The following is a 57,671-nucleotide window of genomic DNA, read 5'->3' on the forward strand; positions in this document are numbered from 1 at the left end:
TCGTGATGCACGGCAGTGGCGAGCGTTTCTCTGATTCAGGCGCGGTATTTGCCTCACAACTTATCACCCTTTATAGCCAAGTGATGGGCAATGAAACCCGTTATTTGATTGGTATTGTGGCTTTTTTATGTATTTTCAGCACCACTGTCACCGTCATAGATGGTTACAGCCGCACTTTGGATATGGGCTGGAAGCTGCTGTCTAATAATACGTCGCCACGCAGTTATTTAACGCCGGTGATGTTAGGTGTGAGTGCACTCGGCTTAATGCTTATTTTATTCTTTAAAGGAGCTTTGCTTCCATTACTTGAATTTGTGATGATCCTTGCCTTTATGACCACGGTCATTTTTGCCTGGCTAAACTTCCGCTTAATGACCAGTAAAAACTTACCTCAAGAGCATCGTTATGGCCCTGTTATGGTGGCTCTGTCTTGGCTCGGGTTAGTGTACTTAGTCAGTTTTGCACTGTTGTTTATTTATTGGTATTTAACAAAATGATTGGCTTAAAAGTGATGAGCTTAACCATGCTTGAACTCAAAGCCATAAAATCAATAACAGCGCAGATTTGCGGATTACTCAGCTTAAGCTTATTGCCTTTAACTGCTTTTGGAATCAGTTTTACCAACACAGATGTTCAAACCATTATTGATAATGACTCAAGGCCGTTTAGCGGTAGGATATTGATAAACGATAATCAACAAACCTATGTCGATTATCAAGCAGGAGATGGCATAGTCAAAGACAGCCGATTTATCATTGATTCAATCTCTAAAACCATCACTGCCACTTTAGTTTTACGTGCGGTTGAGCAGCAAAAATTAACCTTACACGATGACATCACTGATTATTTGAATATTGTGACTGAACATCCCGTCACTGTTGCGCAACTGCTTAACCATACCGCGGGCATTTTGCCGCCCAAACCGGCCAGCTTAAATACGAGGTCACAATTTATTCCTGCTAGCCAATTTAGTTACTCTAACTATGGCTACAAATTACTTGGCGATATACTGAGTCAACGCTACCACATGCCCTACTCTGATTTAGTTAATCAATTCGCCAAACAATACAAACTCGACATCAGTGCTGATGTCGGTGAAATCACGGCTATGTATGCGAATCAGCCGCATTTAGTCCCCGGGTTTATGGAGCAACAACAGCAACGAGTGCTTTTAGATGAGCTCACAATCGATGATAGTTTTATTGCTTTTGGCGCCATGCAAGCCAGTAGTCAAGGTATTGCCGCGTTTATTGCTGGTTTACAGCAACAGCGTTTTCTATCATCAGCCAGTGTCAAAGCCATGTCGACAGCCAGTGCCAATAGGCCACATCGCTGGGGTGAACTCGGTTATGGCTATGGTTTGCAAATTAGCCAACAAGCAGAATTATTAGAGTATAGCCATAGCGGTTACTTACCCGGCTACATCAGCCTGATGCTCTATTATCCGCAAGTACAATTAAGTGTGGTTATTTTAGAAAATACCTCATGGGACTTAGACAACATGGAGCGTGTTTTTGGTTTACATGACAAAATTCGCCAGGCAATAAGAAATCGACTAAAAACTGACGAATAATCTGACGGATCGCACATAACTCGCTATAATAGCGCTTCGTCACTTGACCTAAACCACTTATGCGCAGCCGCGCCAGAGAACCTTATGATTAACAATGATATTCTTCGCCGTATTCGTTTTGTTTTTGACTTTTCAAATGCCAAAATGATTAATGTTTTCAGCCAAGCTAATACCGAAATCACCACAGATGAAATTATTGCGCTGCTGAAAAAAGAGGAAGAAGAAGGTTATCAAGCTTGTAACGACAAATTAATGTGTCAGTTTTTAGATGGTTTGATTATCAACAACCGTGGCTTAAAGCAAGGTACAGAAGTGCCTGCACCATTAAAGCAATTAACCAATAATCTTATTTTCAAAAAACTGCGTGTTGCACTAGAAATGCGTGAAGAAGATATTATTGCAGCATTAGCCTTAGCAGATTTTGCCATGTCTAAATCCGAGCTAGGTGCACTTTTCCGTAATCCTGACCACAAAAACTATAAAACATGCGGCGACCAAGTGTTACGTAACTTTGTAAAAGGGTTATCGATTAAACACCGCGGTATGTAAGCTTTCTGAGAAAGTCGCAATGACCCACATTGCAACACGCTAATAATGCGTAGCTTAGGCTGCGCATTTTTGTCTCTAGCGTTTGAATTCAAACAAAGCTTATTGAATGTATTCATTTGAAGTAGGACTGTAGTTCATAATAAAAAACGTGATTTTAGTCACTTAACAGACCACAAAAAACATCAGACGTGATAATCTATCTTGAAAATATTCTAATCACAAACACACTTATAAAGGTTACCCATGGACGATAATAAACGCCCCCTATATCTTCCTTTCGCTGGTCCTGCGATTCTTGAATCTCCTCTGCTTAACAAAGGCACTGCATTTAGCGAAGAAGAACGCATTTATTTTAACCTTGAAGGCTTATTACCTTGGGTAATTGAGACTATCGACGAACAGGCATCGCGTGCATATGACCAGTTTAAGAGTTTCAATAACGACCTTGATAAACATATTTATCTGCGCAACATTCAAGACACCAACGAAACGCTTTTTTATCGATTATTGCGTAATCACATCACCGAAATGATGCCGATTATCTACACCCCTACAGTGGGTTTAGCCTGTGAGCGTTTCTCAAAAAACTATCGTCGTAACCGCGGGTTATTTATTTCATACCCAAACAAAGACCGTATAGATGACATCCTAAACAACTCTACTCGTCATAAAGTAAAAGTGATTGTAGTCACTGATGGTGAGCGTATTTTAGGCCTTGGCGACCAAGGTATTGGTGGGATGGGGATCCCAATTGGTAAATTATCACTCTACACCAGTTGTGGTGGCATCAGCCCAGCTTATTGTTTAGCCATTACCTTAGATGTGGGTACCGACAACCCGAATTTGTTAGAAGACCCTATGTACATGGGCTGGCGTCATCAACGTATTGGCGGTGAAGAATACGCTGAATTTGTTGAAGAATTTATGCAAGCTGTTAGCCGTCGCTGGCCAGATGCATTAATCCAATTTGAAGATTTTGCGCAAAAAAATGCCATGCCATTACTGGAACGCTACAAAGATCAATACTGTAGTTTTAACGATGACATTCAGGGTACTGCTGCTGTAACAGTAGGTTCATTGCTGGCCGCCTGTAAAGCAGCTAACAGCAAACTAAGCCAACAACGCATCACCTTTTTAGGTGCCGGTAGCGCAGGTTGCGGCATTGCCGAAGCCATTGTGGCGCAAATGGTTGCTGAAGGCATCAGTGATGAGCAAGCACGCTCTCAAGTGTTTATGGTTGACCGTTGGGGCTTGTTGCTAGACAACATGCCTAACTTGCTACCATTCCAACAGAAGTTAGCTCAGCAATGCGATCGCGTTAATGGCTGGGATAACTACAGCGACAATATTTCGTTATTGGATGTGGTTAACAACGCCAAGCCAACCGTGTTAATTGGTGTATCTGGCGCGCCAGGATTATTTACCGAAGAAATTATTCGTGCCATGCACAGCCACTGCGAACGCCCTATTGTGTTCCCACTGTCAAACCCAACAAGCCGTGTAGAAGCAACACCAAAAGACATTTTACACTGGACATCAGGTCAAGCTTTAGTGGCAACAGGCAGTCCGTTTGAGCCAGTTGTGGTTAATGGCGTAACCTATGAAATTGCCCAGTGTAATAATAGCTTTATCTTCCCTGGTATTGGCTTAGGGGTGCTATCTTGCGGTGCTAAACGCGTGTCAGATGAAATGCTAATGGCATCAAGCCAGGCGTTATCTGAATGCTCACCACTGGGTAAAAACGGTACGGGTTCGTTATTGCCAAAACTTGAAGATATTCAAGAAGTCAGTAAATACATTGCCTTTGCGGTTGCAAGAACAGCGATTGATCAAGGTTTAGCGTTACCGTGCACCGATGAGCTTTTACAGCAATCGATTGAAGCAAACTTCTGGGAGCCAGAATACCGTCGCTATAGACGTACCGCATTTTAATTAATATTAAGCGTCTTAAAACAAAAAATCCCAGCCTAGCTGGGATTTTTTATGTTCACTGAACATAGCTTAAGCTGACATCACCTGTTTAAAACTATTAAACATAGAACGATCGGTACGGGCTTTTTTAAGCTTACGGATACACTCTTTAAGCGACTGCTCAGCTAAACGACCGAATACGCCATCGTATTCATTATTATTCATTTCTTCTTCAGAATCCGCACTGTCGGCAATTTCTTGTGCAACTCGGCTTAATTGCATCCACGCATTGGCAATATAAAAGCCATGGAATTCAGCTTTGGTCATTAACTTCTGTGCACTGCCTGGCAGAGCATCCCAAGCGTGAGCAAATGCGTTAGCGTTATCTTCAATCAGCTCTTTAAATAAGCCTTCGTAAGCCTCTTGAAGTGTTTCTGGTAATTTGTCCATGGGTAGCACTTTATTGGCTACATTGTACGAAATCTGTTTGGCTACATCTTGATATTGCTGATCAACGTTACTCATGGTGTTCTCTCTACTTTTAGCAACTATGTACATAATATGTGGTCAACACTCAGGCGCTTTTAAGGCGACTCTGCAAGGCTATTCAGAGCAAAGTGTATATGAAGCCACAATCACAAAGGCGTCTTTATACTCGCGTACTTATGTGAATGCAAACGTCAACATCGATATTATTATTGCAAAAAGGACACAAAAACGCCTGCTGAACATGCCAAAAACAAGTATAACAAAACATTAACATAATATAATGACCGCGAAAAACTCATCCGCAAGACATTGATACAAAAAAACGCTATTCTTGGAAACGTTAAGCCTAAAATAATAATGAATGCTGGAACTCTGACACTTTGTTTACGCTAAAAATAACGCAATTGACTCGCACTATCGTACTCATGCTTTTGATGGGATTGAGTACTATTGCATATGCCAATTCTATCGAAAATAAACGAGCAGATGAAATTTATCAGCTTTTTGATAGCGGCAAATTTTTACCCGACGACGAAGTGAGCGAACTGCTACAAGAATACAAAAACAGTTTAGCCTCAAATGATACCGTCAGGCAGCAATTACATATCCGCTTAACATGCTGGAGCTTGCCTTCTGATACTACCGAGCAAATGACGGCAGCTATAGCTTATGCCGATGAATACCTTAAAATATATGCCCAACCCAGCCCATCTCTTATCCAGGTTGATCTGCAATTATGCAAAACATGGTACTTACATAATTTAGGTCAAAACAGCTCACTATTTGAGGCTTTAGATCGCGCTATCGACAATGCTTATTTGCTTGAAGACCCACGTCTTATTGCGGACGGACGCAGTATTAGAGGCTCAATACTATCTTATATGGGTAACTTTTCAGCCGCATTAGAAGATCTCATCACAGCGCAAAACTTATATGAAACCCTTAATATTCCTTATTGGGCTAACGTCAATTTAAGTGAGCTAGCCAACAGTTACAGGCGCTTTGGCGATGCGACAACAGCGTTAAAATATCAATTAATACTTGAACAGTACTACGTTGACAACCAACAGAAGTTTGCAGCAAACCGAACGAACAACGAAATAGCCATGTCACTCGAAGAGCTCGGTCGGTTTCAGGAAGCGATTGTGCGCTATCAAAAAACATACGAGTTTTGGCTCAACGAAAAAGAGTACATTTTCGCTGCAGATACTTCGATCAGTATGGGTGGTAATTTAATTAATTTAAATCGTTTAGATGAAGCAAAATTGGTACTTGAACAAGCCGAAAAACAGATTAAATCTGATAATAATGGCAATTATAGTTATATGAATTTATATCTTGCCCAAGTCCACTCCAAACTCAACAATAATGCCCAAGCGTTAGAGTACATTCAAAAAGCCGAAAAAGCCTTTATTTACAGCGAAAATGCTCGTGGGCTCAACCAAGCTTTACGCTTAAAAAGTGAGGTTTATCAAGCTCTAGCGCAATGGCCTGAGGCCTATCAATCATTATCGGCCTATGTTGACTCACACGAAGCACTCGACAAGCAAACCATGTCAGACAGAAAGTCTGAAATGCAAACTCGTTTTGATACCCACAAAATTCAAACTGAAAACGACTTGTTAGTGCAGCGAGACAAAGACAAAGAGCAACAATTGCAGATAATGCAGCGCAACGAAAACATGCAAATAATCATTATTATCTTAGTGGCGATTATTTTAATCATTGTGTCGATTTTCGCCTATAAACAATTGATGCGAAAACAGTTGTTTAGACGCCTTGCACTCACCGATGAGCTAACTAAATTATCAAATAGGCGTGATACCTATTCACAGGGGCAGCATTTTTTAAAAGTGGCTCAACTCTCTGGCAAACCTTTTTCGATTATCTCTTTCGATGCCGACCATTTTAAACGTGTTAATGACCAACTTGGTCATGATATTGGTGACAAGGTTCTGGTTAAACTGGCATCGATTTGTGCCAGTATGATGCGAGACACCGATGTGGTTGGCAGAGTGGGCGGTGAAGAATTTCTAGTATTATTGCCTAACATCGATAAAACCAAAGCCATCGAAATTGCGGAGCGCTTAATCGAAACCATTGCACATTATGATTGGCAGCAAATTGCGCCTAACTTAGCACAAACCGTCAGTGCTGGGGTTGCAAGCTACAGTAGCGAAGTAGAGCTATCGCCATTGTTACTCAAAGCCGACAAAGCGCTCTATTCCGCCAAAGCAGCGGGCAGAAACTGTGTTAAATCCGAGTAAAACGGGTATAATTTCTGCGTGTTTACTCAATGATAGTGTTATGACTGCAACGACCCCAGAATCAAATCCAGATCAACATCTAGATCTTACCAGCCAATCAGCTGAGCCATGTCCATTGACAACGGCTCAGCTTGATGCGCTCAACCGACAAATCAAACTCTGGGGTAAAGAACTCGGTTTTGCTCACATTGGCGTGGCAGACATTGATTTAAGCCAACACGAAGCGGGATTGCAAGACTGGTTAGATAAAGGCTATCACGGTGAAATGAACTACATGGCGAGCCATGGCATGATGCGCGCCAGGCCTAATGAGTTACATCCTGGCAGCTTACGAGTCATTTGTGCACGTATGGATTATTTGCCACCTGATGCCGGTTTTGCCAGTAATTTAACCAACCCAAACTTAGCCTATATCTCGCGTTATGCGGGTGGACGTGATTACCATAAAATGATCCGTCAACGGCTTAAAAAACTCGGTGATAAGATTACTGAACACTGCAAAACCCTTGGATTTGAAGACACCGACTTTAGACCATTTGTCGATTCTGCACCGATATTAGAGCGACCACTGGCAGACAAAGCTGGACTGGGCTGGACGGGCAAACATTCACTGATTTTACACCCCGACGCTGGCAGTTGGTTTTTCCTTGGTGAACTGCTCATTAACCTCCCCCTACCTTTAGATATTCCGATTGAAGAAGGCTGTAACACTTGCGTTGCCTGCATAAAGTCATGCCCTACAGATGCGATAGTTGCGCCATATGTCGTTGATGCTAGGCGCTGTATCTCTTATTTAACGATAGAGTTGCAGGGCGCGATCCCTGAAGAATTTAGACCTTTAATCGGTAACCGAATTTATGGTTGTGACGATTGCCAATTAGTCTGCCCAGTTAACAGCAAAGCACCATTAACCCATGAAAGCGACTTTCATACCCGTCCATCTCTCATCCAACCGGACTTAATCAGCTTATTTAATTGGTCTGAGGCCGTGTTTTTACGCCAAACCGAAGGCAGTGCAATTAGACGTATCGGCCATAAACGCTGGCTACGTAACATCGCCATTGCATTAGGTAATGCACCTGCAAATCCCGATATCATTGCCGCACTCGAGCAACGTAAACTCAGCAATGAAGTCGATGACATGGTGCTAGAGCATATCGATTGGGCCCTAGAACAACAAAAGCAAAAAGCGCCACAAGAGGCGCTTTCACGTAAAACTCAACGAGTCATCCGCTCAGTACAAAAAGGCTTACCAAGAGACGCCTAGGCTGTAGGTGTTTTCGTCTGAGTCAGACTAAACCGTCATGATGTTAAGCATCTAATGTAAAGCCCACTTTTATGGTGACTTGCCAGTGAGCAAAATACCAATTCCAATAATTATCTGGTCATTCAGCGGGAATTCTGCGCTTTTTTAGGCAAGTAATAGGATTGTAGACATAGTTGTTCTACGTCAAAATCATATTAAGCAGCATAAAAAGTGCAGAAACCCGCCCTTGGGAGTCACTCAGGCTTCCCATTTCTTTGTTGCATTGTTTTACAAGGGAACAGCCATTCTTTCAACAATGCGCCTCAAACTGAAAAACCTGAGTGACTCTGATTGAGCACATAATTATTGGAATTGGTATCACCCCTCCTCCAGGTGACCACGGGGTTCTATTACTTCAAACCAACGTAAGTGCTTTAGCGATTTATTGGCCTGAGCAATGGCGTTTTTTACTGCCTCGTCGCTGCTGATTGGCGATGAACCGACAAGTTCAATTATCTTGTAAGTATGACTCATGCTTAGCTCCTTATTTTCAGATCATTAAAGCGCTATTAATAAATGATTAATCCTTTATCAGTATAGCCTTAAGCTTGTCTGTTCGCTTTTTTCTATCGTGCGAGGCGTTATGGTTTCAATCATATGACGCAGTCAGGACAATATTTCTCACCCAGATGATGTATTGATTAATCGTCTTACTCGTTCTGTAATGATGCAAATCTCAGTTATTGAATATTGTATACAGCAAAGTCGCTTTATTAACTAAAATTAATAGTTAAATATGTAAAAAAACTCATACAGGCGTCTGGACGTCTAGAAGTTTATTGTGTTACTCTGCTGCCAAGCAATCGAATTGATTTCATCAGCTAGTTGAGCAAGATTCATGTGGAGAGAAAATGATAGAGCTTAGACACCTTCGCACCTTGATGGCGTTAAAAGAAAGTGGCAGTTTGGCGGGCGCCGCTAAAAAGCGGTTTGTAACCCAGTCAGCACTTTCTCATCAAATTAAAGAGTTAGAGACTCGTATTAACTCAGCTATTTTTGTTCGAAAAAGTAAACCGTTAACTTTCACTCATGAAGGTTCACGACTGCTGAATTTAGCAGAAGAAATCTTACCAAAGGTGATTGCAACAGAGTCAGATCTTAAACGCGGTCTTGAAGGAGAAAGCCAGCAGCTTAAATTGGGTATTGAATGCCACAGTTGTTTTCGCTGGTTAATGCCGGTTATTGAGCAATTTAAGCAACATGCTCCAGCAGCGCAAATTGATATTTCAAGCCGCCATTTATTTGATTCACTTAATGCGCTAGAAACAGGCGGGTTAGATATTGTGCTCACCTCTGATCCAGTTCCAGGACACAGTGTGGCGTATCAACATTTATTTGATTTTGAAGTAAAACTCGTGACATCGAGTGAGCATACGTTAGCGAAAAAAGCCTACGTAACGCCAACAGATTTAGCGAAACAAACCTTGATTAGTTATCCTGTGCCGTTAGCTCGTTTAGACATTTACAAGCACTTCTTAGAACCTGCAGGTATTGAACCTGGTGAGCAAAAGCAATGCGACTTAACGTCAATGTTATTGCAACGAGTAGCTTGTAATGATGGCGTAGCGACGTTACCAACATGGTCAATTCGTGAAAGCCAGGGCTTAAGTTTGGCAGCGGTAAAACTAGGTTCAGAAGGGCTTAAGCGTCCGTTATTTGGCGCTTATCGCCGAGACGCCACTAATGCTAATTTGATTCAAAAGTGGCTTGAGCTTGTTGCAAGTGAAGGCATGGCATTACAACGGATTAATCAATAGCTTCCGTTTAGCTAACACGCGTCGAAGCACAAGTCCTGCAGAGTCAGGGTTTTGTGTTTGACGTAAGTTATGCGCTATTAAAAACTCTTCACGTAAATCATCATCTAAGCCTAAAGACTCAAATGCCTCTAAAGACAGTTTTTGTTGCTGTTGGTCAATCAATGACTTAAGCACTTTTAAAGACACAGGTCTTGGCAGTTCAGCATTTAAATACGCAAATGCCGTTAAGGCTATCACCTGGCCAAACACACTAAACAAGGCCAAGGTTTGCACTTCATCAGCATCGACTTTTATTCCTGCTCCAGCTTCGTTTTCTGCCCGCAGTAGTTCGATACAATCATGTGCTATTTTTTCGTTTAACGCCCAGTAACTCTGCACTAACTTTTTGTATGGCTCGGCGAGTTCATCAAGACGTTCTTTTAAATAAAACGAAAAAGCATAACGGTAAATATTCACCTGACCTAAACGAATTAATGCATCTTTTACACTGCGGCTTTTGGTCGACACAACTCCTGCGGTTTGCGCTGTATTACTGCGTTGTAATAAATGAGCGGCAAGTGCGGGATCGGCAGAAACTGTATCAATAACAATGCGAATATCTGCTTCGTTAATCAGTGCCTTTTTTAATGGTATCAAAATACCACGACGACCAATCACTTGCTCTTCATTGCCAATAATCGCTTGAACTTGAGTCAGCACTTGTTGTTCAAGATTTGTCATATGCATCAGTTACCTTTGGTGAAAGAATCAGGCTATAAATTAATTTAACGATATATCAAAACGAAAGCCAGTAATAGTTTACTGGCTTTGGTGTTTAAGCTGAGTTAGCTGAGTTGATTAAAAGCGGTAACCCGCGGTTAATCTAAACGCTCGGCCAGTGCCTGAGTAATAACCATTACCAAAAGACGAGTAATAACCTGTACCAACATACTCCTCATCTAACAAATTATCGACACGTAAACTCGCAGTCCAGGCATTACGCTGATAGTTTAACGCGAGATTAGTGAGTACATAACTGTCTAGCTTATCGCCAGCATTACTGTTGTCGCCTTCCATGTAACGCTCGCCAGTGTAAACGCCTTCAACAAAGGTTTGCCAATGATCAGCAAAATCGTAACTCATGTACGCTTTACCTGAATGCTCAGCGACCCATGATAGTGCTTTACCCTCGTTTTCACCTTGAGTAAATTCGGCATCAATATAGTCGTACGAAGCACCTAACAACCAGTCATTTGATAACTGCACTTCATAACTCGTGTTAATACCAAAACGGCGAGATTCGTCTGCATTAACGTTTGCACCACCACCGTAAGGTCCGTCAGTACGGCTACCGTCGTAAACAATCTCATCTTCTAAATCAAGACGATAAAGGTTTAACTTAACGGTTTGCGTTGCCCCCGTCCAATCCCAGCCTGCCTCAAAAGAACGCCCAGTTTGCGGATCTAATCCTTGCACGTCTAATGGCGTATAGGCTTGTTCATCCACTTTTGCAAAACGGAAGTTATCATTGGCGCGAACGTAAAAACGATGTTCAACACTAGGACGATAATTGACACCTAACTCCAATGCATGAGCATCGTTATCTAGCTCAATACCGTCTGCATACAATAATTGATCAGTTAAATCGTCGGTCACTTCAGAATAACGACCACCAACTACATATGACAATGTTGAGGTTAACGGCACAGTCGCTTGAACATAAGCACTTTGCATGGTTTGTTCGTTATTACGTTGAATATATAAGGTGTCAAAGTCAGCCTCTCCTCGGCTTACATCAATACCAGCAACCATAGTTAAAGCACCATTTGCTAACGGATAATTCGCGGTCGCTTTTGGTGAGAAACTCAATAAATCACGATCAATATGCCCTGCACTGCCAAACAATAAGCTGCTCGTTGAAGTGTCTGAATACGTTAAATCAGCACCCAGCGCCCATACATCAGTAAGTTGATATTGATAGCCACTGCGAACAGCGGTAGTGATTTCGTGAGAATATTCACCGTCTGAAAAAGACGCGACTTGGCGAGGGTTATCTTCATACTGCGCTAAACTTAACGCCCCTGGAGCCTGGCGATCATTATCGAAGTAATTCACTTCTACATAAAAATCTTCAACATCGGTTTGGTACTGAATACGACCTAGAATAGAGCCAGTTTCGTTGTCGTTATTATCACGGTAGTTATCGCTTTCGTTATAACTGCCCGCTAGAAAGTAACGCCAGGTGTCGCTGATGGCACCAGAGACATCGCCTTTAACTTCATAGGTATCAAAACTGCCACCACTGACTTGTAAGCCACCAGCGGTTTCTGTTGGGGCTTTAGTAATAATGTTAATCACGCCGCCTACCGCTTGGTCGCCATACAATACACCCGCACTGCCTGACAAAATCTCAACGCGTTCAATTAAGTTAAGTGGAATGGATTCAACACTTGGTGCAGAAATATCGATATTATTTAACCGACGGCCGTCGACTAAAATAAGGGTATTATTAACCGCTTGCGAAGCTGAAAAACCGCGCATCGAAAACACAGTACCAGAATTATTATCTGACACTTGAATACCGGATTGGCCGCGCAGTAAATCGGTTAAATTATTTGCGCCGCTCATTTCGATGTCAGCTGCATCGATAACATTCACATTGGCAGCAATATTTAACGGGTTGGTTTGATTGCGACCAATCACCACAATCGTCTCATCCATTTTAACGTCTGTATTAGACGCGGTTGAGGCACTTGGTATTGATTGTGTTGAGGTTGGTGCTGCAACAGCGTTAAGGCTCGTTGCGCAAAGCATGGCACTGATTAATAGTGCGATTGTAGTTGGTTTAGTACCCATTTACCTTTAACTCCTGAAAGGAAAAATGGGGCAATAGCGCCGCAACATTGACCACCACTTTGCGGCTTACTCATCTGAGTAAACCAAAAACGGCATAACATCACATCTCGAGATCTGCCCACCGAAATCATCGAAATCACCTTTATGGCCGGTCTCCGGACTGAGGTTGCGGTACATAACAGTACACACGAGCCAAGCAAATATGCATTGCATATTGGACTCTCACCTATCACCGTTGCGGGGGCAGTACCAGACTTTCACTGGTTTCCCGATTCTCCAATGGGTCGATATGACTCAACATTGGCACCGTAAAGATTGACTAAACTGAAATAAATATAAAATAACGGTCTAATGGCTGAATAGATTGATAAATACAGCCATAAACGTCGATAGGATTATAACGGAATCAGCACGTTGCTGATAGTCGCTAAGCATTAAAACAACGCGCAGATTACTCACGTTAGCTCAATTTAAGGCTCAGCCATAAACTCGCGATAATTGCTTTGAGTGACGGGAGCTGACTCGGCAGTAAATACGGCGGTACGAATGGATTTATGCACTAAAAAAATATCTTCATCATCGCTAATTACCGTAAAGTAGCCCATCTCGCCACGCGGGCTGGTAACGTAAGACTCAGACACAATAGCTGAAGCATTATGAATATTGGGCATACTCGTACACCCCAGCAAACCATGCACCGCTTCATAGCCTTCCACTTTCATGCTGCCTAATTGCTGATAAATCACTTCACCCTGGCAATGTTCTTTATAGGTGTCTGCCATTGAATCTAAAAACTCTTCAGGTTCAACATCTTCGGCAAGCCCTTTAAAGCCTTGCATACACACTAGGCTAGACCAATCATTAAGGGTTTCGTTAGCAGGGATAAATTCAGCCATGGTCATATCACCGCGCTTTTCGTTAAAAGCGAGTTTCCATGAAAGAGGAGGTAAAAAGCCGAAGGTTTGCGACACAGTCGTTAGCCGTTTGACGTCGCTAGACATGACAAGCACGCCAGAAGCATCATTGTCAGATTCTAATGTGACCAATGCTGGAAAAGTAGCATACGCGGTATAGGGGAATAAGCTGAATATTCCAACGCACCCCGCGTAGCTGATAACTGCAGCAATCTTGTTCATCCCAATGTCATCCTTGCTAGGTCAAGATGTAGCGATAAGTTGACTAAAAATCATTCTAATTATGTATATCCTATCCTGAACATACAAAAATTGAAACTTATCTATAACATTTACACCATTGTAAAATGTTAGTTTAACTCTTCGTCGTCTTCGTCTTCTGCGTCAAATAGCTCATCTTCATCAACGGCAGATTCAGCTGCAATTGCCGCTGCTAAGCTTTTCGCTTTAAGATGCTTTTCTGTTTTACGCTTGTTACGATCTGCTTGCTTAGACAGGAAACCCTGTAGAGACTGCTCGCCCCATGCAATGGCTTCTGCTTCTGAAGCAAAACCATCTTGGCTTTTAGACACTAGGGTTTTAGTCGCTGTCATACGACGAGTGATTTCGGTTTTCCACGTGTTTTCAACTTGTGTTACACGTAAACCATACTTTTTGCTATCGCTCATAATCTTTTCAATCCTACTTTGGGTATCACGGGACAAAACCCATGAAATTTCAGCCGCGCAGTGTACTCGATAAGCACGAGTTTGGGCAGCTATTATTGGTTATTTTTAACGCTTTTTTTGATCGCGTTATTGCTGCTTAACTAACTGGTTTGAGCCCACAATCATCATTTCACATTTATGGCAGTCAAACACCAGCTTTAATTTATCTTTACCTACATCTAAAAACATTGGGTCAGCTTTAATGCCTTCAACTTCTTTAGGGCACAAATTAAAGCTGTAACGTAAGCAATGCTTGGTGACCATCAATGGCGCATCATGCAACACGGTGTTTTTTTCGTAGGTGTCTTCGATTTGAATCACACCATGCTGTTCATAAAACGACTTGGCTTTTTCGTTGGCCACGTTAGATAAAAAGCTCAAGGCTTTTTGCGGGAAACGCGCTTCTTTATCATGCACCCAACGCTCTGGGCGTTGATAGGCCGCAACCCTTGCTGTCATTAATTCACTCACGGCATCACGGCGCAGTTCGTTGACCATCGATGCCGGTAAAAACCACATTTGCTCAGTTTGCAGGTTGATTTTGTTTAACACAAAATCGCTACTCCCTAATTTACCTAATTGCTTCTTTAAGTTTTCGGCCGTTTTAGCCTGGTCATTTGCCGGGGCTTTATCACACGCTAATGTCGCTGTAACACTAATGTTATGCGCATCCGTCACCGTTAGCCCTACACCGTCATCTGTGTCAAAAAATTGCATATCGACACTGATTTTACGCGTGGCAGAGTCTTTGTTTAATGTGGCCTCAAACTTATGGTCAAAGTTACGGAACATCATTACACCGACTTTCAAATCTCTTGGCACTTCGGTTAAGTACAAGGTGTTACCATCAGCACGATTAACGCGTAAGCCAGACAACTTGTCATCAGACAGGCGCTGAGTTTCATAATGCTCAACGAAATAGCACAAGCCATCGCCGTTGTTAAAGTGAATATCTTTGCCGCTTTCGCTCGGATCGATTTTGATAAAATCTTTACCAACTTGGGTAATCCGGCCAATTTTTTCACCTATAAACTTAGGTGAACTAAAATGCTCAATCGCTTCTGTTCGCTCGTTAACGAAATAGTCCGTTTTACCGCGGTTGAAGCTCTTATCTGGGTCGGGGGTAAAGTTAAACTCGCAGCGGCCATGAGATATCGATTCTAGATCATTGCGCTTGGCAATAATCGCATCTAACTGCTGGCGATAGTGAGCGGTCACGTTTTTAAGATAGGTAATGTCTTTTAAGCGGCCTTCAATTTTAAACGAGCTAATACCAGCATCAATCAAGGCTTCTAAATTGTCAGTTTGATTGTTGTCTTTAAGCGACAACAAATGCTGGTTTTCCGCTAATACGTCGCCATCACGCGTGGTTAAGTTACACGGTAAGCGACACATTTGTGAACATTCACCACGGTTAGCACTGCGATTTGAGTACGCATGACTTAAGTTACATAAACCGCTGTAACTGACACACAATGCCCCATGAATGAAAAACTCTAACTTCATTTTTGTGCTTGCGGCAATATCACGAATTTGCGGAATATTCAGCTCACGCGCTAATACCACCTGCGAGAAACCCACCTGTTCAAAAAACACGGTTTTTTCAGGGCTGCGGTTATCTGTTTGCGTGCTGGCGTGCAAGGCAATTGGCGGTAAATCTAGCTGTAATACGCCCATGTCTTGAATAATCAAGGCATCAACACCGGCTTCGTAAAGTTCCCATATCAGCTTTTGCGCTTTGTCTATTTCGTTATCCATTAAAATGGTGTTTAAGGCAACAAACACCTGGGCATGATAACGATGAGCAAACTCCGCTAAGCGAGCAATGTCTTCAACGCTGTTACCAGCATTATGACGCGCGCCAAACGCAGGGCCACCAATATAAACCGCGTCGGCACCATGACGAATAGCTTCAATACCGTAATCAGCATTTTTAGCAGGTGCGAGCAATTCAAGTTGGCGCTTTACCGGAGCCTCGGGGGTAAACAATTCTACAGAAACCATAATGTTAACTAAATTTCGCTCAATTCGGATAAAAAAGTGCGCCAACATACTGATATCATCTAATTGACATGAGTATGTTGGCGCACTCGCATAGTCTTTTATTTTAGCAAACTTTAAACAAAGTTCTAAGTAAAATCGCGACTAAATATGCCGCACGACTTTTACATTGTTTTGCTTATAAAAATAGCTCTTGAATGTTCTTAAAGTCGGCTTTACCTTCCGCGATTTCTTGTGGGTTTAATCCTGATACTTCGTGCGGGAACACTAACCAATCTTCAGATGAATGAATAAAGTAATCTGGTTTCAAATCGACTTTGGTATTTTTGGGCTTGTAATAAGGACAAGCAATACGGATGTCGTTTGGCATGTTTAGGCGCATAAACTTTCTTAACTTACCGATTAAGGCATCAATACTGCGGCCAGAATCAAATACGTCATCAACAATTAACAAACCATCGCTGGCATTGGCATTTTCAATAATGTAGTGCAAACCATGTACTTTAATGTTTTTGTCTTGCTTATCAGTACCAATACCGTAATAAGACGAAGTACGCACGGCAATATGGTCGGTTTCGACTTTTTTAAAGTCGTAATATTCTTGAACAGCAATACCAATTGGAGCTCCGCCGCGCCAAATGCCCACAATAAACTGCGGTCTAAAACCACTGTCATATACTTGCGCAGCCAGTCTAAATGAATCTTCTAAAAGTTGTTGTGCGCTAATATAATGTTTATCTGTCATTGGTTAAGCCCCTTGTTAATTTGTTGCGGAGAATTTTATACCAAATAAAATTATCTTGCCTGTAAGAATCAGAATTAATTGATCAAAATCTACATTAATTCCCCATCCTCATAAATAACTTACCATTAATGTGCTCACATGGTGACATTGACTGAGTTATTTCGGTTAAATTAAGGCACCGAGGGTATGCCTCTCCGTTCGCGTCTTTGCACGCAACCAATTGATAAAATCTACTTGTCATTCACGGCGGCTATGGCATAGTGTTTTTTAACCGACACGTTGATTTTACCGCCAATTCAGGATGAATACGCCACTATGTTGCTCGACAAAAACTCACAGAATCATTTTGCAAACGCGCAGTCGTTAACAACTGATGCCCGTGTATTGAGTGTGCCTAAAGGCGACAACCCCTTAATTTGGCCAGTATTAACGTTACTAAAGTCATCGAATACCAGCTGGAAAGTCCATCATTTAGCCAGTGAACTGCAATCAAAAGGGTTAATGCACGACCTTGACCCCATGCCGGAAAAAGATCTCTTCAAACGTAATTTTCTATTAATGAATGCCCTATATGAATTGCAAGACATGTTAATGCCAAGACAATGGCTGCAAGTAAAAGCAATGGAAATTCAAATTTTTAGAATAATCCCCAGCAATGCCGATGTCGAACATACTCGAGATGGCGCTCTGCGTGACTACTACCTTGATTGGGCTAATTACGATGCTAGCGTTAACGTAGTGCGTGAGATGCTCGAGTCTTTCTGGTCTAGTTACCAACAATATATCGGCGTTAATGTTCAATTAATGCATAAAGGTCATGCTTTAAAAGTGTTCGAGTTAGATGCCACCGCGACCGATAAAGACATCCGCAAGCAATGGCGTAAACTGGCGCTAAAATGGCACCCTGATCGTGATGAAGGTAACGCGGAACGATTCCGCGAAGTCTGTGAAGCTTGGCAAACCCTGCGAGACTAAAGCTTAGTGGCTTAATGCCGACTCATTATTTAACGTAAATCGCTACTTGATCACACAAATTCTGCCCCTGATTTTGGCAATTTATGCCATCATTAACAGCATAGCTTTATCCATTTCCATCTCCATTTTGAGGTATTCATGTTTAAATTTTTAGCTTTAGCCGTCACATTAGCCATTGCCCCTATCACCAGTTTTGCTGCGCAATATGTTGAAGGAACACACTACACTCAAATATCAAATAACATGGTGCCTACTGAGCCAAAGGTGACTGAGTTTTTCTCTTTTTATTGCCACAACTGCTTCAACATGGAAAGTCAGTACCTACCAGAAATCAAAAAAGGCCTAGACAAAAGAGTCACCTTCGACAGTAAACACGTCGACTTCATGAACAGTGATTTAGGCACAGAAGTAATGCGCTCGTTAGCGGTTATCCATGAGCTAGACAACAAAGAAGCTTTAAAAATTGCCATGTTTGGTGCAATACAAGGTAAAGATAACAACGCTGGCCATGACCATAGTGCTGCGGGCCATGAGCACAAATCGTTGATTAATAACCGTGATGACATTAAGAAAGTCTTTGCTGAATTAGGCGTCGATGCAAACCAATACGACACCTTAGCATACAGCGCTGAAACCGATAAAAAGCTGGGTTTATGGCGTGAACAACAAGAGATGTATGCCGTACAAAGTGTGCCGGCTTTTATTGTTAACGATAAATACGCGATTAACTTAAATGAAATGCGCACGCTCGATGACATCATCGGGTTGATTAACTATTTAGCATTACAAAAGTAGTTTCAACGCCTTTAAACGGAAAATGGCTATCCAATTGATAGCCATTTTTTATGTCTGCTCGTTAAGTCGCCTTGGTATTATCAAAAACCGCTGGCAGCATTCTCAGGGGGCACTTATTAATGCTAATTGGTATAAATAGCATAACTTAATCGAGGTAAGGTCACGCTCAATGCTGCTGCCGGTGCGCTCACATCATCCGATGAGACTATCGCAACAGGCCATGAAGTCATTAAACGATATGTGTTCCCTTGTGCAATGACATTAATCGTTTGCGCTTGTTCGCCGCTGTTAAATACCATCAACAGCTCGGCACCCGTTTGAGGGTCTACTCGCGCAAATGCAAACATGTCGTTATCGGCTTGGTAAAAACGGTCTTGATATTGCCCACGACGCAGTATTGGATATTGTTTACGCAGTGCGCTCAACTGAGCAATGGCTTGGTACAGTGGATGCTTTTCATCAAAGTTATCAACCGCAGTAGTGGCATTACTGCCGAGTAACACGTTGTCATTGTAACTCGCCACTTTAGAGGCAAACATGTCTTCTCGCGCGTCAATATCCTTACCATCGCCAGTAAACCCTTGCTCGTCTCCATAATAAACGACCGGAATACCCCGAGATAAAAACATAAACGCATGCGACAAAATACTCCGTTGCAGTTTATCTTCCGCAGGCATGTTCGCTTGCGCTTGATTGATAAAATAGCCCGTACGCCCCATGTCATGATTACCTAAAAAGGTCATTAACAAATCGGCTTGGCTATCGCTGTCTTGATAAAGCGTATCTTGGGCAAATAATTGCTGTGCTAACAGCGGGCTCTTTTTACGATAGAAAATATCAGCCGCGGTTTGTTGAAAAGCAAAATCTAATACTGACGGTAGATTGCCCTCTGTGGTGTATATGCTCAGGTTTTTAGGATCGGTATCGTACACCTCGCCAAAAACATGAAACTGAGGAATACCTTGCGCCTTGGCAAACTTAACGATTTCAGGGCTAAAGGTTTGCCAAAATGATAAATCGACATGCTTAACGGTATCAATCCTAAAACCATCAGGCTTAAATTCTTTAATTAAGTTTTGATATATCTCAACCATGCCTGAAACGACTTCAGGATCCGCGGTATTGAGATCGTCTAAACCATTAAAATCACCCTTTAACGAGCTTTCACCTTTAAAGGTACTGTCGCCTTGATTGTGATAAAAACGTGGGTCGTTTAACCATTCAGGGACTTTCACATTCGCTTGTTCTTGAGGTACAAACGGCGTGTAACTGTCGCCATTTGCAACTTGAGCTAATGATTTAAATTCGCACTGAGTATTCGGTTCTATAAACTCACCCGAAGCTTGATGGCATTCCTGATACTTGATCACGTCGGCTGTATGATTAGTAATAATGTCAAAAAACACTTTAATACCACGTTGATGTGCTGCTTTAATCAACTGTTTTAAATCAGCATTGCTGCCAAAATGTGGATCAATTTCAGTAAAGTCGACAATCCAATATCCGTGATGGGCTATGCCGTCAGATTGAATCGCTTTATTACGCAATAATGGCGTCATCCAAATAGCGGTTATACCCAGATTTTGTAAGTAATCCAGTTTCTGCTCAATGCCGTTAATGTCGCCACCATGAAAACCACGGGGTGACGTTAAGTCTACGCCACCTTGCGAAATACTCTCGCTAGTCGAACCATTGTCATTGCGACTATAACCGTTATAAAAACGATCGGGCAGTACAAAATAGAAAATGTCATCGCGGATATCACGGTGTAAATAATCCTGATATATATCAGCTCTATCGGTTGGCTGCAGCAAAGGCTGAACCACCGTCGCTGCCACTTCTTTTTGCTGACATCCACTTAACACCAATACAGCACTCAATAGTGCCCATGTTGTCTTATTCATATTGTCTTAGAATCCTTTCATTGAATGGTATTGATTAAATGCTCAGGTATTGAAAAAACATGTTGTCGTAATGGTTAAGGTAGCTCTTGTCCTTTAGCACTAACATACAATGCATACCAATGCTCACGACTGAGTGATACCTGAGTCGCCTGGCTACACGCTTTAATTCGCTCAATATTAGTGGTACCAATAACCGGTTGAATTTGGCTAGGGTGGCGCATCAGCCAACTTAATAAAATAGCTTCTGGAGTCGTATTATATTCAACCGCTAACGTGGCGACTAACTGACTGGTTTGTATTATCGCATTAGACTCACCTACCGTGGAGATACCACTATAAACACCTTGGCATAAGCTACCCCAAGCTTGAATTTGTATGTTGTTTTGATTGCAATACTCAAGCGTACCAGGGGTAAAGTTTATGTCTTTTCCCTCTTGATTACCGGCATAAATGCTTTCGTCTAACCAAGCATGTTTTTGCAGGCTCATTTCAATTTGGTTGACCACTAATGGCTCATCAAGCACACGTTGCAATGCGCTAATTTGATGTTGCTGCATATTCGAAACACCGAGAAAACGCACTTTACCTGCTGCTTTAAGTTTATGGAAAGTATCGGCTATTTCGGTCACTTGCATTAAAGGATCGGGGCGGTGAAGTACCAACACATCGATATAATCTGTGTGTAATTCGGTTAAACTTTTATCAACACTATAGTGAATCCAAGCAGACGACAAATCGTAACGTTTAGGGCCTTTACCGTCTTCAAATCGAATGCCACATTTAGTTTGCAGGTACATATTATCGCGTAAGCCAGGGCGCTGTTTTAAGACTTGCCCGAATACGGTTTCCGCTTTGCCAAAGGTGTAAATGTCGGCATGATCAAAGTAATTAATATGACTTTGCAACGCAGTATCAATAACCTCATGTGTTTGCTGAATATCTGCAGCGCAAATGGCGTTACTATTCCATCCGCCGCCTAATCCCATACAACCATAAACTAACGAACTAACATTAGGGAAAACACTTTTTAATGGTAATGCCGACATTGAGTTAACTCTCTTTAAACAAGTAATATGGCTTAGTGTAGAGGTTTATCTGTACAGATGAAGAGTAAAAAACAAAATCATTGTTTGATATAGCTACCAATAAAGAATTAAAGTTCTTTATAAAATAATATCCTGGGTGGCTAACATGAGTCGTGAACACAAAAAATTTGAACGATTATTCCTATTCAGTGAAGTAGCCAAACAACTGAGTTTTACCGAAGCGGCAGCCTCGTTAGGAATATCGAGAGGATATTTGTCTGAGCAAATTAGGCAACTTGAAAAGGAAGTCGGTCGTCCATTACTTATCCGCACTACACGCAGTGTTAAACTGACAGTGCAAGGTGAAATGATTTTAGCCAGCATGGGACAAGTGAAAGCAGACTTATTAGATCTTGACCGAAAAATTCGTCATGACAATGAGGATATTGCAGGACGGATCCGTATTACGGCTCCCAGCCAATTTACTCAGCGTTATTTACTCGATATTTGCCATGAATTTAGCGCGCGGCATCCGCAAGTGCATTTCAGCATAGATTGCAGCTATACCTTATTTGATTTGGCAAAAAACGATTTTGATTTGGCCATTAGAGCGACGCAAAACCCACCACAAAATATGGTCGCCAAAAAGTTATTTGAGTATCAGCAAGTCTGTTGCGCCGCCCCCGAATATCTCGAAAAAGCCGGGACACCAATACACATTGATGATTTACGTCAGCACAAATGTTTAACCTCAGCAGAACAAACTCACTGGACATTTGGCAATCAAACCATCGCGATTAACAGCTTTATTAGCGTCAACGATAACCACATGCTCAAAACACAAGCCTTACTCGCCAGAGGCATTATGTTAGGGCCACAATATCTGGTGGATAAGGAGTTACAGCAAGGACATTTACGCGCAATTTTTCCTGATGAAACCACAAGCCAATCTGCGACTTATATAGTGCACCCACAAATGATTAATCAGTCTGCTAGGCTCAGCAGCTTTATTCAATTTACCCTTGAATGGTTTAAGCAAAACGGAATCAGCTAAACTAAGGTTATGATAAACAGGGGTTATGATAAACAGGGTTTTGATAAACAAAAAATAACAGGAATCATTATAAGGCATGGATATACTGATAACAGAACAGCTTAATTAAAAAAGTCTCTTAAGTGTAATAACGCTAATAAGCAGTGCAGAACAATAAAACCAATAAAACCATGAGCAAAAACAATATGGTAATAACGCCACGTTAAAGCATTACTGGGATCTGCCGCGTACCAGGCCGCGCCGGTTAACGCCACCAGCAAAAGTAATATCACTCCAAGGCCTTCAATAACGCTGATTAATCCCTTGCCACCAGAATGGGGCAATTGGCCGCGCATTAAGCCGCTAATATCAGCGAACAGCGGTTTAACATCAAGCGTTAACCAAGGGAAAAACTGCCGCCATTGCCCACCGATACACACCTTAACGGCAAACATTAATGCCAATATACCGGTCAATAATCCACCGTAAACATGAAGTAAATCCCAAAAACTCGCACGCGACGTTAACTGTCGACCGATTAAGACCCACGAGCTGGTACACACCAGTAGCAACGACAACAGCAACACTGCAGGATGCAGCATTGCCTCAATACGTTGCCACAGTTGTTTCACTGTCATTAACTCGCCTCAATCATTTGCTGAGCAAATTGGTCAACTTTGTCCCAATCGGTAAATTCAACTTTGGTATTGGGATCGGTTGGGCCTTTGGTTATCCACATAATAAAGCGAATAATATTACGGTCCATCACGCCGTATCCCTGGTAATCTAAATTACCGCCAAAAACTTGCAGTACCTTAGGTTGCCAAGGGCTTTGGCTTAAAAACTGTTGCATATAGCTATTAGTTTGCGGCGTATTTTTAGCCGGTTTACGAGCCACTAGACTCACCGAAAAAAAGCCATTCGGCTTAGATAATAATTGTTGCTGATGCGCATCAATAAACTGATATAACGCAGGACGATGCTTACCATGGCGAATACTGGCACCAATAAACACTTTATCGAATCCATCAAGGTCTGGCACATTGGACAAGGGTGCAACGGTCACTTGCTGATGTTGTGCCTCGAGCTTATCACGTAAATATTCACAAATTTTTTGAGTGTATCCGTGGACACTAGAATGGATCAGTAAAATATGGCTCATGCTGACCTCAAGTTGAAATCATCTAAAGTAATACAGTATCTTAGCCCACTGCGATTAAAATTTACATGAAACAGATCACGCCATGAGTATCGCGTTATTCTTTAAAAAAGTGCGTTAACGAAAAATCCCTCAGCCATGAACGACAAAGGGATTGGTTATAAGCGTATTAAAACTAAATGCGGTTTGCTTATAGTGACATTAAAAATGCCAGCAGTTGCGTGCGTTCATCTTTGCTTAACGTCATAAAGTCGTCGGTTGATTGCAGTGCCTCTCCGCCATGCCACAAAATAGCTTCTTCTAGCGTTGCGGCACGGCCATCGTGTAAAAAACCGGCTTGTGAATTCACGGTTTGAGTCAGCCCTATTCCCCATAAAGGCCGGGTACGCCATTCATTTCCGTCGGCTAAAAAGTCAGGTCGACCATCGGCAAGCCCCTCACCCATGTCGTGCAATAACATGTCGCTAAACGGATAAATAGTTTGGCCTTTTAAGCTTTCACTCATTGGTAAACCGCCAATATCACCGGCTGTTTTGGTGGTAAATGACGGTATATGGCATCCGGTGCAATTAAGTTTTTCAAATAATCGTGCACCTTCACGCACCTGAGTATCATCAACATTACGCCTTGCTGGTACTGCGAGGGTTTCTGCATAAAACACTACCGAATCACTAAACTCTGCGCTGGCTTCTGGTTCACCATTAATGTCTTCTCCGGTATCAACAAAACCGGTACGGGTTAAATAAGAATCATGTAAACGTGTGCCAAGGATACTTTCCTGAGGAAACAATGGATTAGTTATACCGATATCACCACGTAAAGCCCCTAAGGATTGTACTCGAACACTAGGCGTATTAGCTTTCCAGCCGAAACGCCCAAGAGATACAGGATAGTTATCTCCTTGTTGCGCTTTAACCGCATCAAACACCCAATTAGCTCGACCAGAAATACCATCATTGTTGCTGTCGTCAGCATCTACATTTGCCAAAATAGTCGCCTCAGGGATAGCCTCAAGCAACCCTAAACCAAATACTGGCATACCATTACGCCAGCCCATTAACACATCATCTTGCAATAAGTTGGATGTGACATTGGCACTGAGTTTGGTTTCACCTGGGGCATCATAAGGATTTTCGACATCAAAAATCGGTTTTTTCAGATTAATCACAGTCCCGTCAACATAGATAACATCATGGCGTTCGTAAGATAAATACACATCTGCTTGGCCAACAAAGGCATTGTTTTGCCAATCGGGTCGCGCTTTTAGTACACCACGATGAAATAGCTGATCGCCAAAATCAGGCACTTTGATGGGCGCACAATATTGATTGTCTGCCGTACCTTCTGTACACGTTTGTGCTGGAACCTTACTGATCCGTAAAAAGATCCCTGCGGCAGAATCTAACTTAACTCGGTTTTGATCCGCGGCTAAAAAAGGGGTGGAGTTTCGGCCGTCACGTTGATGGCATGAATTGCAGTCTGCGTTATTAAATACCGGACCCAAGCCATCTTGATCTGGATGTTCACTATTAGGAGCAGTGGTAAATGACACCTCAAAATTAGCATCCCCCTCCAAATGCAACGCTAATTCATCGGCAGTTAAGTTTAACGATGGAGTAGAAAATCCGTGCCCTGAATTGCTGGCATCAAAGGTTGTGGTGTCACCACCTAATGCAATAACGGCGGTGTAAGCAGGATAACTGACTGTGGACACCGTCGGTTCAGTATTGTCATCACCACTGCCACCACAGGCGGTTAATACTAGCCCCATCAAAGCTAGCAACAGATAAGATTGTTGCGAAAATTTGTTCATTTATGTCTCACCAATTCACTCAAAATGTATCACGGCTACTCTTTTATTGTATTTTTTAAGCGTTCACTGATGTGTTTGACCTACATCACTACGATGTAGGTCAAACAACAAATGCTTATGAATTCCACTCAGATAACAGCGGTAGCACATCAGACTCTAAAGAGCTTTGTAATGTGCTTAACGCATCAACAGCCGTTTGCACTCGAGCACGTCCTGTTTCATCTAAAATAGCTTGGCGAAATGGCATGTCTGTGCTGCCAGAAATCGCTTGAATGCTAATAATGGCATCGTCAATCTCACTCGCTACACGTGTTGATAACGCAGGATCGGCAGCCGCGACAAAGTCAATAACACCGGTTTTATCAGTAGAACCGATAAATTCACCTTGGTACACGTTACGTACACCTATAATGTTGTCTGCAAAGTCGGTGAGTGAGTTCCAAGAATACTGAGATTCAACTTTAGAGGTATCGGCAGTCGCTAAAGACTCGCCAAATGGATCGGCAATTTTGCCGTTACCGACCTCATCAACAATGCCAATCATGCCGTTAATGAGCTCTTCAATGACAGAGAGTTGTGATGAGTAAATGGCATTGTTAACATCGCCAGGGGTTTTAAGTAACTCGGCATAAGGTAGGGCATTTGTATCTTGTGGGTTGTAGCTCACTTGCCATGCATCATCAAGCTGCACCGCATAGTCACGAAACACTTCTGCTAACGCAATTAAATACTCACGCTCACTGGTTGTAAGATCTGCAATTAGCTTGGTATTGCTGTCAACACCATTACCAAATAACAAGTATTCCATGGTGTGAAAGCCTTGAACATCATCGTTCCAGGCTTTAATGGTTTCGGCATCAAAACCACTATTATTATCTAGCTGAGTCTGAAGGTCTGTGGTGTTTAAAGGCCAACTGTCTAAATGTGGATCGATACTTAAAGAATCTACAGGGCCAAAAATATGCGATTCACCTTGCTCCCATGGCTCACGTGCAGATTTCCATGCATTCTGTGCAGCCACGAGATCCGCTTGAGTTGCCGACGCACTTAGCAAAGCTTGTGTCGCTAATAATAATGCATCACCTTCAGCGGCTAAATTGGCATAACCGGCCACAATAACATCATCGGTCAAATTGGTGATCATTTCTGTAGCGGCAAAACTAAAGCCCGTTGTCGGTTCCACTGGTGTTTCGGTACTTGAATCATCAGAACCTGAACCACCACATGCAGATAAAGTCGTGATTAAAGCCAATGTTATTGCTGTGTGTTTAAAGCGCATAATAAAACTCCATGTAAAAAAATTAAAACAAATAAATTAATTTATAGCGAGAATTGATATCCCACACCCAAAGCAAAAAAGTGAGTGTCTGGAATACTGGCAACAGCCACTTGGTGAACACCACCTTCGGCTTTAATCACAATCTCTGGGATAGGGGAATAGTTAACACCTACACTGCTCCAGGTGTTTTCATAACGTTTAGTTGCGGTGCCCGATTCAACGGCCATGAGTGGGTTGGAATAATCAACATTGGCAAAAATAGTCATCGGAAGATCAAACCATTCGTCAAGCTTTACACCTGCCTCAACAAAGAACGACTGTGACTCTGAACCCAATTGGGCAAAGTTACCCGGTTGTAAGCCTGGCGTGGTTTTATTGGCTAGAGTGATCGCATCGGCGTTCTCTAACGTGCCATATAAATATTGACCGCGAAGTATCCAGGGGCCTTCAACAAATGCACCCGCAACAGAAACAATGCTTAGCGCACCATCAACATCTAACTTATTACTTTTATGTCGATTACCACTGGTATTGCCATAGTAATAAGCCACACCAACAGCACTGCCGGTTTTAAAGTTGCCGTAATCAAGACGTCCGGCAAACGCTAGGTCATCAGTATTGACTTCCTCAAAGCGTTTTTGGTGACCAGATGCCACCCAATCATAGGTGCGGAAATACTCCGAATTTAAGCCACTCACGATTTGGGCTTGATAATGAAAATCTGAAATTTCACCATAAACACCAATACCATTTTCGTTCCAAACGGTTGGCATCATTGCAGCCTCACTCTTATGGCGCTGCACGGTTAAATATTGGTTCGGCTTGTGTAAAATGCTTGATAGGCCAATTGGCAAATGAATATTACCGAATTTCACCCCAAATGCTTGGCTTGGACGATAGCGAATTTCCGCTTTTTCAACGAGCACTTCGCCGCCCGCCTCAACTTCGGACTCAAACTCGCCAAACTCATCAAAACCGTCATATTCTAATGCTGTACCTGTGCCACCATGCTCATACTCAATTTCAACTTCCATGCTCCAGTCATCACTAAATTGATAACCAAACTCGGTGACAATACGTTCAAGATCTGTTCGGTTACGTCGCTCACCTGACGTATCTTGAACGTTATCGAAATACTCATCACTGGTGTAATTCGCGGTACCATAAGATTTGAAGCTAAAACGACTTAAGCGATCATCGGCTTTACTGACATGATCTGAAACTAGATTAACTTGCTTAACGACTTCAACATTATTTTGCTGCTGTTGTTTTTGCTCAGCAGCGAGTAGGGCCAATTGCTGTTTAAGTAACGTAATTTCAGCTTCTTGCTTGGCTATCGCTTTAGCTAACGCCTCAGGATCTGTTGCGGCTTGTGCATTAGTCATTAAACCTAATATGCCCGCGACAGAGACAGTCAGTAAGGTTAACTTTTGATTCATTTATCTCTCCAACAAAACGCACAATGCGCTAACAATCACGAAAAACTTCACACAACAATATACGAATTGATAACCATTCGCATTAAAATTTACATTTGCGTTTACTTTGTAAAGATTATTATAGACTCAGTATCACTGTTTATTATTTCGTCTAATTATATTTTTGATATGATGATTAAGTGTGAAACGTGAGGCTGCGAGAGTCTGGATTATCGCGATTGAATAACAGATCTATTGGGTTGGAAATGAGATAAATATAAGGCATAGTAAAATTCTTCATCAGGTTTTACATTACATTGATATGCCATCGATAAATTCACTTTAAACAGTGCTTTTATTAGATTTTGTTAACATCATATTTAGAAAATTTTTAGGATAACTATGGCTGATACAGATGTAATCGATGTACCGGATGATCAAAACCAAGTATCGGCGCGAAAAAAAGCCTTGTTACTCGGGCGCGTAATAGGTTTAGCCAGCGAAGATGATTATCGTCCATCATCGGCATCAGTAGCGGAACGTGCAGATCATCGTCAGCGCAAGCAGCTCAGCCAACATCAAACTAATCTTGAAAGCATATTTGCATTAGCACTCAATTACACTCCGTCCGATGTCACAGGCGTCGAGCTAGATCCTGACTGGCGTTATCAATTTTTTCAAATGGCTGAGCAAATTCATAACCGTAAAATGCAAGATTTATGGGCGCGGATTTTAGCCAGTGAAATCGTCAATCCTGGTAATTTTAGTTTGCGCACCTTGGCGGTGCTAAAACAACTGACATTGCGGGAAGCGCAAATATTTGAAAAAGCACTAGGCATGTCGGTAAAAATTAACGCCGAACCTAGATTCAAGTTATTTAGTGGTTATCGCCTTAACGGTGGGCTTAATCAATACTTTAGAAAGCACAGCCATACCAACTTTGGTTTGTCTCAGTTTGGCTTACCTTATTCGAATATTTTAACTTTAGTTGATGCGGGGATTTTACATAAAAGCGAGTTTGAAACCGGTTTACTAAACCGCAATGAAGATATCCAATTAGCCTTGTGCCATGCCAATATCAGCTTAAAACCCAAAAGTCAGCATTTACTGTTTACTTATTATCGATTTACTACTGTGGGTGATGAACTTTGCCAGTTAATTCAAGCTAAAAATGATCTTGAATTTATTAATGCTATTAAAGTGATGTTAGCTAAAGACTTTACCATTAACGGTTAATATCTTCATAAAGATGAGCGTATTGAGCTTTGTGTTGGTTAAATAAAAACTGTCTGAGCATTAGGCGAGATTCACCTTCCGCGCTAATTTTAGCCGCCATTACCCCATTTTCAGTTCTAACAGGTTCAAACTCCATCTCAACATGGGTGCCATTAGGTAATATAAGCTGAGTAAGACGCGGGGTTTTGGTGTCGAGCTCTTGCGGGACTTTGATGGTGATTCCAGAACTGGATAAAGACAACACCTCAACAAATTTAGCCGTTTGCCTGTCAATAACTCGTACATCTTTTAAGTTATCCATGCGCCAGCTTCTCTCACCACCTCGCATATCGATAACTTCTGGTGTGCCAAGCTCTGGCGTAAACTGACCTAATTCATCTTGCTTTAGTTGCAGTGGAAACCACAAACGGTAATAGCTTATTTCAGCCAATAGTGTGAGCTTTGCATTTCCCAAAATATGCGACAGTACCTGCGGGATTTCAGTGGCCACACTGAGTGAATGTCTAGAAAAAGCATTATCTTCGGAATCGGCAGATGACTTTGGCGAAAATACATCGCTAAAGTACGCTAACTCTTCATTAGATAAAGTAGACATAAATAATCCTATACAAAAATCTTACCAATTGTTTATTATTCTAACACCTTAGTATGATGCTGAACAAACTTTGCTCAATAACTTTACCCGTATTTACTGTGTAACGAGTTTGTTTGTTTTTTATACGCATTAAAAAGGCGAATCGAGTTCGCCTTTTTCATCTTGCCAATATGTGATTAATTATCGGCTTCGATTCTCAAGGCTTTCTTAAACGCTTCATGAGTCAATAATTGTTGATAATACTTAGCAATATTAGGGTATTTTTCAAACTCGCCATTTTGACCGACTAATTCGGCAATAAACGACATCATGATGTCGGCACCGCTGAGATTATCGCCAACAAGATAACGTTTGCCTTCTAATCGGTCATTTACATAGCTGATGACTTTTGCGGTTTCTGCATCAGCATATTGGCCAATAAAACGGGTATCGGTCCCTTCCATTTTGACAAAAATTTTCAATAATAATGGTAAGGCTGCAGAACTCTCAGCAAAGTGCATCCATTGCAGGTAATCGATGTAATCAGCACTGCCAACCTTAGGCATAAGCTTATCTGCACCGTAGGTTTGAATAAGGTATTCGGTGATCGCTCCCGATTCTGCAATGGTAAACTCACTGGTTTCTAATACTGGTGATTTGCCTAACGGATGGATTTTTTTCAGTGCTGCTGGCGCTAAAAAAGTAGTCGCGTCGCGCTGGTAAGCCACTAATTCATACTCAACGCCCAGCTCTTCAAGTAACCAAATAATGCGTTTTGAACGTGATTTGTTTAAGTGATGTAGTTTAATCATTAAGCCATCCTTTTCAATTTGTTAAACAATAAGCCCCATGATCAATCACAGGGCTTATCATTACTTCAGCGTAAACGAGCCAAGCTGAAGTCAATTAATATTAACTCAATAGTGCTAACATTTTTTCAGCAACCAACTCTGATGATGCAGGGTTTTGCCCAGTAATCAATTTACCGTCTACAACCGCATACGGGTGCCAATCTTCACCTTTTGAGTATGTGGCACCATTTTGCTGCAGCATGTCTTCCACTAAAAACGGTACAACGTTAGTTAATTGTACGGCTTCTTCTTCACCGTTGGTAAAGCCAGTAACATTTTTACCTGCCACTAATGGCGAACCATCTGGCTTTTTAGGGTATTTCAGTACGCCTGGAGCATGACAAACTAGGCCTAATAATTTGTCTGTTTTATAACACGCTTCAATCAACGCAATTGAGTCTTTGTCGTTGGTTAAATCCCACAACGGGCCATGACCACCTGGGTAAAACACGGCGTCATATTCTGCAACGTTAATTGACGCTAGCTTATGAGTATTGGCTAACAATGCCTGAGCTTGCTCATCGGCAGTAAAACGGCGAGTAGAGTCTGTTTGAAAATCTTCTTTATCGCTCGTTGGGTCTAATGGTGGTAACCCCCCTTTTGGTGAAGCTAAAACAATCTCAACACCTTTATCGATAAAAGCGTAATAAGGTGCGGCAAGTTCTTCTAGCCAAAAACCGGTTTTATGACCCGTGTCGCCAAGTTCGTCGTGCGACGTTAATACCATTAATACTTTCATGTTAAACCCTTAATTTATTAAAAATCATCTGTGTGAACATTGAACATAATCGTTAAAGCGGATCGTTCACCTTAATCACAAGCTTGCCAAAGTTTTCACCTTTTAGCAGGCCAATAAAGGCCGATGGCATCTTGTCGAGACCGTCTACAACCTGTTCACGGTATTGTATTTTTCCGTCGTTAAGCCATTGCCCCATGTCTTGCGCAAACTCAGGGTAGCGATGACCATAATCGTCAAAAATAATAAAGCCCTGCATTTTAATGCGCTTAACTAATAAGGTGCCCATTAACAGTGATAAACGATCTGGGCCTGCTGGTAATGATGTGGCGTTATATTGTGAAATCAAACCACACACAGGCACTCGAGCACCGGTATTTAACAGCGGCATCACAGCGTCAAACACTTTACCGCCCACATTTTCAAAATACACATCGATGCCGTTATCACACACTGCCGCTAACTGTTGTTCAAAATCAGCCGCTTTGTGGTCAATACACGCATCAAACCCAAGCGTGTTTACCGCAAAGTCGCACTTGTCAGTACCACCTGCAATACCTACCACTTTACAGCCTTTAAGCTTAGCGATTTGTCCTACCGTAGCCCCAACAGGGCCGGTTGCCGCGGCAACAACAACGGTTTCACCCGCTTTAGGCGCGCCAATATCTAATAAACCCATATAAGCAGTAAAACCAGGCATGCCCATAATGCCCAACGCATAAGAAGGGTTACTTGGATTCTGGCCTAAGTTCATTAAGCCTTCGCCATTAGACACACTATAATCTTGCCAACCGCCATAGGCTAATACCCAATCACCGACTTGATAATCAGCATGATTTGATACCTCAACTTGCGCAACACAAGCTCCGACCATAACATCATTAATCGCTACTGGCTCGGCGTATGATTTAGCATCATTCATCCGTCCACGCATATAAGGATCAAGTGATAAATATACCGCGCGCAGTAATACCTCTCCTGCACCGGCAAGCGGTTTGCTAACGGTTTCGAGCTTAAAATTACTGGCGACGGGTTCACCCTGAGGGCGACTTGCTAATACAATACGGCGATTTTGACTGTTCATCGTGCATCCTTCATCTTTGTTGAACCATAAATGGTATAAAAAACCAACAAGGCTTTGTTGTATATGCAAGTATGCTGTTATAATTCAATACTGTGCCAAAACAGCCAGGCCATGTTGTACGTTTATTTTCTATGGATTGATCACATCACTGTGAGCAATCATTTTGCTAAATCGAGTACCCGATAATGACTAAACTCACACCGATAAAACTCGATAATCAATTGTGCTTCTCGGTTTACTCAACCTCGTTGGCCATTATCCAACTGTATAAACCACTACTTGAGTCGATTGGGCTGACGTACACCCAATACCTCATTATGCTGATCATGTGGGAACAGGACGGATTAAGCTTAAAAAATGTTGCCTCTCGTTTAGGCCAACAATCTGGGGCGCTCACACCTGTTATTAAACGTCTTGAAACCGATGGTTTACTTAAACGTATTCGCGACCCATTAGATGAACGTATGCTGTGCATGCAATTAACCGATAAAGGCCAGCAATTACAATTACAAGCTCAACATGTTCATGACTGCATTATTGAACAATGCGGTATCAACCTCACTGAAATAACAGAGCTTAAAGATCAACTCGATCAATTCAGAATGAAGCTTCCTACTCATATTGACTTTTAAACGGTTAAAAATCGCTACGGCGCTTTAGCGTTGACTATCGCGAATTCTCACACCCCAATCTCAATAAGCACATGATAATCGCAATAACTAATTGCGCACAACTTAAATTAACAAATTTTAAGAATTAATTAAACCCCATTCCAGTTTTAGTTCACCTACCTAAGCAACATTAACGCTATTCCGTCCAACATGTTTAGATGAATATAGCGCTTTATCTGCACGTGCAAACATATCTGCAAACGATCGATCTTTTACTTGTATAGATGCGACCCCAATACTAATTGTGATTCCGGGTAACGCTTCGTCATTAAGCATTGTGGAATGCTTACCTATTTGCTGTGCAAGCCTTAATCGCTCTGCAAGCTTAAACGCCGAATCAATATCGGTATCGGGCAATAAAATCGCAAACTCCTCACCGCCAATCCGCGCTAAAATATCAGCCTCACGGATATGCTCATCGCAAACAGCAGCGACTCGCTTAATCACTTCATCCCCCACTAAGTGGCCATAGGTATCGTTGACGTTTTTGAATAAGTCGATGTCGATAATCATCAGAGATAACGAGTTAAAATAACGCATTGCTCGAGAAAATTCATGTTCGCTAAATGCATTAAATGAGCGACGATTATACAAATCAGTGAGTGGATCGCTATTGGCGAGTTGTTCGAGTTCGGAACGTAAATTGAATTCTTCTGTAATATCTGTCGAAATACCAATTAAGCCAATCAATTTGCCTTTTTTGTCATATAAGGGCTGTTTTACTTCATGGTAAACATTATGAAGGCCATCGGTATCAACCATAATGTCGTCTGCCATTTTTCGTTTGAGCGATAACACTTTATGGTCGTTTCTCAACAAAACATCGGCAACAATGGGTGAAAAATATTGGCTATCGGTTGTGCCCTTTAACTGTTCTTGGCTAATACCGAAATAGTCTAAAGTGAGTTGGTTACCATAAACATAACGGCAATTGACGTCTTTAACGTAGATATATGCGCCAACTTGATTGAGGATTTGTTCGTAGGAATTTAGCAGTTGTTTTTTTGTTTGCGCTTTACGATACACAGCCAAATTGACAAGTATAAGCAAGGCAATAAAGCCTAGTAGTACCATCACTATCAACGCGATATTATCAATCGGCATGAGCATTCCTTAGCATTAATCCACATCCATGTGCTTTACTATTTAATCACAACATCTGCAGTTGTTCTGTTTTGATTTTATAGTAAATAGTACTGTATAAACAGCATTGGCAAGTATGTGAAAACAGTCCGCAAAAATCAAACAAATAATGAACCTAATGAATAAATAATGAATAACTTTCTTCGAAATCACATAAAGTTAAGGCAGTATGCTTATTAAAACGCCGTACTGCCGCAACAACATAGCATCAGCGTTTATAAATAACTCCGGCTTTCATCACAAAAGGCACATCAAGTAACGTAACAATGTGTTTAAGCGGGCTTGCGTTAAGCGCAATGATGTCGGCTTGTTTCCCCACGTCTAATGACCCTAATGAATCAGACATATCAATCAACTTAGCGGCGTTAATGGTCGCGCTTTTTAAAATGTCGCTATTACGCATACCTGCTTGGCTCATTAACAGCGCTTCTTTGGCATTGTCGCCATGATGTGACACGCCGCTGTCGGTGCCATAAGCGATGTTGACTCCAGCTTTATAGGCTACAGTAAAGTTTTTCATCATATCGCCGCCCACTCTTATGGCTTTTGCTTTTATCGCGGGTGACATAAAGTCAGCGCCCGCAGCATTGGCCATTGCCACAACCGTATCGCCTGCTAATAATGTGGGCACTAAATAAGCCCCACTTTGCTTCATCAGTTTAATACTTTCTTTATCGGCGTAACTGCCATGTTCAATGCTGTCAACGCCTGCACGTAATGCTGCATTTATGCCTTGTGCAGCATGAGCATGGCTGGCTACTTTACGCCCTAGAGCATGGGCCGTTTGAATCACTTCGCGTAGTTCATCATCATCCATTTGTTGGCCAGTACCTGTGTTGGTGTCTGATAACACTCCACCTGTAGAGGTAATCTTTATCACATCAGCACCAAATTTAATGGCTCGGCGAGTCGCACGGCGACAATCATACGGGCCGTCACAGACGGTTTTAGAGGTGAATTTGTCGAGTAAATCAGGGCTCATGCCATCTACGTCACCATGGCCACCGGTTACCGAGACGCCGCCCGACGCAATAATCCGCGGCCCATCAACCCACCCTTTGTTAATGCCATCGCGTAGTGCATAAATTTGTTCTGGTTTAGCGCCTAAATCTCGCACGGTAGTAAAGCCGGCTAATAACGTCTTTTTGGCAAAATAAGCACTGCGCATTGCCACATCGGCATCCGACATACGCAATGCTTCGCTGTCATTATTTGGCCCCAGCTCACCTTGTAAGTGCACATGCATGTCCATTAATCCGGGCATCACAAAGCTGTTTTTTAAATCCACAACCTCAATTGTGTCTTGCGATGTGGTGAGCGGCCCTGCGCCATAGCCCTTCTCAATCGAGGTAATGACACCATCGGTAATCACCAACGTACGCTCAGTTAATACCGGCTCACCGGCAAGGGTTAATAATGTGCCAGCATGGATCACTTTTATATCCGCAGCACTGACCTGTGCAGGTATAGCGATAGCGCTCAGCGCGAGTAAAGCAAAGGAATATTTTTTCATTTTATGTTTACCTTATATTAAAGTTTTACACTGACAAAAAGGCTGATATGTTACAAGTGCTGATATGTTACAAGTGCTGATATGTTACAACAATTAACAAACATGGTTCGGTAAAGCCGAACCCAATAAAATAAAACAATAATAAAAAGAGAAAAATCAATGGGAATCGCTATTTTTGGTGCAGGATCGACAGGCTGTTATCTTGCTGGGCAACTGTGTTTATCTGGATTTGATGTTAGCCTCATTTGCAGACCGACAATTAAGCAAACCATCCTCGCAAATAACGGCATCACCATGAGTGATTATCAAGGCTTTTTACAGACGGTGATGCCACAAAACGTGATCACCGATATAGAACAAGCCCCAACAGCATATGCCGCTTTTGATGTGGTATTTGTCACGTTGAAATGCCATCAAGTTTCCAGTATTACCAATACCTTAATCGCCATCACTCACAGCAACAGCAGCATTATTTTTATGCAAAATGGTCTCGGCAGTTTCGATACCATCACAGATGCCCTGAGTCACTGTAACTTACTGCAAGGCATTACGCCTTTTAATGTGTTGCAACAACCCAATGGGCGCTTTCATAAAGGCACTGAAGGCGTATTTACCTTACAGCAAAATGAACATACCCAAACGATACAAACCGCAATGCAGGCTCAAGGTTTTGGCTGTGACTTACACCAAGATATGACACCAGTAATTTACGGTAAACTATTGTTAAATCTTAACAATGCATTAAATGCCATAACCGACCTACCGATTAAACAACAACTCAGCCAGCGTGACAGTCGCCGTCAACTAGCCGGTGCCATGACAGAATGGCTCAGCGTATGCCAGGCGGCCAATATCACGTTACATCAATACACTAAAGTGAAACCCCAATGGTTGCCGGTCATATTATCGTTACCCAATATGTTATTTACCCTGCTGGCTAAACAAATGCTCGACATTGACCCACAAGCCCGCTCATCAATGTGGGAAGACATCCAAGCTAAACGTAAAACCGAAATTGAATTTATCAACGGTGCGGTAGTGCGTTTGGGGCAACAATATGGTGTAAAAACCCCTATCAATAACGCCATCGTTACCAAAATTAATCAATTAGAACAATTAGTTTAACCAGATATCATACTCAATACATCAGTCGATACGAGTGGAAAGCTAAGATACAATTTAGCCACAACCATTATAATGGCTGACTTATTATCACAATAACGTGATAACCCATAAGATGTTGGGTTGCAGAGTCATTTAGGGCCTGTTTAATTTGATCAATGGATAACACATGAGCGACAACACTTTCTTTTTTGGCGATTGGCAAGTTAATCCACAAAGCAATAGTATTCAGTCGGGTGACATAATCCGCACCCTCGAACCTAAAGCCATGGACGTATTAAAACTACTGTGCCAACACCAGGGAGAGGTGCTCACCCCTGACGATATTATTCGTCAATGTTGGGGAGACATTGCCATTGGTGATAATCCACTGCATAAGGTCATAACCCAACTGCGTAAAGCTTTGGGCGATCAGGCATCAAACCCCAGTTACATTGAAACCATCCGCAAACGCGGTTACCGCACCCTTGCAAAAGTTGAGTTCCCCATTGGGCACCACACCCGAGTTACAACAGAGCCCTGGCAAGGTCAATCGCCCTTTCCTGGTTTACGTGCCTTTGAAGCAAACGATGCTAACGTGTTTTTTGGCCGAGGTGAGCAAGTCGACACCTTACTCAATCGTATTTCTAAACAAATTCAATTCGGCCGTGCATTTTGCTTAGTGCTTGGCCCAAGTGGTACGGGTAAATCGTCGTTAATTAATGCGGGGGTGATCCCTAACCTCAAAAGTGCCAGCGGCTTTAACGGCGTAGGGGTACTCGATTATGCCAGCCTAGACTTAGCCGATGTCATCCAGGACCGCCTGCTTATTGATATTGCCGGCGCCATGCTCGACTGGGAAATTAACGATATTCCGGTGTTTAACCAGTTAAGCGCACAACAACTTGCCATGCAGCTAATGCAAGATATACCTAACGTTATCAACCAATGCCAACAGGCCATAACCGCAGCCCAAACGAGCCATCACTATAGCCAACCGCAATTTTGTTTGTTTATCGATCGTTTAGAAGTGCTGTTGTCATCACCCATTTATAGCGAACAACAACGCACAGAGATTCTCGATGTGCTCGAAGCATTAGCAACATCAGGATCAGTACTGATTATCAGCGCCTGTCGTAATGACTTTTACCCCCAGGTGGTCAGCCACCCAAGCTTAATGGCAGGTAAAGCCAACGGTTCACACTTTGATTTGTCGACACCAAGCCGAACCGAACTCATGCAAATGATCCGTTTACCCGCCAATGCCGCTAACCTCACATGGTCAGTTGATCCCAATACCGCCATGCCACTTGATGAACTGCTTTGTAGTGACGCCGCATCCAACCCAGATGCACTGCCCATGTTGCAATACACCTTAGAAGCGCTATACCTCAAGCGCGATGAAAATGACCAGCTTTTAGTGTCTGAATATCATTCTCTTGGCGGCTTAGAAGGGGCTATTGGTAAAAATGCCGAGCAAGTGCTTGCCGGATTAAATGAAGCAGAACGTACTGCGTTACCTAACGTGCTTTCGATGTTAATCACTTTATCCGAAGACGAAAAGTCAGTGACCAGCCGCGCAGCTAATTGGGAGGGATTAAAAAATGAAGCAGAACAAAATCTCGTTAAAGCCATGGTCGACAACCGCTTGTTTGTCTCGCATCTACAATACGATAAAGCCTGTTTCAGTATTGCTCACGAGGCCTTATTAAGGCGCTGGCCGCGAGCAACCCAATGGATAAACGAGCATAAAGACAGCTTAGCGATTAAAAGCCGCTTACAGAATCAAACACAGCGTTGGTTAACTGAGTCAAAAAGCGCGGCCTATTTACTCACTGAAGGTAAACCCTTAGTGGAGGCACAAAGCTTAATCAGCAATTCGCTGTTTACCCTAGAACCTCAACAATTGGCGCTTATTCAAGCCTCAAGCAAACAGGCCAACATCGGACGCTGGCGCCGCCGCGCAGTCATGCTAGCCCTTGTGACACTGACATTGATTTCTGTCGCCATGAGTGTTCGCAGCATTGAGGCCGAAACCCAGGCACAACAAAAACGCCTGGCGGCAGAAAACTTACTCGGATTTATGGTGGGAGAATTCGCCGACAAAATGCGCGCCATTGGCCGCATGGACTTGCTCGATGGTATCAGTAATAAAGCATTAGAATATTTCAGCGATTTTTCTGCCGACGATGCCAGCTATTTAAGCTTTGAAGCCCAGTTTCAGCACAGCCAAACCTTAGAGGCCATGGGCGAAGTGGCCTATTCGCGCGGCAATACCGACGAAGCCCACAGCGCCTTAATCGCCGCCCGTGAGCGCATGCTGCCGTTACTCGAAATACAGCCTCAACACCTCAACTTACTTAAAACCCTAGGAGCCAATGCTTTTTGGCTCGGCCAGCTTGAATACGATAAAAGTGATTGGGCTGCAACACAGCCTTGGTTTGAAAAGTACTTAGTTCACAGCCAAGCCATGTATCAATACGCGCCTGACGATGACGATGCCATTATGGAGTTGTCGTACGCACAAAACTCTCTTGGCTCGATACACATGAAGCAGCAAAACTTTGCTGCCGCCCGAGAGTCATTTGAGCAATCATTGCTGTTAAAACTAAAAATATGGTTTAAAGATCAGACCAATAGCCAGCTAATCGCTGATATAGCTAATGCACGTTCGTGGCTTGCCAGTGCCGTTACTGCACAAGGTGACATTACCGCGGCGATAAAAATACACCAACAAATTCAACAGCAGCTGTCCAATCAAGCATTAGAAAAACAGCCCTATTTACTTGATCGCTTGTCAAGTAGCTATATGTTGCTTGCTCATTTACTAAATTACCAAGGGCATCATCAACAAGCTATTGAAAAAGCTCAACAGGGTTTAGTTGCAATTACCAACGCCCTTAAACAAGATCCTGAAAATGATATTTGGAAAATACAACAGTATTACGCTTACTTTGCTCTGCTGACGTTTAGCTCAGAGCCGATTAAACAAACAATGAAACAGAGTATTGAATCATTAACGATTATGCTTGCTGAAGATGTGACTTTACAAACCTCAAGCAAAAAAAATGAGTTACTGGCAACTTACCAACTGGCAGCAGCAAATTATTTAGCCACACAAAAATTATCACCAGAAAGCCTAGTATACGCACGACAGGCAACAACATCTTTTAACCAGCTTGCCACTGAATTCCCCCAAAGCTCGGCTTATACTGTTGGTTTAGCCCAAAGTAAAATGTTAATGGCTTCATTACTGGCCTCATTAGGGTCGTCACAGCAAGTTAAAGTACTGTGTGAGCAATCAAAATCACTACTCATCTCTATTGTAAATAAAAATAGTTCCCCCCAGTTTACAATTCCTTATGCTCAAGCCCTCGACTGCCTCGGTGAGGTTGAGCAACAGCCTGATTTAATCAAGCAATTGCAACAATCGGCCATAATCGATTATAGATTTATCTCTAATCCCTAAATCAACAAAAATGGAAAATAAAATGTCAAATACTCAATGCCCAAGCACATTTTTCAATCTCACTGTCACCCTCGAAAACGGTGAGCCCTTTTTTAGTTATACTAGCCAAGATGGCACCCCAAAAAGCGGTAATGTGATTGTGACCCAGTACAGCACAATCTCTTACCAACTGATTGACAATACAGGTAAAGGACTTAAATTTGTCGGTGCAGCTTTCACCACACCTTTTGACGGCATTATCGATGTCACAACCATTAGCAGCGATGGCACATTGATTCAATTAACCGATTTAGATGAAGTACCGGGCAATACCAGCTTTCAATTTGTACTGTCTAACAACGCCAATACCTTAATGCTACTCAGCCCAGATCCTGAAGTTATCAATCGTCCAAATAATTAAACAAACAACAAACTGAAGAAGCTCAGAGCTACGCCTGAGCTTTTAATATTGTCCTGCCTAACAACATTAATTAATAACATAACCATTGCTAAAACGCCTTGTATTATCCCGTAATATCCTGAAGTTGAACTTACCTTTTACCCGTTAACCGAACTAAAAACCAATCATTTCTCAATCGCCCAACGAGCAAACGCCTGTCAAATAACGGTCTCGCTACCTCCCATTAACGGCTTAATATCTGTCAACGATGCAATCAAATACAGCTGCAAACAGGCTATTTAAGCTAAGAACACTATCGAGTTTAGTGAGACAAATCCTAAAAACCAGCAACAAAATCAGCTTACCTCCAAGGTACATGCAATAGACACAACTCAATCGCAACACATTTTCACAATAAATAGCAACTTTAAATAATTTAAAATCAACAAGTTAAAAGCAGAAGGTTACCGAAAGGTAAATAAGCCTTATACCTAATAGAGTGTTTGACATCAACAAGGGGTTACCAATACCAAACGCTTAAGGGAATGCACCATGTTTACCAATGATAAATTAACAGAACTCAATGCCACGATTTCTCGTGTGACTAAATTAACAAACTCATTCGCTAAATTTCCCAGAGCGATAAAAATACCATTGCGAGTTGAGGCTGAACAACAATCCAACTCATCAGTAACAGATGTCATTTTTGATGCCACTTTTAATGCAACTTTTGATGTCACCTCAGCAAGTCATAATGGCAAAATGGCAGTAGCAGATAACCTCCAAATTAGCACCTTACTCAATGTGATTAACGCGATTTCAGAAGCGATTTTTGTGATTAACTCAGCAGGCGTCATTGAGATGATCAATCCTTTAGGCGCTAAATTATTCGGTACCCCAGCCGAAATGTTAATCGGTCAAACCTGGACCGATTATCTGCAAAGTCCTTTTAAAGATGAGTATCAATCTTTATTTACCTTGTGGAACAGCATCAGCAATGAAGCCAATAAAGTGACTCAGTTTAATCATGGCCCTAAAGAAATTATCATAAATCGTGCCGACAGTACGTTGCTCGAAGCAGACTTATCCTTGTCATGTTTACCGTCAATGCGGATAGGGTCTGAACCGTTATTTATTGGCATCATGCATAATCTCACTACCCATAAAGCCGAGTACAACAAACTGCGCCACTTAGCGCATACCGACAAATTAACCGGCCTTGCCAATCGCCACGCTTTTGATGATGCCCTGCAAACTAACTGGAACGACAGCATTAACCACGATCAACCACTGTGTTTAATCATTATCGATGTCGATTACTTTAAAATGTTTAATGACCAATATGGCCATGTTAACGGTGATAAATGTTTGCAAAAAATTGCTCAAGTACTGACAGAGGTTCTCCCCTCTAACAATGCGATGGCTGCCCGATTTGGCGGTGAAGAGTTTGTGGTCATTTTACCTAACAGTAATCCGCTCATTGCGGAATATATTGCAAGACAAATTCAACAAAGGGTTAATCAGTTAACCTTTACCAATATCGGGTTACCCGCACAAACCAAAATCAGTGTCAGCCAGGGTATTGCGTGTGAGCGCAGTGGCCAATACCGCACCCCAACAGCACTGATTTGCGCCGCAGACACAGCACTTTACCGTGCAAAATCAACAGGCCGTAACCGCATCAATATGAGTAGTTAACATACCCAATCGACCTGAAAATGCATGTTTCAAAGCGGCTTCAAGTCAAACCGCCACAAAAAAGTATTAAGCACACGTTTGGTAAGCTGCAATCCCACTTTTTTGATTAGCTTGCTGGGCCATTTGATATTCAGCTGGTGTGGCAAAATGTGCATCCCAATGTTGTAATTTAGGCAGCATAAGTCGATGCCATAGTGGCGGAATGAGGGTTAATACAAAGGTGCTAAGGTATCCACCAATCATTTGTGGTGCATTGGGATAAGGTGCTAATTGATGGTAAGGCAGTTGCCCCTGAGCATGGTGATGAGAGTGCCGGGTTAAGTTAAACATGGCCCACGAGCTTACTCGCTTATTGGTATTCCAGGAGTGGTGAGGTTTGACTGGCGAATTAAGTTCGCGAACCAAACCATAATGCTCCATGTAATTGACGATCTCTAAGGTCGCTTTAGCCCATAACGCCATTAATACAAAAAAGCTTAAGCCCTGCCAACCCGCAAGCCAAAATACCCACATCATAATCACTAAGCTCATGGCGTAGCCTCGTAATGCTTTATTGTGCCAACTCCATACCGCAAGCTGTTTACGCATTAGCCTTTGCTGCTCAATGTGCCACGCACTTATATTGCCCTTAATGGTCGAAATAATAATATGGGCATAAACACCACGACCACGAGGTGCGGTCGCCGGATCGTTTAAGGTACTAACGTATTTATGATGGCCATACACATGTTCAATAGCAAAATTTGCATCAAAACTAAATGCTAACAACCAACGCCCAATCAATAATGACACTGGGTCCCAAGTGCGATGCGTTAGCTCATGGCCAGTAATGGTTGCCATTACGCCAACCACTAAGCCTAAGTAAACCACCATCACACCATATTGAAATACACTCGTATTTTGACGCGCTTGCAAGGCATCATAGCCCGTTAAACTGCTTATCCATGCACCATATTGCCCGATATCTTGACTGGCAAACTGCCAACAACACACAAACACCAATATCACGGTTAAAGGCAATGCCAACCATAACTGCCACGTCAATAAAGCCGGAAATCGATAGATTGGTGTGTGCACGTCGTCACCAAATAAAATATCGCCGCCTAAATACACGGCAACCCAAATAGCAAACCCCATACTGATGTACGACTCACCTAAGGTAATACTGACAATGGCAATCAGCGCCATAAGGTGAAACGACATAAACTTAAGATACTTAAACATGACAGTCTCCTCACTCTTGCGGCTCATCGGCCAACTGGCGTTGACGCAGATTAACCTTAATATTAACCGCAGATTTAGGCACGCTTTGACAAGCCAAAATCATGCCTTGAGCTATTGCCTTAGCTGACAATACATAAGCACTGTCGGTTAATTGCTTAACTTCACCAGACACTAACTGGCACCGACAAGCGCCACAACTGCCTACCTGGCAATGATGAGGAAAAGCAATATCGGCTGCCAATGCCGAGGCTAAAACGGTTTGCTTTACGCTGGCTTGCTCAATAACAATGGTGTCATTAATGGTTAAGCTCACAGCTTTAGCGGTAAACATTGACAACATAAGTAATCCTTTAAAGGTTAAAGGATTACTTTACGTCAGCAGACAAAATAGAAAAGAGGGATAAATAGACATAAAGGGGTCATTAATAGACAAACACCGACAAATCCGTTACAACTGATGAATAGGATTGGTATATACCCAAACAACCTGAAGATGCTCGATTTCAGCAAGAATTTACACGCGTTTAGACAAGGCATTGATTGCGGGTAATGGTTATTCCCTTTCCAAAATCAATAACGCAGCATAAACGCGTGTAAAACTTGCCCTTTGGGAGTTTCACCGTGCTTCCACTTCGTTGTTACGTTAATTTATAAGGTACCTACATTACCGCATTAACGCGCCTAGTATTGAAAACACGGTGAAGCTCTGAAACACGTCTCTTCAAGTTGATTGGGTATGAAAGCGATTGATAAGGATGCTATGCAGCCACTGCCGATTTTTTATTTAAACCAAGTTTATCAACAACTGCGCCAGTGGGGCTGTGATGTTAACATTTGGTTGGTGCATAACGGCATCACACTTGAGCAATTACAAGACCCAGACTTTCAAGTAAGTTTTGATGATTATCAACGCCTCATAAACTCTGCTATTCATCTTTGCGCCAGACCAGAGCTCGGCTTGCATGTCGGCAATCGCATAGGCATTAACACTCATGGCATGATGGGTTTCGCCATACTTAACAGCAGTACACTAAAACAAGCTATTGATACATTGAAGCAGTTTATTAACACCCGCACGCCACTGGTAAAGATTAATACCCACGAAACGGCCAACACTACGGTTGTTACCCTTGAAGAAATACACCCGCTGGGAATAATACGGCAACCCTATATGGATGCATTGCTGGTGACGATTGCCAAATTGCTACAACAACTCATGCCGCTATCGACGCCGTTATGCCAAGTAAACCTCAGCTTTGCAGCGCCCACTTATTGGCAGCAATACGCGGAATTATTTAAAGTGCCGGTGCATTTTAATCAAAAAAACACCCAGTTAATATTAACTCAAGCATCAATGACGCAACCTCTTGATATGGCCGACCCGGGTTCATTTATGCAAGCCAAACAATGGTGTATAAACGAACTTGAGCAACTTAACGGCCAACAGAGTTTAAATGATAAGGTGTATCAATATTTACTCCAAAGCCCAATTCCATTACCAAGTTTAAGTGACACAGCGGCGCATTTTCACATGACGCCCCGTACTGTTCATCGCCATTTAAGCCAACAACAAAGTAGCTATAAGCAAATTGTCGCGTCGGTAAACCACCATATTTCGAAGCAATACTTGTCACAAACCAGTGGCAGTATTAAGCAGTTAGCGTATCAATTGGGCTATGTTGATGTGGCTAATTTTCGGCGGGCATTTAAACGCTGGCAAGGCACAACACCCAGTGAATATCGCCAACAACAAACCTAGGGTGTGTGTATTATATTAATGTACTATTAAGCTGATTAGTTAGGCTGAGCGCTGTTATGTTGCTTTTGTGTATAACTAGCATAAGCAATGAGCAACCCTGCACCAGCATACATGGTTAAACTGTACACGCCGGCAACGACGGCATAACTTGGCATGTTCAACAAGCTAATACAGATGAGCATCGCCATGGTTGAGTTTTGCAAACCAATCTCAATCGCCAGCGTTAATCCATCCTTATGCGAAAGAGAGCATACTTTCGCACTCACGATACCGATCAACATTGCGCCAAAGTTTAACAATAAACAGGCGATGAACACTTCATTAAAAGCATCAACGATAATGGCATGCTCCTGAACCACCACGCCGGTGATCATCAACAACAAAAACACTAACGCAAAGCGCCTAAAGTACACTTCAACCTTAATCGCCCACGCTCTGAAATAACTGCGAACCAGCATGCCAAATACAATCGGCAATAAAGTAATCACGAGCAATCCTAACGAAATGCTACTGAGCGACACATCTATTGGCGCTTCATTGGCAAAGTAACCCACAGCAAATTGAATCACAAACGGCGCGCTGAATACGCACACTATGCTGCTAATGGCCGTTAAACTTACCGACAACGCTAAATTGGCTTTGGCTAAATGGCTCACCACATTCGATGTCGTGCCACCCGGACATGCCGCCAAAATCATTAACCCAATAGCCATCGGCATAGACAAGTCCATTGCCAGGCAAATACCAAAAGCCAATAAGGGTAGCGCAATAATTTGCCCAAAAAAGCCCGTCACGATAGGCGCAGGCGTTTGCCAAAGGCGTAAAAAATCAAACCGCGTTAAGCTTAAACCCATGCCGAACATGATAAAGGCGAGTGCAAGCGGTAGCAGTATTTCGGTAATAATCGAACCAGTCATAGAGAGACATCCTTGCTCGCCAAGCCATGCGGCTTAGCGAGAGTGGTATTAAGCTAGAGACGAATTTAACCTAAGCTCGGGATAATAAACGCCTTTCAAACAGTCCTTTTCCCTGCTAACTGCGTTGAATCGACTTACAATAGGCTAGCTATTGACGCGTCAATTCGCCTTGTTAGCAGAAAAAATGACAAGCTTGAAAATGAGAAGGGGTAACATGTTGATTTTAAATAGTATAAGTTCACCCCTTATCCCGAGTTCAGGTTAATCTAAGAAGCTGTTGTCTTGTGCTAGAACCACTTGATACATAGGTTGGAAGTTGCCCCAGGTGACTAAATCTGAGCCGTTCATTTGACGGGTTTTGGTCGCTATCTCATGACCAATGAGTTTAAGTTCGCCAGCCGCTTGAGCCAATAACTGGCTATGACAACAACTGTCTAGCATCACAAAGTTTGCGGTAGCAGCATCAACAGATTTACCCACGGTTAATAAACCATGATTTTGTAAGATAACCGCAGCATGACCTTGCAGAGCATCCGCAATCATGTCGCCTTCAGATAAGTCAGCCACCACACCGGTAAAGGTGTCAAATATGCTGTGGTTTTCATAAAACATGCAAGCATCTTGCGAAATGGGCTTTAGCAACTCGCCTAAAGATGAAAATGCACGGCCGTAAGTGGTATGGGCATGGGCAACGGCATTCACATCTGGGCGAGCATGATGAATACGAGAGTGAATCGCAAATGCGGCATTATTGATTGGGTGCTTCCCCTCCATAATATTGCCTTTATGGTCAACACGGACAAGATCTGACGCTCTGACTTTTGAAAAATGTACCGCTAACGGGTTAACCCAAAAGGTTTCAGGGTCAATGCAATCTCGCAAGGTAATGTGGCCAGCTAAACCTTCGTCAAACCGGTAATGAGCAAAGACCCTAAACGCAGCGGCTAAACGCTGTTTTTCATATTGTTGTTGCTGTTGCTTGGAGTCAAATTTAGGCGGTAATGGCATTGGGTATTTGTCGGTACCTATGGTCATTTGTTTAATCTGTAATTCTTCTTGTGATGTTGTCATGTTGAGTCTACTTTTTATTGGTTTAGTTTGACTTTAATTTAACCAAGCCTAAAATAAATTCAAATGATACTAAATCATAGATAACTATTAATATGCTGCATAGTAAGATAGACCTTAACTTATTCCTCATCATGACGACTGTTTATCAACAAGGCAGCATTACCGGCGCCGCAGCTAAACTGCATTTAACGCAGCCCGCAGTCAGTCACGCCATTGCCCGTTTACGCAGCAAGTTTAACGACCCATTATTTGTTCGCCATGGCCGAAAAATGGTGCCAACGCCCTTGTGTCAAAAAATCATTCCCGATGTATTACAAGCAATGGATTTACTCGAGCACACCATATCAACGCCCGCCAATTTTGATATTCAGCAACATAAACGAGAAATAAAACTCGGATTACGTGACATTTTAGAGTCAATGTTTTTTCCCGTATTAGTGCCAGATTTACTCAATAACACGCCTAATCTCACCTTAAACAGCCGCCAAATTAAACGCACCGAGCTTGAGCCATCTTTGGCACAACAAACCTTAGACATCGTCATTGATGTACTCATGCCAACCCATAAAGACATTCGTAGCAGCTTAATTTGCCACGAGTCATTTTCGCTCATTTGTCGTAAAGACCATCCAATATTGCAGCAATTAACGCTAAGCAATTATGCCAAAGCATCACATGCGTTAGTCAGTTTAAAAGACTTTACCATCGACACTGTCGACATGGCGCTAGCGACTCAAGGCATTACCCGCAATATTGCTTTGCGCTGCGAGCACTACTTTGCCGCCATCAATGTGGTGAGCCAATCTGACATGATAATGACCATGCCAAGCAGTTATGCCATGTTGCTGCAACAATCTATGCCTATTGTGGTATCGCCTTTACCGTTTGAAGTACCCGATCTTGCAGTGCACATGTACTGGCATAAACAAGCCGAAGACGATCCCGTCAACCAATGGATAAGAACAAAACTGCTTAATATTTCAGCGCAGATTTTCCATACACCCACTGCACATAAAAAATAAAACCCTTTTTAGGTTTTGCACCGTTTACACTCATAACAGACCCACTTTACCCGTGTAAAAACAGTATTTAGCTAACCACTAGCGGAGTTATCAATGAATAAAATATTACTCACCAGCTTAATTTCAAGCTCATTATTCGCCTTAACCGCCACCAGCAGCGTAGCCACAGTGCAAGCAGCGGAGCTGAGTTTTGCTCATATTGAAACCGTAGGCACCAGTACCATTGAAGCCAGTGCAGACATGGCCATTATTAATGTGGCAGTGTCGATTGAAGCGGCCAATGCAAAGTCAGCAAAAGATGAAGCTGACGAAGCAGTTAGCCAATTTATGCAACGCTTACTCAAGGCCGGTATTGATAAAAAGCATATTCAAACAGCCAATTTACAGCTCAATCCACAATATCGATATGTGCAAAATGAGCCAAGAGTACTCACGGGTTATAGCGCAAACAGACAAATCACCGTCACCGTGATGGAGCTTAATATGCTCAACGAGCTGCTAGACAGCGCGTTAGTACAAGGCGTTAATCAGGTGAATAATATTGAGCTTAAATCAAGTAAAGAAGCTGACATGATTACCCAGGCTCGCCAGGCCGCCATTAAAGATGCCAAACAAAAAGCAGATTCGTTAGCCAAAGGGTTTGGTGAGCAAGTGGCCGGAGTATGGGAAGTAAGATATTTTCCAACACAATCACATCAACCCGAAATGTATCGCGCCAGCATGAAAATGAATGCCGATGTGGCGCAAACCTATCAACAAGGCCAGGTCACCGTAAGCGACAGAGTTGAAGCGATATTTAGGCTTAAATAAATTAGGGCAAGCTGGGCTGATGAATAAACTGAGTCAGCTCAGCCACAACCACTTCACATCATTGCGATGATCAATTGCAATAATCAATTGCGATAATCAATTGCGATAATCAATTGCGATGATCAATTGCAATAATCAATTGCGATAATCAATTGCGATAATCAGGCCACTTTTTTTGTCTGTAATTAAAAACAATCATGCCAAAATCAAAGCGAACAGGTAGTACCACTCAAGCAATAAACACTCGCAACACTCTGTTTAGTCTAAATTAAGTTAATACCTAACATTTAATTACGACAAAAATGATCTAAATCACATCGGTAAACCACCGCGCGCACTACACTGAAATTATTGAAGGCGAGAGATGTAACTGTAATAAATGTTCCACAATAAACGTCCTCCTCGCGTAACACTCCAATTCAGCAGCTGTACCTTAATAAAGTCCTTCTCGTTCGCTCCCAAAAGGCATGAAGACTTAACCAATAACTCAAAAATTTAACAGGCCTTGTAATGATTGATATCACCATAGACGGCATTTCCTTATCACTGCCTCAAGCAGATAGCTTACTCAAAGCTGCCATCAGCGCTGGCATTAACATTCCGAGCCTATGTGACTTCTCCCACAATCAAGCCAAGCAACACTGTAATTTGTGCCAGGTGCAAATCAAAAATAACGATGGAAGTTTACGCTGTGTTCGAGCCTGTGAAACCCCACTCGAAACAGGCTTAGATGTGATTACCCAATCGAGTGAATTGAGTAAAATACGCAAACAAGCGCTCAAAGATATTCTCAGCGACCACTTTGCCGACTGTGAAGCGCCTTGCCAAACCGCCTGTCCTGCTGGGGTTGATGTGCAGTCTTATCTTTATCATATTGGCAGAGGCGATCATAAAGAAGCAGTAAAAGTCATTAAACAAACCCTGCCTTTACCGCTATCGATTGGCCGTGTTTGCCCTGCCTTTTGTGAAGCTGAGTGTCGCCGCGGCCTAGTCGATGAACCTGTCGCCATTAGGCAGCTAAAGCGTCATGCTGCAGACCTAGACTTACACGACCTAGAGTCTTATGTACCGCCAAAAGCGCCTGCGACCAATAAGCGCATTGCCATCATTGGTAGTGGTCCTGCTGGCTTAACCGCCGGATATTATCTGTCAAACAATGGCCACGATGTCACCATCATGGAATCGGCCCCTAAAGCTGGTGGATGGTTACGTTATGGTATTCCGGAGTACCGCTTACCCAAAGATATTCTAGATAAAGAAATTGAGCTCCTCACCCGTAATGGGCTTAAGATTAAAACGGATTATGCATTGGGCCGCGACACTAACTTAACCGAGTTAGTCGCTAACTATGATGCGGTTTGTCTTGCCATTGGCGCACAAAAAGCCGTCCCCATGAATTACCCAGGCAGCGATTTAGCCGGCTGTTACTTGGGCGTCGATTACTTACGTGATTATTGCACCCATAAAAAAATGATTACGGGTAAAAAAGTGGCGGTGATTGGTGGCGGCAATACCGCAATTGATTGCGCCCGTACCGCACTAAGAGATGGCGCCGATGTCACCTTAATTTATCGCCGTGGCCGCGATGAAATGCCCGCAGAACCTTACGAAATTCACGAGGCAGAAGTGGAAGGGGTTAAGTTTCACTTTCTTACCAACCCCATTGAAAACCACAGCGACAGTCGAGGCCGTGTCAACGCTGTCACTTTTGAAAAAATGGCTCTGGGCGAGCCAGATGCATCGGGTAGACGCTCACCAAAAGCCACTGGCGAAACCTTTAAAGAGGCCTTCGACACCGTGATCCCTGCGGTATCTCAACAGGTCGATTTAGATTTTTTAGATCAGCCCGAAAATCAAATAGACACAGGTCACTTAGCCCTCACCCGTTGGCATACATTCTTGGGGTGCGAACAAACCATGTCTGCTGGGGTTGAGAAACTGTTTGTGATTGGTGATTCACGCACCGGCCCTGGCACGGCTGTAGCCGCGGTTGCCGATGGCCGCAAAGCCGCCGAAGCCATTGAAGGTTTACTCAAAGAAGGCTTAACGTGTCATTTAGAACCGGGGCTATTTAACGCTCGCAAAGCCAATAAAACGGCGTCATTAGCCACTAACACCTATCCAGTGTTGTATCCCAATCCCCCTAAACGCCCCCGTTTAAAAATGCCTGAGCTACACCAATTAAACCGCGCACTTAATTTTGCCGAGGTAGAACTCGGTTTCATTCCCGATGAAGCAATGCAAGAAGCCATGCGGTGTTTAGAATGTGCCTGCCAAGCCAATACCGATTGTAAGTTACGCGACTATGCCACCGAATATAAAGTCGATGGCAACACTCTTGAGCAAACTCACGCACGCAAATTTCACGTTGATAATAGCGCCCCCTTTATTACTTTCGACGCTAACAGATGTATCAGCTGTGGAGCTTGTGTTGAAGCGTGTCATCAACAAAGTGGCCATAACGTGATTAACTTTGCGCCCAATAGCTATCAAGCGCTCCCAGATGCAGCAGGTACGATTGATAGTCGCCGAAATGCACCGCGTGTCGGCTTTAGCGCATCAATGAACGACAGCGATTGTGTTCAGTGCGGCAATTGCGTACAAGTGTGCCCAACGGGCGCATTAGTCGATGCCAGAGATAAAACCCAAGGCACGCACAGGGAGCTGATAAAAACCTCAACAGTGTGTACTTATTGTGGCGTCGGTTGCCGAGTCGAGCTGCATGTAGACCCAAGTAAAAACCGCGTGGTACGCATCACCGGCGACAGCAACTCATTAGTCAATGAAGGTATGTTATGCGTAAAAGGTCGCTCCGGTTTTGATTTTTTAAACAGCACTAAACGCCTTACTACACCGTTAATCCGTAAAAATGGCCAGTTACAGCCGGCAAGCTGGAGCGAAGCAATTAATTATATTACCGAGCAACTTAAACCGATAAAAGAGGCCGCTGGGCCAAGTAAATTTGCGGCGTTATCTTCAGCAAAATGCACCAATGAAGAGAACTATTTAATGCAAAAATTTACCCGCAGCATTATGGGTACTAACAACATAGATCATTGCGCAAGATTGTGTCATTCATCAACGGTTGCAGGCTTATCCGATACGATTGGCGGCGGTGCAATGACCAATGATATTCCCAGTATTAAACAGTCTGATGTTATTTTTATTATCGGCTCCGATACTACCAGCGCCCACCCTATTATTGCCTCTCACATTAAGCGCGCGGTTAGCCAACATGGCGCACGTTTAATCGTCGCAGACCCTAAAAAAACAGCCATTGCTGACAGTGCAAAACTCTACGTGTCTCACCGTCCCGGTACAGACGTTATGCTACTTAATGCCATCATGCAGCAAATCATCCTTAATGATTGGCAAGACACCAACTACATAAATCAACGAGTTGAAGATTATGAGTTACTCAAACAAGAAGTGCTCAAGCCAGATTACAACTTAAGCAATGCGGCATTAATCACAGGTGTAAGTGCTGAAGACATCGCCGCAATGGCAAAAATGATTGGCACCGCAACTAAAACCGCCTTGTATTACGCCATGGGAATAACCCAACATACGTCTGGTTATGACAACGTGGTGTCCACCTCTAATTTACAATTACTGTGTGGCAACATCGGCGTGATTGGCGCTGGTATAAATCCGCTTCGCGGCCAAAGTAATGTTCAAGGTGCGTGTGATATGGGCGCACTACCCAATTATTACCCGGGTTATCAAAAAGTCGACAATCCAGATAATAGCGCTAAATTTGCTGCGGCCTGGGGTAACACTTCACTGGCTAGTGAACCCGGATATACCGCAACAGAAATCATGCACGCGATTGTCGAGGGTAAACTCGAGGCATTATATGTATTAGGCGAAAACCCTGTACTGAGCGACCCAGATCAGGCTCATGTCATTGCAGCGCTGTCTAAAATCAAATTTATGGTAGTACAAGACATCTTTTTAACTGAAACGGCGCAAATGGCACACGTGGTTCTGCCCGCCACCGCTTTTGCTGAAAAAGAGGGGCATTTCACTAATACCGAACGCCGAGTACAACAGCTACGCGTAGCCTTAACTCCACCGGGTGACGCGAAAGTCGACTGGCAAATAATCCAAATGATAGCCAATAAGTTAGGCGCTAACTGGCATTACCAAAATGCGAAAGACATTTGGCAGGAAATTAACCAGGTTACACCGCAGTATCAAGGCTTAACATGGCAACGACTTGAGCAAAAAGTTGATGGACTACAGTGGCCCTGCTTCGATGAAACTCATCCAGGTACAGCCGTGTTACATACCGAGAAGTTTTTACGCGGCCAAGGCCGAATGATACCCGCAAGCTATCGCTTACCCGCCGAAATGCCAGACAGTGAGTATCCATTAATACTGTCAACGGGACGTTTGCTAGAGCAATTCCATACCGGCACCATGACCCGTAAAACGCCAGAATTGGATATTAAAGGGTCGCCAAGAGTAATGATTTCGGTGTATGACGCTGAGCAACTCGGCGTCAATAATGGCGACATGTTAACCCTCACAACGCGCAGAGGCACCATCGACATCGCCGCATTTGTCACTAAACGCGCGCAAGTAGGCGTGTTGTTTTTACCTTTCCACTTTGCTGAGTCTGCCGCTAACAAACTGACGATTAATGCATTAGATCCCATTGCAAAAATCCCAGAATATAAGGTGTGTTCAGTTAAAGCGGAAAAGTCACAACAAACGCTTACAGTGGCATAGTGTTAATTATGAACGAAAAATGCCTCGTCCTAATTAGACGAGGCATTTTGTATCACGTTACCGTTAATCATTATGTAAACGATTAGCGACTATCCATTAACCGTTGTTGGCGTGAGCTCGATATCTTTTTTAAGCACAAGCACAACAAGGTAAACCAAACCTAAAATAGGCACTATCGATAACCCTGCACCAATCACACCGGCTAAAACCGGCGATTGTGTTTTACGACGACCTAAGTAATAACAAATACAGCCCATCACTAATGCAAAAACAATAATCAACTGGCCGACCAAGGTTGCATTAACATCCATTTACCCTGTCCTTATTAACGGTTCGATATAACGCCATAACGTTCATCATTTAAACGTATTTAACAACAATGTTACATCCATATATTACTCACAGTAAAGTGGAGTATTATTTTTCGCTAAATAAGCGATAGTATCGGCACGGTTAACTCTTACCCGTTACGCACTAAACTTGCCATTTTGCTGAATTATCGGTAGTTTTAACCACATTGAAAGACGTAAAAATAACAACAAAGGATTACGAATGGGAAACATACTTTGGGTGGCCTCTTACCCTAAATCGGGTAACACTTGGGTACGCGCTTTTTTAGAGAACTACATTCAAAATCAAGATCAGCCTATTGATATTAATACCATGCACACCATATCTACTGCAGAATCGGCCGCGCATCGTTATCAAGCTTATTTACCTAAAGATAAATCCGCAACAACCGAACTGACGTTAGAAGAAGTCAGTGCAATTCGCCCTCAAGTGCAAGCAGATATTGCGCATCAGGCTCAAGGGACCACCTTTGTAAAAACCCACAACTATTTAGGCGAATATAACGGCCAACCGTTACATAACTCCACGGTCACTTCGGGCGCTATTTATGTTGTGCGTAATCCACTTGATGTGGTTATTTCAATGGCCAATTACTTTGATTACACCATCGATGAAGCCATTGCCTACATGGCAGAAGAAATGACAGGTACCCCAAACGAGGCAGCGCATGTGCCACAAATTATCACCTCGTGGTCGATGCACGTATCGAGCTGGACAAGCGACGATACCTCAAAGCTCATTTTACGTTATGAAGACATGCTAGATGACCCTAAAAAAGTCTTCCGCAAAGTTGAGTCGTTTTTAGGCTTAAAGAAAGATCCTGCAAGGCTTAAAAATGCCATTAAGCACTCATCATTTGCGCAATTAAAAGCTCAGGAAGCCAAACGTGGATTTGTTGAAAAGCATGAAAATGCTAATGCTTTCTTTAGGAAAGGCGGTAAGCATCAATGGCAATCAAAGCTCACACCAGAACAGGTAAAAAGCATTGTCGATACCCATTATGAGCAAATGAAGCGCTTTAAGTACTTACCCGCTGGGATGTAACTTTCCCACATTAAAACAGCCACATATACCCATAAAAACGTCCTATTGCTACTGCACTAGGACGTTTTTATTGGCTGTAATGACAGCGGTATTGATTAACGGTAAATAATGGTTAGCTCTGTTTACGATAAGCCATCACTAACAGCACAACACCCGTCAGTAAAAATGGCAAACTTAACCACTGGCCAGCACTTAACATCGACTCATGGTAAGCCGCCTGGCTGACCTTAACGCTTTCAATCGCAATACGTGCACTAAATACAGACACTAAAAACACCCCAAAAATCGCACCGTGTTTTTGTTTCATGTTGGTGTATTTATAAATAGCGTATAAGCCAATAAAAATTAAGAGATAAGCAAGCGACTCATACAACTGCGCCGGGTGACGCGGCAGCATATCTATTCGTTTAAAAATAATGCCCCAAGGTTGAGTGGTTGGCTCACCTAGAATTTCAGAGTTTGCAAAGTTGGCCATACGCACAAAAAAGCCAAAGATGGCTGTAGAAATGGCTAGGCGATCAAGCAAAAATAAAAACGGTAATTTCACCTGACGTTGGTAATAATACAGCGCCAAAATGGCACCTAAACCGCCGCCATGGCTGGCTAAGCCGCCTTCCCAAATGGCCAGGATTTTCAGCGGATTAGCAAAATAATATCCAGGGTCATAAAAAACACAGTGCGCTAAACGCGCGCCAACAATAATACCCACCACACAATAGACTAAGAAGTTATCGAGGGACTCAACATCCAATCCTTCTTTTTTAAACATGTGCTTTAATACTTGAAAGCCTGTGGCAATCGCTAAGGCGAAAAGAGCACCATACCAATGTACGGTTAAACCCATAAACGAGACTAATATAGGATTAAAATCCCAGACGATGTGTTCCAAATCACCTACTCCAAAGTAAAACCGTATTTTATCGCATTATGCTAAAACAACTTTATGCCAGATGATACAGAGATACGTCATCTAAAAGAAAGTTTCATCAACCTTAAAGCAGGTTAATTAACATTGAACGACCAAATAAGGTAACATTTACCCTTATTAATTACAGATACATTGCATTGTTAGAGCTAACCCAAATGATGGCCGATAAAACCGAATTCCATATTGATGTACTTGAGCACAGTACTGATGCCATTAATCTGCTGGCACAAGCAAGTGGTTTAGGTAAGCAAGTGTTAAAAGATGCCATGCAAAAAGGCGCGATTTGGCATACTCACGGCAAACAAACTAATCGAATTCGTCGTGCTAAAAAGCCCTTACAACCCGGCGATAAGCTGCACCTTTATTACAATCAGCATATTCTCAATGAACAGATAGCACCTGCAGAGCTGTTGTTTGATGAAACTGACTACAGTGTGTGGTACAAGCCTTACGGTATGCGCTGCCAAGGGTCAAAGTGGAGCGACCACACCACAATGAATCGCTTTGCTGAGTTAAACATGCAGCCACAGCGTAATGCCTTTATTATTCATCGCCTTGACCGCGCCGCTACTGGATTATTAATTCTGGGGCACAGTAAAAAAGCCACTGCGGCTATCGCTAAATTATTTGAAACTCGCGCATTAGAAAAACACTACCAGGTGATTGTTCATGGTAAATTCTCTAGTGAAACGCTGCAAATTGATACGCCTGTAGACAACAAGCCTGCGCTGTCTCATGCAAAATTAGTCACCTATCATTCAGGGCTTAATCAATCTAAAGTGCAAGTCAAAATTGATACTGGTCGTAAGCATCAAATTCGCATTCATATGGCCAGTTTAGGCCATCCGGTGGTGGGCGACCGATTACACGGCGCTGCAGACGATAGCGCGCCAGATCTTAA

General features: G+C 42.7%; 49 protein-coding genes and 1 riboswitch (2 of these 50 cut by a window edge). Of the genes, 22 read left to right on the top strand and 27 right to left on the bottom strand.

Translation table 11 applies throughout. The features are described 5' to 3' along the window. The 4 genes from AC19MX_RS03420 to AC19MX_RS03435 form a co-directional block, all read left to right on the top strand. On the top strand, positions 1 to 497 hold the 3' portion of the coding sequence (locus tag AC19MX_RS03420; protein ID WP_432399145.1) for an NRAMP family divalent metal transporter. The gene continues 763 nt to the left of window position 1, outside the view; the window shows 497 of its 1,260 coding nt (coding positions 764-1,260); the start codon falls outside the window, past its left edge; its stop codon occupies positions 495 to 497. Beyond that, positions 494 to 1,573: a serine hydrolase domain-containing protein gene (locus tag AC19MX_RS03425; protein ID WP_432399146.1), complete on the top strand. Its 1,080-nt coding sequence runs from the start codon at positions 494 to 496 to the stop codon at positions 1,571 to 1,573. The genes AC19MX_RS03420 and AC19MX_RS03425 overlap by 4 nt, the downstream gene beginning before the upstream one ends. An 84-nt stretch (positions 1,574 to 1,657) precedes the next feature. Continuing rightward, complete coding sequence (locus tag AC19MX_RS03430; RefSeq protein WP_432399147.1) at positions 1,658 to 2,122, top strand: YehS family protein; 465 nt, start codon at positions 1,658 to 1,660, stop codon at positions 2,120 to 2,122. 243 nt (positions 2,123 to 2,365) lie between these two features. Further along, entirely contained in the window at positions 2,366 to 4,054 is a 1,689-nt protein-coding gene (locus AC19MX_RS03435) for an NAD-dependent malic enzyme (RefSeq protein ID WP_432399148.1), read from the top strand. Between the two features lie 69 nt (positions 4,055 to 4,123). Here AC19MX_RS03435 and AC19MX_RS03440 read toward each other — a convergent pair whose 3' ends face one another. Continuing rightward, positions 4,124 to 4,558, bottom strand: coding sequence for a DUF3069 domain-containing protein (locus AC19MX_RS03440; protein ID WP_432399149.1), 435 nt, complete (start codon positions 4,556 to 4,558; stop codon positions 4,124 to 4,126). Between the two features lie 404 nt (positions 4,559 to 4,962). Between AC19MX_RS03440 and AC19MX_RS03445 the strand changes: the two genes are divergently transcribed. Further along, positions 4,963 to 6,789 (top strand): tetratricopeptide repeat-containing diguanylate cyclase, encoded by a 1,827-nt coding sequence (locus AC19MX_RS03445; protein ID WP_432399151.1) that lies wholly within the window; start codon positions 4,963 to 4,965, stop codon positions 6,787 to 6,789. 40 nt (positions 6,790 to 6,829) lie between these two features. Then, positions 6,830 to 8,056, top strand: a complete 1,227-nt coding sequence (gene queG / locus AC19MX_RS03450) for a tRNA epoxyqueuosine(34) reductase QueG (RefSeq protein WP_432399152.1) — start codon at positions 6,830 to 6,832, stop codon at positions 8,054 to 8,056. Positions 8,057 to 8,413: 357 nt separating this feature from the next. Here queG and AC19MX_RS03455 read toward each other — a convergent pair whose 3' ends face one another. Then, positions 8,414 to 8,569, bottom strand: coding sequence for a dodecin (locus tag AC19MX_RS03455; protein ID WP_432399153.1), 156 nt, complete (start codon positions 8,567 to 8,569; stop codon positions 8,414 to 8,416). A 377-nt stretch (positions 8,570 to 8,946) separates the two neighbouring features. On the opposite strand from AC19MX_RS03455, the gene AC19MX_RS03460 reads away from it, so the two are divergent. Beyond that, complete coding sequence (locus AC19MX_RS03460; RefSeq protein WP_432399154.1) at positions 8,947 to 9,852, top strand: LysR family transcriptional regulator; 906 nt, start codon at positions 8,947 to 8,949, stop codon at positions 9,850 to 9,852. On the opposite strand, the gene AC19MX_RS03465 is transcribed toward AC19MX_RS03460, so the two are convergent. The 6 genes from AC19MX_RS03465 to AC19MX_RS03490 form a co-directional block, all read right to left on the bottom strand. After that, positions 9,832 to 10,572: an HDOD domain-containing protein gene (locus AC19MX_RS03465; RefSeq protein WP_432399155.1), complete on the bottom strand. Its 741-nt coding sequence runs from the start codon at positions 10,570 to 10,572 to the stop codon at positions 9,832 to 9,834. The two genes, AC19MX_RS03460 and AC19MX_RS03465, sit on opposite strands and share 21 nt — an antisense overlap. Before the next feature lie 117 nt (positions 10,573 to 10,689). Next, positions 10,690 to 12,687, bottom strand: coding sequence for a TonB-dependent receptor (locus AC19MX_RS03470; protein WP_432399156.1), 1,998 nt, complete (start codon positions 12,685 to 12,687; stop codon positions 10,690 to 10,692). Positions 12,688 to 12,816: 129 nt separating this feature from the next. Then, positions 12,817 to 13,013, bottom strand: a riboswitch (cobalamin riboswitch). A gap of 144 nt (positions 13,014 to 13,157) precedes the next feature. Next, positions 13,158 to 13,823, bottom strand: a complete 666-nt coding sequence (locus AC19MX_RS03475; RefSeq protein ID WP_432399157.1) for a hypothetical protein — start codon at positions 13,821 to 13,823, stop codon at positions 13,158 to 13,160. A gap of 128 nt (positions 13,824 to 13,951) precedes the next feature. Further along, a complete protein-coding gene (locus AC19MX_RS03480) occupies positions 13,952 to 14,269 on the bottom strand; it encodes a DUF3622 domain-containing protein (protein ID WP_432399158.1) in 318 nt (105 codons plus the stop codon). A gap of 126 nt (positions 14,270 to 14,395) precedes the next feature. Further along, on the bottom strand, positions 14,396 to 16,312 hold the full coding sequence (locus AC19MX_RS03485; RefSeq protein ID WP_432399216.1) for a peptidase U32 family protein: 1,917 nt from the start codon (positions 16,310 to 16,312) through the stop codon (positions 14,396 to 14,398). A 175-nt stretch (positions 16,313 to 16,487) separates the two neighbouring features. Next, positions 16,488 to 17,054 carry a phosphoribosyltransferase gene (locus tag AC19MX_RS03490; protein ID WP_432399159.1) on the bottom strand — a complete coding sequence of 189 codons (567 nt, stop codon included), beginning with the start codon at positions 17,052 to 17,054 and terminating at the stop codon, positions 16,488 to 16,490. A gap of 315 nt (positions 17,055 to 17,369) precedes the next feature. Between AC19MX_RS03490 and AC19MX_RS03495 the strand changes: the two genes are divergently transcribed. Then, entirely contained in the window at positions 17,370 to 18,029 is a 660-nt protein-coding gene (locus AC19MX_RS03495; RefSeq protein WP_432399160.1) for a DNA-J related domain-containing protein, read from the top strand. 138 nt (positions 18,030 to 18,167) lie between these two features. After that, positions 18,168 to 18,824: a thiol:disulfide interchange protein DsbA/DsbL gene (locus tag AC19MX_RS03500; protein WP_432399161.1), complete on the top strand. Its 657-nt coding sequence runs from the start codon at positions 18,168 to 18,170 to the stop codon at positions 18,822 to 18,824. A 122-nt stretch (positions 18,825 to 18,946) separates the two neighbouring features. On the opposite strand, the gene AC19MX_RS03505 is transcribed toward AC19MX_RS03500, so the two are convergent. Beyond that, complete coding sequence (locus AC19MX_RS03505; RefSeq protein ID WP_432399162.1) at positions 18,947 to 20,728, bottom strand: alpha-amylase family glycosyl hydrolase; 1,782 nt, start codon at positions 20,726 to 20,728, stop codon at positions 18,947 to 18,949. Positions 20,729 to 20,802: 74 nt separating this feature from the next. Further along, entirely contained in the window at positions 20,803 to 21,774 is a 972-nt protein-coding gene (locus tag AC19MX_RS03510; protein WP_432399163.1) for an aldo/keto reductase, read from the bottom strand. A gap of 145 nt (positions 21,775 to 21,919) precedes the next feature. Here AC19MX_RS03510 and AC19MX_RS03515 point away from each other — a divergent pair, with 145 nt between their 5' ends. Next, on the top strand, positions 21,920 to 22,807 hold the full coding sequence (locus AC19MX_RS03515; RefSeq protein WP_432399164.1) for a LysR family transcriptional regulator: 888 nt from the start codon (positions 21,920 to 21,922) through the stop codon (positions 22,805 to 22,807). A 101-nt stretch (positions 22,808 to 22,908) separates the two neighbouring features. Here AC19MX_RS03515 and AC19MX_RS03520 read toward each other — a convergent pair whose 3' ends face one another. The 5 genes from AC19MX_RS03520 to AC19MX_RS03540 form a co-directional block, all read right to left on the bottom strand. Continuing rightward, positions 22,909 to 23,424 carry a cytochrome b/b6 domain-containing protein gene (locus AC19MX_RS03520; RefSeq protein WP_432399165.1) on the bottom strand — a complete coding sequence of 172 codons (516 nt, stop codon included), beginning with the start codon at positions 23,422 to 23,424 and terminating at the stop codon, positions 22,909 to 22,911. Next, positions 23,424 to 23,948: a menaquinone-dependent protoporphyrinogen IX dehydrogenase gene (gene hemG / locus AC19MX_RS03525; protein WP_432399166.1), complete on the bottom strand. Its 525-nt coding sequence runs from the start codon at positions 23,946 to 23,948 to the stop codon at positions 23,424 to 23,426. The genes AC19MX_RS03520 and hemG overlap by 1 nt, the downstream gene beginning before the upstream one ends. 187 nt (positions 23,949 to 24,135) lie before the next feature. Beyond that, a complete protein-coding gene (locus AC19MX_RS03530) occupies positions 24,136 to 25,758 on the bottom strand; it encodes a di-heme oxidoredictase family protein (protein ID WP_432399167.1) in 1,623 nt (540 codons plus the stop codon). 115 nt (positions 25,759 to 25,873) lie between these two features. Further along, complete coding sequence (locus AC19MX_RS03535) at positions 25,874 to 27,037, bottom strand: imelysin family protein (protein ID WP_432399168.1); 1,164 nt, start codon at positions 27,035 to 27,037, stop codon at positions 25,874 to 25,876. 41 nt (positions 27,038 to 27,078) lie between these two features. Continuing rightward, the gene (locus AC19MX_RS03540) at positions 27,079 to 28,476 is read right to left on the bottom strand and encodes a hypothetical protein (RefSeq protein WP_432399169.1); all 1,398 of its coding nucleotides are present in this window, start codon (positions 28,474 to 28,476) and stop codon (positions 27,079 to 27,081) included. A 381-nt stretch (positions 28,477 to 28,857) separates the two neighbouring features. Between AC19MX_RS03540 and AC19MX_RS03545 the strand changes: the two genes are divergently transcribed. Next, entirely contained in the window at positions 28,858 to 29,691 is an 834-nt protein-coding gene (locus tag AC19MX_RS03545) for a TIGR03899 family protein (protein ID WP_432399171.1), read from the top strand. Here AC19MX_RS03545 and AC19MX_RS03550 read toward each other — a convergent pair. From AC19MX_RS03550 to curA, 4 genes are all read right to left on the bottom strand, one after another. Continuing rightward, positions 29,681 to 30,286, bottom strand: a complete 606-nt coding sequence (locus tag AC19MX_RS03550; RefSeq protein WP_432399172.1) for a hypothetical protein — start codon at positions 30,284 to 30,286, stop codon at positions 29,681 to 29,683. The two genes, AC19MX_RS03545 and AC19MX_RS03550, sit on opposite strands and share 11 nt — an antisense overlap. Before the next feature lie 176 nt (positions 30,287 to 30,462). Further along, complete coding sequence (locus AC19MX_RS03555) at positions 30,463 to 31,077, bottom strand: glutathione S-transferase family protein (RefSeq protein ID WP_432399173.1); 615 nt, start codon at positions 31,075 to 31,077, stop codon at positions 30,463 to 30,465. Positions 31,078 to 31,177: 100 nt separating this feature from the next. Further along, positions 31,178 to 31,855 carry a type 1 glutamine amidotransferase domain-containing protein gene (locus AC19MX_RS03560; RefSeq protein WP_160053243.1) on the bottom strand — a complete coding sequence of 226 codons (678 nt, stop codon included), beginning with the start codon at positions 31,853 to 31,855 and terminating at the stop codon, positions 31,178 to 31,180. Positions 31,856 to 31,907: 52 nt separating this feature from the next. Next, positions 31,908 to 32,936, bottom strand: a complete 1,029-nt coding sequence (curA, locus tag AC19MX_RS03565; RefSeq protein WP_498296480.1) for an NADPH-dependent curcumin/dihydrocurcumin reductase — start codon at positions 32,934 to 32,936, stop codon at positions 31,908 to 31,910. Positions 32,937 to 33,121: 185 nt separating this feature from the next. Between curA and AC19MX_RS03570 the strand changes: the two genes are divergently transcribed. Continuing rightward, positions 33,122 to 33,568, top strand: coding sequence for a MarR family winged helix-turn-helix transcriptional regulator (locus tag AC19MX_RS03570; protein ID WP_432399175.1), 447 nt, complete (start codon positions 33,122 to 33,124; stop codon positions 33,566 to 33,568). Between the two features lie 159 nt (positions 33,569 to 33,727). On the opposite strand, the gene AC19MX_RS03575 is transcribed toward AC19MX_RS03570, so the two are convergent. Both AC19MX_RS03575 and AC19MX_RS03580 read right to left on the bottom strand, forming a co-directional pair. Then, positions 33,728 to 34,711, bottom strand: a complete 984-nt coding sequence (locus AC19MX_RS03575) for a sensor domain-containing diguanylate cyclase (RefSeq protein ID WP_432399176.1) — start codon at positions 34,709 to 34,711, stop codon at positions 33,728 to 33,730. 247 nt (positions 34,712 to 34,958) lie between these two features. Then, positions 34,959 to 36,263 carry a metal-dependent hydrolase family protein gene (locus AC19MX_RS03580; protein ID WP_432399177.1) on the bottom strand — a complete coding sequence of 435 codons (1,305 nt, stop codon included), beginning with the start codon at positions 36,261 to 36,263 and terminating at the stop codon, positions 34,959 to 34,961. A 159-nt stretch (positions 36,264 to 36,422) separates the two neighbouring features. On the opposite strand from AC19MX_RS03580, the gene AC19MX_RS03585 reads away from it, so the two are divergent. The 4 genes from AC19MX_RS03585 (at position 36,423) to AC19MX_RS03600 (ending at position 42,910) form a co-directional block, all read left to right on the top strand. After that, positions 36,423 to 37,388 (top strand): 2-dehydropantoate 2-reductase, encoded by a 966-nt coding sequence (locus AC19MX_RS03585; RefSeq protein ID WP_432399178.1) that lies wholly within the window; start codon positions 36,423 to 36,425, stop codon positions 37,386 to 37,388. 166 nt (positions 37,389 to 37,554) lie between these two features. Beyond that, the gene (locus AC19MX_RS03590; RefSeq protein WP_432399179.1) at positions 37,555 to 40,833 is read left to right on the top strand and encodes an nSTAND1 domain-containing NTPase; all 3,279 of its coding nucleotides are present in this window, start codon (positions 37,555 to 37,557) and stop codon (positions 40,831 to 40,833) included. A 22-nt stretch (positions 40,834 to 40,855) separates the two neighbouring features. Next, positions 40,856 to 41,233: a DP-EP family protein gene (locus AC19MX_RS03595; RefSeq protein ID WP_350995653.1), complete on the top strand. Its 378-nt coding sequence runs from the start codon at positions 40,856 to 40,858 to the stop codon at positions 41,231 to 41,233. 531 nt (positions 41,234 to 41,764) lie between these two features. After that, on the top strand, positions 41,765 to 42,910 hold the full coding sequence (locus tag AC19MX_RS03600; RefSeq protein WP_432399180.1) for a GGDEF domain-containing protein: 1,146 nt from the start codon (positions 41,765 to 41,767) through the stop codon (positions 42,908 to 42,910). Between the two features lie 66 nt (positions 42,911 to 42,976). On the opposite strand, the gene AC19MX_RS03605 is transcribed toward AC19MX_RS03600, so the two are convergent. Continuing rightward, entirely contained in the window at positions 42,977 to 44,134 is a 1,158-nt protein-coding gene (locus AC19MX_RS03605; protein ID WP_432399181.1) for an alkane 1-monooxygenase, read from the bottom strand. A gap of 10 nt (positions 44,135 to 44,144) precedes the next feature. Continuing rightward, positions 44,145 to 44,474, bottom strand: a complete 330-nt coding sequence (locus AC19MX_RS03610) for a 2Fe-2S iron-sulfur cluster-binding protein (RefSeq protein WP_432399182.1) — start codon at positions 44,472 to 44,474, stop codon at positions 44,145 to 44,147. A 396-nt stretch (positions 44,475 to 44,870) separates the two neighbouring features. Between AC19MX_RS03610 and AC19MX_RS03615 the strand changes: the two genes are divergently transcribed. Next, positions 44,871 to 45,893, top strand: a complete 1,023-nt coding sequence (locus tag AC19MX_RS03615) for an AraC family transcriptional regulator (RefSeq protein ID WP_432399183.1) — start codon at positions 44,871 to 44,873, stop codon at positions 45,891 to 45,893. 35 nt (positions 45,894 to 45,928) lie between these two features. Here AC19MX_RS03615 and AC19MX_RS03620 read toward each other — a convergent pair whose 3' ends face one another. Together AC19MX_RS03620 and AC19MX_RS03625 are read right to left on the bottom strand one after the other, a co-directional pair. Beyond that, positions 45,929 to 46,810, bottom strand: a complete 882-nt coding sequence (locus tag AC19MX_RS03620; protein WP_432399184.1) for a bile acid:sodium symporter family protein — start codon at positions 46,808 to 46,810, stop codon at positions 45,929 to 45,931. A gap of 261 nt (positions 46,811 to 47,071) precedes the next feature. Next, positions 47,072 to 47,881 (bottom strand): class II aldolase/adducin family protein, encoded by an 810-nt coding sequence (locus tag AC19MX_RS03625; RefSeq protein ID WP_432399185.1) that lies wholly within the window; start codon positions 47,879 to 47,881, stop codon positions 47,072 to 47,074. Positions 47,882 to 47,973: 92 nt separating this feature from the next. Here AC19MX_RS03625 and AC19MX_RS03630 point away from each other — a divergent pair, with 92 nt between their 5' ends. The 3 genes from AC19MX_RS03630 to fdhF all read left to right on the top strand — a co-directional run bounded on the left by AC19MX_RS03630 (position 47,974) and on the right by fdhF (position 54,447). Then, complete coding sequence (locus AC19MX_RS03630; protein WP_432399186.1) at positions 47,974 to 48,903, top strand: LysR family transcriptional regulator; 930 nt, start codon at positions 47,974 to 47,976, stop codon at positions 48,901 to 48,903. Between the two features lie 93 nt (positions 48,904 to 48,996). Beyond that, positions 48,997 to 49,713, top strand: a complete 717-nt coding sequence (locus tag AC19MX_RS03635) for an oxidative stress defense protein (RefSeq protein ID WP_432399187.1) — start codon at positions 48,997 to 48,999, stop codon at positions 49,711 to 49,713. 510 nt (positions 49,714 to 50,223) lie between these two features. Next, positions 50,224 to 54,447 (top strand): formate dehydrogenase subunit alpha, encoded by a 4,224-nt coding sequence (gene fdhF / locus AC19MX_RS03640; protein WP_432399188.1) that lies wholly within the window; start codon positions 50,224 to 50,226, stop codon positions 54,445 to 54,447. A gap of 89 nt (positions 54,448 to 54,536) precedes the next feature. Here fdhF and AC19MX_RS03645 read toward each other — a convergent pair whose 3' ends face one another. After that, positions 54,537 to 54,758 carry a hypothetical protein gene (locus tag AC19MX_RS03645; RefSeq protein ID WP_432399189.1) on the bottom strand — a complete coding sequence of 74 codons (222 nt, stop codon included), beginning with the start codon at positions 54,756 to 54,758 and terminating at the stop codon, positions 54,537 to 54,539. A 241-nt stretch (positions 54,759 to 54,999) separates the two neighbouring features. Between AC19MX_RS03645 and AC19MX_RS03650 the strand changes: the two genes are divergently transcribed. Next, a complete protein-coding gene (locus AC19MX_RS03650) occupies positions 55,000 to 55,842 on the top strand; it encodes a sulfotransferase domain-containing protein (protein WP_432399190.1) in 843 nt (280 codons plus the stop codon). A 112-nt stretch (positions 55,843 to 55,954) separates the two neighbouring features. On the opposite strand, the gene lgt is transcribed toward AC19MX_RS03650, so the two are convergent. Further along, positions 55,955 to 56,731 (bottom strand): prolipoprotein diacylglyceryl transferase, encoded by a 777-nt coding sequence (gene lgt / locus AC19MX_RS03655; protein WP_432399191.1) that lies wholly within the window; start codon positions 56,729 to 56,731, stop codon positions 55,955 to 55,957. Between the two features lie 194 nt (positions 56,732 to 56,925). Between lgt and AC19MX_RS03660 the strand changes: the two genes are divergently transcribed. Continuing rightward, positions 56,926 to 57,671: the 5' portion of a pseudouridine synthase family protein gene (locus AC19MX_RS03660; RefSeq protein WP_432399192.1), read on the top strand. The gene runs 97 nt beyond the window's last position; only the first 746 of its 843 coding nucleotides appear in the window; the start codon lies at positions 56,926 to 56,928; its stop codon lies beyond the right edge, outside the window.

This window comes from Shewanella sp. MF05956 (assembly GCF_059758055.1).

Excerpts from the sequence above, each read along its gene's own strand:
- AC19MX_RS03515 (WP_432399164.1), top strand. The coding sequence starts at position 21,920 with ATGAGTCGTGAACACAAAAAATTTGAACGATTATTCCTATTCAGTGAA.
- AC19MX_RS03605 (WP_432399181.1), bottom strand. The coding sequence starts at position 44,134 with ATGTTTAAGTATCTTAAGTTTATGTCGTTTCACCTTATGGCGCTGATT.
- AC19MX_RS03575 (WP_432399176.1), bottom strand. The coding sequence starts at position 34,711 with ATGCCGATTGATAATATCGCGTTGATAGTGATGGTACTACTAGGCTTT.
- AC19MX_RS03500 (WP_432399161.1), top strand. The coding sequence starts at position 18,168 with ATGTTTAAATTTTTAGCTTTAGCCGTCACATTAGCCATTGCCCCTATC.
- AC19MX_RS03595 (WP_350995653.1), top strand. The coding sequence starts at position 40,856 with ATGTCAAATACTCAATGCCCAAGCACATTTTTCAATCTCACTGTCACC.
- AC19MX_RS03635 (WP_432399187.1), top strand. The coding sequence starts at position 48,997 with ATGAATAAAATATTACTCACCAGCTTAATTTCAAGCTCATTATTCGCC.
- AC19MX_RS03430 (WP_432399147.1), top strand. The coding sequence starts at position 1,658 with ATGATTAACAATGATATTCTTCGCCGTATTCGTTTTGTTTTTGACTTT.
- AC19MX_RS03485 (WP_432399216.1), bottom strand. The coding sequence starts at position 16,312 with ATGGTTTCTGTAGAATTGTTTACCCCCGAGGCTCCGGTAAAGCGCCAA.
- AC19MX_RS03545 (WP_432399171.1), top strand. The coding sequence starts at position 28,858 with ATGGCTGATACAGATGTAATCGATGTACCGGATGATCAAAACCAAGTA.
- AC19MX_RS03590 (WP_432399179.1), top strand. The coding sequence starts at position 37,555 with ATGAGCGACAACACTTTCTTTTTTGGCGATTGGCAAGTTAATCCACAA.
- AC19MX_RS03570 (WP_432399175.1), top strand. The coding sequence starts at position 33,122 with ATGACTAAACTCACACCGATAAAACTCGATAATCAATTGTGCTTCTCG.
- AC19MX_RS03520 (WP_432399165.1), bottom strand. The coding sequence starts at position 23,424 with ATGACAGTGAAACAACTGTGGCAACGTATTGAGGCAATGCTGCATCCT.
- AC19MX_RS03435 (WP_432399148.1), top strand. The coding sequence starts at position 2,366 with ATGGACGATAATAAACGCCCCCTATATCTTCCTTTCGCTGGTCCTGCG.
- AC19MX_RS03495 (WP_432399160.1), top strand. The coding sequence starts at position 17,370 with ATGTTGCTCGACAAAAACTCACAGAATCATTTTGCAAACGCGCAGTCG.
- AC19MX_RS03425 (WP_432399146.1), top strand. The coding sequence starts at position 494 with ATGATTGGCTTAAAAGTGATGAGCTTAACCATGCTTGAACTCAAAGCC.
- AC19MX_RS03530 (WP_432399167.1), bottom strand. The coding sequence starts at position 25,758 with ATGAACAAATTTTCGCAACAATCTTATCTGTTGCTAGCTTTGATGGGG.
- AC19MX_RS03475 (WP_432399157.1), bottom strand. The coding sequence starts at position 13,823 with ATGAACAAGATTGCTGCAGTTATCAGCTACGCGGGGTGCGTTGGAATA.
- AC19MX_RS03625 (WP_432399185.1), bottom strand. The coding sequence starts at position 47,881 with ATGACAACATCACAAGAAGAATTACAGATTAAACAAATGACCATAGGT.
- AC19MX_RS03580 (WP_432399177.1), bottom strand. The coding sequence starts at position 36,263 with ATGAAAAAATATTCCTTTGCTTTACTCGCGCTGAGCGCTATCGCTATA.
- AC19MX_RS03455 (WP_432399153.1), bottom strand. The coding sequence starts at position 8,569 with ATGAGTCATACTTACAAGATAATTGAACTTGTCGGTTCATCGCCAATC.
- AC19MX_RS03465 (WP_432399155.1), bottom strand. The coding sequence starts at position 10,572 with ATGACAAATCTTGAACAACAAGTGCTGACTCAAGTTCAAGCGATTATT.
- AC19MX_RS03490 (WP_432399159.1), bottom strand. The coding sequence starts at position 17,054 with ATGACAGATAAACATTATATTAGCGCACAACAACTTTTAGAAGATTCA.
- AC19MX_RS03550 (WP_432399172.1), bottom strand. The coding sequence starts at position 30,286 with ATGTCTACTTTATCTAATGAAGAGTTAGCGTACTTTAGCGATGTATTT.
- AC19MX_RS03505 (WP_432399162.1), bottom strand. The coding sequence starts at position 20,728 with ATGAATAAGACAACATGGGCACTATTGAGTGCTGTATTGGTGTTAAGT.
- AC19MX_RS03535 (WP_432399168.1), bottom strand. The coding sequence starts at position 27,037 with ATGCGCTTTAAACACACAGCAATAACATTGGCTTTAATCACGACTTTA.
- AC19MX_RS03585 (WP_432399178.1), top strand. The coding sequence starts at position 36,423 with ATGGGAATCGCTATTTTTGGTGCAGGATCGACAGGCTGTTATCTTGCT.
- AC19MX_RS03620 (WP_432399184.1), bottom strand. The coding sequence starts at position 46,810 with ATGACTGGTTCGATTATTACCGAAATACTGCTACCGCTTGCACTCGCC.
- AC19MX_RS03470 (WP_432399156.1), bottom strand. The coding sequence starts at position 12,687 with ATGGGTACTAAACCAACTACAATCGCACTATTAATCAGTGCCATGCTT.
- queG (WP_432399152.1), top strand. The coding sequence starts at position 6,830 with ATGACTGCAACGACCCCAGAATCAAATCCAGATCAACATCTAGATCTT.
- curA (WP_498296480.1), bottom strand. The coding sequence starts at position 32,936 with ATGAACAGTCAAAATCGCCGTATTGTATTAGCAAGTCGCCCTCAGGGT.
- fdhF (WP_432399188.1), top strand. The coding sequence starts at position 50,224 with ATGATTGATATCACCATAGACGGCATTTCCTTATCACTGCCTCAAGCA.
- AC19MX_RS03645 (WP_432399189.1), bottom strand. The coding sequence starts at position 54,758 with ATGGATGTTAATGCAACCTTGGTCGGCCAGTTGATTATTGTTTTTGCA.
- AC19MX_RS03615 (WP_432399183.1), top strand. The coding sequence starts at position 44,871 with ATGAAAGCGATTGATAAGGATGCTATGCAGCCACTGCCGATTTTTTAT.
- AC19MX_RS03480 (WP_432399158.1), bottom strand. The coding sequence starts at position 14,269 with ATGAGCGATAGCAAAAAGTATGGTTTACGTGTAACACAAGTTGAAAAC.
- AC19MX_RS03440 (WP_432399149.1), bottom strand. The coding sequence starts at position 4,558 with ATGAGTAACGTTGATCAGCAATATCAAGATGTAGCCAAACAGATTTCG.
- AC19MX_RS03510 (WP_432399163.1), bottom strand. The coding sequence starts at position 21,774 with ATGTCGGCATTACCATTAAAAAGTGTTTTCCCTAATGTTAGTTCGTTA.
- AC19MX_RS03630 (WP_432399186.1), top strand. The coding sequence starts at position 47,974 with ATGCTGCATAGTAAGATAGACCTTAACTTATTCCTCATCATGACGACT.
- AC19MX_RS03610 (WP_432399182.1), bottom strand. The coding sequence starts at position 44,474 with ATGTTGTCAATGTTTACCGCTAAAGCTGTGAGCTTAACCATTAATGAC.
- AC19MX_RS03650 (WP_432399190.1), top strand. The coding sequence starts at position 55,000 with ATGGGAAACATACTTTGGGTGGCCTCTTACCCTAAATCGGGTAACACT.
- hemG (WP_432399166.1), bottom strand. The coding sequence starts at position 23,948 with ATGAGCCATATTTTACTGATCCATTCTAGTGTCCACGGATACACTCAA.
- AC19MX_RS03560 (WP_160053243.1), bottom strand. The coding sequence starts at position 31,855 with ATGAAAGTATTAATGGTATTAACGTCGCACGACGAACTTGGCGACACG.
- AC19MX_RS03600 (WP_432399180.1), top strand. The coding sequence starts at position 41,765 with ATGTTTACCAATGATAAATTAACAGAACTCAATGCCACGATTTCTCGT.
- AC19MX_RS03540 (WP_432399169.1), bottom strand. The coding sequence starts at position 28,476 with ATGAATCAAAAGTTAACCTTACTGACTGTCTCTGTCGCGGGCATATTA.
- AC19MX_RS03555 (WP_432399173.1), bottom strand. The coding sequence starts at position 31,077 with ATGATTAAACTACATCACTTAAACAAATCACGTTCAAAACGCATTATT.
- AC19MX_RS03460 (WP_432399154.1), top strand. The coding sequence starts at position 8,947 with ATGATAGAGCTTAGACACCTTCGCACCTTGATGGCGTTAAAAGAAAGT.